This is a genomic window from Nocardia sp. NPDC005978, assembly GCF_040614455.1.
Classification (GTDB): domain Bacteria; phylum Actinomycetota; class Actinomycetes; order Mycobacteriales; family Mycobacteriaceae; genus Nocardia.
In genome coordinates, this window is sequence record NZ_JBEXUS010000004.1 from 57,672 (window position 1) to 114,960 (window position 57,289).

Sequence of the window (57,289 nt, forward strand, 5' to 3'; positions counted from 1 at the left end):
GAGGCCGGCGGGGATCTCGAAGACCAGCGAGACCGCCTCCGCGGTCTCGCCGACGACCTCGTGCACCTCGAGCCGATGGGCGCGAGGATTCATTCGACCGCCCCGCCCCGCCCTCGGGTGACCACCGGCGGCGCGCCGAACCGTTCGAGCAGCCAGGCCCCGGCCGCCTCCATGCGCTCCACCGAGATCGGCTGTGCCATACGCCGATTCACCCCCGGCGCGACGCGTGCGACGACGTAGCCGAGCCAGGCTTCGGCACGCACCGGCACCACCGCGAGGTCGAACCGGATCGCCCGGACCACCGCGCGCGCCACCAGATCCGGGCTCATCGGCGAGAACGGCAGCCGGGCCGCGAGATCCTGTACCCGCCTGGCGATCTCCTTCCCGCGTTCGACCAGTTCCGGATCCACGCCGACGGTGACGGCGTGGTCGCCGATATTGGTGTTGATCACCCCCGGGCAGACGGCGCTGACCCCGACGCCCCGCGGCGCCAACTCCAGTCGCAGGCATTCGGTGAGCATCTTGACCCCGGCCTTGGAAACCGAGTACGCCGACATGACCGGGGTCGGGGTGAACGCGGCCGCCGAGGCGATGTTGACGATGTGCCCGCGCCTGCCCTGATCGATCATGAGCCGGCCGAAGGTGCGACAGCCGTGGACCACGCCCAGCAGGTTGACCCCGAGCTGACGCTCCCAGTCCCCCGGTTCCATGTCCAGGAATGCGCCGCTGACCAGGATTCCGGCATTGTTGACCAGAACGTCGGGCACCCCGTGGTCCGTGTGCACGTCGCGGGCGAAGGCGGCCCAGGCCCCGGGATCGGTCACATCCAACTGCAGCGCGACCGCCCGGTCCCCCCGGGCCCGGATCAGCGCGACCGTCGCGAGCGCGGCGTCCTTGTCGATGTCGGAGACGATGACCTGTGCGCCGTCGCGCGCGAAGCGCCGCGCCACCGCCCGGCCGATCCCGCTGCCCGCGCCGGTCACCACGACCAGGCGGGGGTCGATGTCGTTGAGTTTCACGAGAGCTCCTCGCCGGCGCCGATTCCGCCGAAACCGGCCCCGATCACGATGACCTCGTGATCGGGGCGGTCCCCGACCGGCGCACCCCTGCCGTCGTTCGTGGTGCTCATGGGCCGTCCTCAGCCGATGCGATCGAGCAGTTCGCCGTCGGCCCCGAACAGGGCGCGCCGCCAGTGTTCGAGCAGTTCGGTGCTGTCGATGTCGTCGGGGTGGAAGCCGGGCCGCATATACGGCCTGATCTCCTTCATGAGGCCCTTGACGATCGGACCGCGATACAGCCGAATCGACTGTCGCGCAACCCTGATCGGCCTCCAGCTGCGCGGATCACTGAGGATGGAGGCCAGGACGCCGAGCGAGACGACCGGAATGGTGGCGGCGTAGGTGCCCGCCATGAGAACGATGCGCACGGCCTCGGAACCACCGGTGGCGCGGTACACGTCGAAGGCGACCGATTTGTGTTCGAGTTCCTCGAAAGCGTGCCAGTTCAACAGCTTCCAGACCTCCGGATCGCCCGGAATGGACTGGATGGCCTCCTCGCCCAGGACTCGCACCGCCAGCGTCGAGGTGTAGTGCTCGGCAAGCGCGGTGAAGGCCAGGTGCACATGCCGCGGCACCAGGTTCTCGACGGCGATCACCGCGCGCTCGCGCAGCGCGCCCGGCGCGAAGGTGAACAGGCGCACGATGGGAAAGCCCATCTCGATGAGCTGGTCGTTCAGGGCCCGGTGCTGCTGCCCGTGCACCGCCTCCTGGCCGATGAACCCTGCCACACGCTTCTTGAGCACGGGGTCGGTGATCTCGCCGGAGAATTTGCGCACCGAGCGGATGAAGGACTCCTCGCCGGGCGGGAAGGCGCCGGACAGTACGGCGATGAGATGGGTGAGCGGAATGTCGTCCCGCACGAAATGGTGCGACATGGGTTCGGGCTGCCCGAACCGGAAACGCATGCGCCGGACCCTGGGGTAGGGGGTGAGGGACGTGGCGTCCTGACCGATCGTCATTGGCCGGTCCTTTCTCGATGGAATGTCTTGCTAGGTGAGGTGATCGACCAGGACGCCCTCGTCGCCGAACAGCTCGTGCTGCCAGTGCTCCAGCAGGGCCTCGGTGTCGATGTCGTCGGGATGGAAGCCGGGTCGCATGTACAGCGCGAGCTCGCCCATGAGGCCGCGGAAGATCGGGCCACGGAACAGCGAATATGCTTCGCGCGCAAGGTGAACCGGCCGGCGGCGGGCGACGGGGTCGCGGGCCAGGGAGACCGCGAGCGCGCCGTAGGTGAGTGGAATGGTGAGGCTGTACAGCACCGCCATCACCGCGATGCGGGTCTGTTCGGTGCCGCCGACAGCGCGAAAGACGTCGAAAGCCACCGACTTGTGCTCGAGTTCCTCGAAAGCGTGCCAGTTCAGCAGATTCCAGAACTCGGGGGAAGCCGGGATGTCCTGGATCTCACGGCTCGAGAGCACACGCTGGGCCAGGACCGCCGTGTAGTGCTCGGCCGCCGCGGTGGCGGCCAGGTGGACCAGCGGGGCCAGGCGTTCCTCGAGGCGGAGCGCGCGCTCGCGGGCGGCCTCGGTGTCGAGCCACCCTATGGGGTAACCCATTTCGACCAGTTTGTCGTTGAGCCTGCGGTGTTCCCGGCCGTGCATGGCCTCCTGCCCGACGAAGCCGGTGACGCGCTTCTTCAGCCGGGGGTCAGTGACCCGGCCGGCCACCCGCCGGACCGAGCGGATGAAGGATTCCTCGCCGGGCGGGAAGCTGCCGGACAGACCCGCGACGAAATGGCTGAACACCATGTCGCCGTCGACGAAGTACCTGTCGTTCGAATCGTGTTGCTCGAAGCGGAATCTGATCCGGCGAGCTTTGGGATAGGTGCCACTGGGAGGCGCACTTGTCATCTCGACCATCCTTGGTGCAACACCGAGTACCTGGTACCGAGTGTTCGATGTCACCCCAGTGTAGAACTGTCCCAGACACTAGACAAGGGTTGTCTGCCCGGGCGCCGATCGCGCCGCCCGCGCGATCAGCTCACGAATCGCTCGACCATGCGGCGCTCGCTGGCGGCGTCCGGCAGCGGCCACGCCAGCAGCGACAGCACCACCCGCACGATCCATTGCGCCACTTCGTCATCGGGCGCGATGCCGGTGAGCATGGTTGCCATCCGGCCCAACTCGGGCGAGGTGGCGAACACCTCGTCACTGCCACCTGTCCGGTCCGCGAACCAGCGGGCGAGCGCCGGATCGGTGCGCACCGCGGTGACCGAGACCAGGATCGCCTCGACGATGCGCCGCGAACCCTCGTAGCGCTTGACCGTAGCCGCCACCCGCTCGACCACGGCGGTGGCCGAATTGGCCATGACCGCGTCGATGAGCGCGGGCTTGCCGTGGAAGTGGCGGTAGAGCGTTGCCCGCGAGCAGCCGGCCGCCGCGGCCACGTCGTCCATACCCACCTGATCGAAGCCCCGCGCCAGGAACAGCTCACCCGCGACGCGCGCTATGCGCTCACCGGCTATCGACCGGCGCACCCCGCCCGCGAGCCAATCCACGCGCTGCTCGACCACATCGCCTCCTCGGAATAGACGCTCGCTCCGGTCCCATCCTCACCACGGCGACGCGGTTCGTCCAGGGTTTGCGCGGAGTTCCGCGCGACCCTGCGGCGCGGCCCCGCCCGCGCTATGCCCGCGGTTGGAGTTCGCCGTCCGCATCGGCCGGCGCCGGGGTTCCGGGGCCGACCGGGGTGATCGAGAGCCGCAGCGCGGCGGGCGCGGTGGGCGGTACCACCGGCGATCGGGGCGCGATCGGAGCGAGGCGGCGGTACTGCTCGGCGGGAGCCGGGCGGGGATCGGGCTCGTTCCGGTTGGGCCACAGCGAGATCGCGCGTTCGGCCTGGGCGGTGATGGTGAGCGAGGGATTAACCCCCAGGTTGGCCGAAATGGTGGAGCCGTCGATCACGTGCAGGCCCGGATGCCCGTAGAGCCGGTGGTAGGGGTCCACCACGCCGGTTCCGGGCGCGTCCCCGATCGGGCAGCCACCCAGAAAATGGCCGGTCATGGGGATGTTGAAGACGCTGCTGGTGATCGAGGCCGTGGGAAAGCCGTCGATCTTCTCCGCCACCCGGCGGGCCACGTCGTGACCGGCCGGGACCCAGGTGGGATTGGGCGTGCCCTCCCCCTGCCTGGTGGTCATCCGGCGGCCGAACAGTCCGCGTCTGGTGTAGGTGGTGATGGAGTTGTCCGCCGACTGCATGACCAGCAGGCCGATCATCTCCTCGGACCAGCGCCGCGGGGTGTGCATCCGCACCAGATCCTTTCGGCGGCGGCTCAATTCGCGCAGCCAGGCGCCCACGCGCGGCGGATCGCCGCTCACCATTGCGGTGGTCATCAGGGCCAGCGCGTTGCTGCCCTTGCCGTAGCGCACCGGTTCCACGTGGGTGTCGCCGTCGGGATGGATGGAGGAGGTGATGGCCACCCCCTTGGTGAAGTCCGAGTCCCTGTTTCGCGATCGAATCGACAGCAGCTCTTCGGAATTGGTTCGCGACAGATAGCCGAGCCGCGACGAGATCCCGGGCAGTGAGCCGCGATCGCGCAGTCGGTGCAACAGCCGCTGCGTGCCCAGCGAGGCCGCGGCGAAGATGACCTGTTCCGCGCTGAAACTCGTGCGCTGCCTGCGGATCTTGCGACCCGTGCGCACCGTCTCGACGGTGTAGCCGCCATCGGGCAGCGGGCGCACATCGGTGACCGTGGTGAGCGGATGCACCGTGGCACCGGCCTTTTCGGCCAGGTACAGATAGTTCTTGACCAGGGTGTTCTTGGCATTGTGGCGGCAGCCGGTCATGCACTCGCCGCAGTGGGTGCAGGCGCGGCGGTCCGGGCCGACGCCACCGAAGAACGGGTCCGGGACGTCGTCACCGGGGCGGCGGCCGGGACCGCCGAAGAAGACCCCCACCGGCGTGCTGCGGAAGGTGTCGCCGATGCCCATGTCGTCGGCGACCTCGCGCAGCACGCGGTCGGTCGCGGTGGTCGCCGGGTTCGTCGTCACCCCCAGCATGCGTTTGGCCTGGTCGTAGTGCGGCGCGAGTTCGGACTTCCAGTCCGTGATGTGCCCCCACTGCGGGTCGGCGTAGAACTTGTCCGGCGGCTCGTAGAGCGTGTTGGCGTACACCAGCGAGCCGCCGCCGACCCCGGCCCCGCTCATGATGAACGTGTCGTTCAGCAGGGTCAGGCGCTGAATCCCGAAGCAGCCCAGGGCCGGAGCCCACAGGAAGCGGCGGGCACGCCAGGACGTCTCGGCGAACTCGTGGTCCGCGAACCGGCGGCCCGCCTCCAGGACGCCGACCCGGTAGCCCTTCTCGGTCAGCCGCAGGGCGCTCACGCTGCCGCCGAAACCCGAGCCGATGACGATGACGTCGTAGTCGAATCGCATGCGCTCAACGCTACGACCTGCACCGATGCGGTCGACAAAGAGCGGTGGCCAAAGAATCCATAGTTTCGGCCATAATCGGGGTATGAGTACCGTCGAAGAGCCGGAAGTCCGGACCTGGAACTTCCCGCGCGGGACGGCCAGCGTCGCGGTCATGGTCGAATTCGCCGCCGAGCACGGGGTCGCGGCCGAGACCATCCTGGCCGGCACCGGCGTCGGCGCGCGCGAGCTCACCGACGCGGACGCACAGATCCCCGCGGAGGCCGAACTGGCGGTGGTGCGCAACCTGACCCGGGAACTCGCGGACGTGCCCGCACTCGGGGTGGAGGTGGGACTGCGGTACCGCATCAGCACCTTCGGCATGTTCGGCTACGCCTGCGTGACCAGTCCGACACTGCGCGAAGCGATTTCGCTGGCGCTGCGGTACTACCGGCTCGGCTTCGCCTTCTGCACCCCGATCGTGGAGACCCGCCCGCGCGAGGTGATCACCTGGATTCACCACGACACCATTCCCGCCGACGTGCAGCGGTTCCTGGTGGAGCGCGACGTCGTGGCCATGCACCGGGTCATGAGCGATCTACTCGGGGCCCGGGTGAACTTCACCAGCGCCGAATTCGCCTATCCGGCAACGGATCAGGATCGTCGACTGAACACGCTGTTCGGTGTACCACCGCGCTTCGACCGCCCGCACACCATCTTCGGCATCGATCCGGATCTGCTCGAACAACCGCTCCCCCAGGCCAATCAGCCCACCTGGGCGCTGTGCGTGGCGCAGTGCCGCGATCTGCTGCATCGGCGCAGCGCGCGCACCGGCATCGCCGCCGAGGTGCGCGATCGGCTGCTGCCGGGCGCGGGAGCCACCGGATTCAGCGCCGCGCCCACCCTCGAAGCGGTGGCCCGCGACCTCAACCTCAGCCCGCGCACGCTGCGCAGGCATCTGGTTGCCGCGGGCACCAGCTATCGCGCACTGCTGGACGAGGTCCGCCAGGCGCTGGCCGAGGAGATGCTCACCGCCACACCGCTTTCGGTGGACGACATCGCCATCCGGCTGGGGTACGCGGAGGCGACGCCGTTCATCCACGCGTTCAAGCGCTGGACCGGCACGACACCCGCCGCCTACCGCCGCGCCCACCGCCGGATGTGATCGGCCGGGGCGCACCCGGTATCGGCGGGGCGACGCACCCCCGCGAGTCTCACGCCCCGCGCGGCAGCGCCACCGCTCGCGCGTCCGCGAACCGCTCGGCCAGGAAGCGCATCGCGGGACCCGCGAAAGCGAAGGCCCCGGTGAGGTGTTCACGCTTGTTCATCGACAGCATGGTGACGTCCACCCCGAGCGCGCGCCACGATTCGGCCAGGGCCACGGCCTGCGGGTAGGGGATGATCTGCTCGGCGGTGCCGCCCGCGACCAGGACGGGCGCGGCGGGCGCGAGGGCGCCGAGTTTGTTCTCCAGCAGCCGCGCCCTGACCTCGGGTACCTCGAACGGGGGGCGATAGCAGTAGGTCGACACCTTGGTCGGGATGATCGAGCCCAGGCCGATGCCGGCGACCGCCGCCGGGACCGCGTGCGTGCGACGCAGAATCGCCGCCAGCAGCCGGCCCTGCGGCTTGAGGTGCTGCAGCACATCGAGTTCGGGGTACGCGGCGTCCAGCCCGAGCACGCCGTAGAACAGGAGGAAGGCGTACGGGGTGTCGTCCAGGAACTTGATCATGTCTTCCAGGTCGGCCGGCGCCGAGCCGACCGCGCCCGCCGTCACCTCGAGTTCGGGCGCGTAGGACGGCTGCAACTGCAGCGCCCACCCGGCGGCGCAACCGCCCTCGGAGTATCCGTAGATCCCGAGCGGGCCGTCCGGGGACAGCCCGGCGGCGGGCAGCCGGCGCGCGGCGCGCACCGAGTCCAGTACCGCGGGACCGAGATGACGGCCCATGACGTACGGGTGCGTTCCCGGATTGCCGAGCCCGGGGTAGTCGGTGATGGCCAGGGCCCAGCCGCGGCGCAGCGCGGCGGTGATGAAGAGCGACTCGTATTCGAGTCCGAGCCGGAACTGCCAGGACGCGGCCGACACGGTGTCGGCCAGGCCCTGGGTACCGACGGCGTAGGCGATGAGCGGGCGCTCGCCGGGGCCGCGCCACGGCGCGCGCGGCACCAGCACGGTTCCGGTCACCTCGAGGAGCGCGCCGTCGGCGGCGGTGGAGGTGTAGCCGATACGCCAGGCGCGCGCGGGCAGCCGCAGACCGGGCAGCAGCCGGGCCGTCATCGGCTCCGCGGACAGCAGCCGGCCCGGGCCGAGCCCGCCGTATGCCGCGCCGGAACCCTCGGCACCGACCGCCGCCTCATCGAAGCGGTTGGTGTTCGCAGTCATCATTGCCTGCCCTTCTCGCACAAACACTCTCTATGCAGTTGTCGCACAATCGAATCCGAACGTTAACAACTGTCCGGGACAGCACGGCATGTCGCCACGATACCGAAAAACCGCAGTTCCGACAGGCGATGCGGCCCCGACTCCCACTCGCTGGGACAAATCACAAACATTCACAGGTCAGTTTGTCGGCGACCCAGGGTCCGCGCGCGGGATAGAAGGTCAGTCGACTATTTTATACCCCCTAGGGGTATGAAATGAATCACGCGGCGACCCGCTTCCCGAAGATACCCCCCATGGGTATACATGGACCAGCTGAATCTCCCTGCGGCACACCGACGGTGAGCCGCGCACCGGAAGGAGTGCATCCATGTCCACCCCCACCCAGGCCCCGCCGTCCGCGCGAGGGTGGGCCGCCCTGGCCCTGATCGCCCTGGCCCAGTTCATGGTCATCATGGACACCTCGATCATCGGCGTGGCCCTGCCGAAGATGCAGACCGAACTCGGCTTCTCCCAGGAGAATCTGTCCTGGGTCTTCAACGCCTACGTCGTCGTTTTCGGCGGCCTGTTGCTGCTCGGCGGCAAGCTGTCGGACATCCTGGGCGCCCGGCGCGTCTTCCAAACCGGCTGGGCGGTGCTCGGCGCGGGCTCGCTCGTCGCCGGTCTGGCGAGTTCGGCCACCGTCGAACTCCTCGGGCGCGGGGTGCAGGGCGTGGGCGCCGCGCTCATCGCGCCCTCGGCGCTGACGCTGCTCATGATGTTGTTCGGCGGCAATCCCGGCGAGCTCACCAGGGCCTTCGCGATCTACGGCGCGGCCGCACCGGCCGGCGGAACCGCGGGGGTGTTCCTGGGCGGTCTCATCACCGAGTACGCCTCGTGGCCCTGGGTCTTCTACATCAACATCCCGATCGCCCTGCTCGCGCTGCTGGCCGCGCCCGCCCTGCTGCCCGCGGGCGCGCTCGCCCCGCACGGCACGGTGGACCTGCTCGGCGCGGCGACCGCCACCCTCGGCCTCGGCGCGGCCGTGTTCGCCATAGTCCGTGCGCCCGAGGCGGGTTGGCTCGCCGGATCCACCTGGGGAGTCCTGGCACTGGCGGCCGCCCTGCTGACCGCGTTCGTGGTGCTGCAGCGCCGCCGGCGCGACCCGCTGATGCCGCTGTCGATCTTCCGTTCCCCGAACCTGGGCGCGGCCAACCTCGCCCAGGTGCTGCTGGGCGCGGCTTGGGTGCCGATGTGGTTCTTCCTGAACCTCTACCTGCAGCAGGTGCTCGGGTACTCGGCCTTCCCGTCGGGCGCGGCGCTGCTGCCGATGACCGCGCTCATCATGGTCGGCATGATCGCGCTGTCCCCGAAGCTGTTCGCGCGCTTCGGCGCTCGGACCATGATCGTGACGGGATTGCTCGTCCTGACCGCAGGACTGCTCTGGCTCTCGTTCGTGCGCCCCGACGGCTCGTTCTGGATCGACGTCCTGCCGGGCTCGCTCATCGCCGCGCTCGGCATGTCCCTGGCCTTCGTACCGTCGCTGCAGACCGCGATCTCGGCCGCGCCGCCGCAGGAGGGCGGGCTGGCCTCGGGCATCGTGAACACCGGTTACCAGATCGGCTCGGCGCTGGGCCTGGCCGCGGTCACCGCCGTCGCCGCGGCGGCGGGCGCGGAACGCCTCGACGACAAGGCGGCGCTCACCGACGGTTTCGCCGCCGCCTTCACCGGCGCGGCCGCGATCGCCGCGCTCGCGGCCCTGGTCGCCGTGGCGACCTTCCGCCGCACCGGCCGGACGGCGGAGGTGAACGCCTGAGTACTGCACCCGGTTCTCGCCCGTCCGCCTCGCGTGGGCGGGCGAAAACCGTAAGGGCCCTTGACGAAAACCCGGTCCGCGCGGACCGCGGCGTCAGTTCTTGTGCGCCAGCGCGCCGTACGCGCCGGAGCTCTCCGGGTGCTCGCCGACATCGGCCGGATCCTCCGGCCGCCACAGCGGCAGATGGACCAGGCCCGGATCGACCAGGGTCCAGTCGTTGAAGTACGCGGCGATCTCGTCGCGGGTGCGCAGGCTGATCTCGGTGTTGGTGCGGCCGGAAAGCTTCTGCGCCTCCAGCACTTCCGCGGGCTGACCGTCGGCGGTGGCGTGGGTGATCGCCAGGTAGCTGCCGGGTGCGCACAGGTCCTGCAGCCGCTCGACCGCACCAGCGGGATCGCCGTCATCGGGCACGAAATGCAGTACGCCCAAGAGCAATACGGCCACCGGCCGATCGAAATCGATGAGTTCGGCGACCAGCGGATCGGACACGATGGTCTCGGGCCGGGCCACGTCGCCGTGGATCACGCCCGCGAGCTTGTTGTCGTAGAGGATGGCCTGGCTGTGCGCGACCGCCACCGGGTCGATGTCCACGTAAACCACACGGGCCTGCGGGTTTCGGGCCTGAGCGACCTCGTGCACGTTGCCGACGGTGGGAATGCCCGAGCCCAGATCCAGGAACTGGTCGATGCCCTTGTCCGTGAGGTAGCGGACGCAGCGGCGCAACAGATCTCGGTTCGCGCGCATGGTTTCCGCGACGTTGGGCGTGAACAGCTCTATCTGGCGGGCCAATTCGCGATCGATCTCGAAATTGTGCATTCCGCCGACGAAGTAGTCGTACACGCGCGAGGCGCTGGGGCGATCCAAATCGATGCCCTCGGGAGCCCAACTCGGTCTGGTCATCGTTCCGCTACCCCTCTTCGCACTCGGCACTCGCCGCGCAAACCAATCGTGAAGCGCCGCAATGGTATCCCAAGTCGGGCGACAGGGGCGGGGTTCGCCGGCACCGACCGGTCGGGCTACCATCGTCCCTCATGGCGTCGGATCCCGGGGGTGGGCCGGAGCAGGGTGGCCCGCACGCCGGCTTGGTCGATCAGTGGGTAGCCGCGCTCGACAGCGGAGCCCGCGACCATGTCGTGCCCATGAGCCGGGACGAAGCCGGCGCGTTGCTGACCCGGTTGGCCGAGCGGGTGGACACCGCCGCGCGCGGGGGCGCTTCCGCCCGGCAGGTGGCCGAGCTCGGCGCCGAACTGGCGCGGGCGCACTTCGTCGGGGACGAGGTGCTGGGGCGCACCATCACGGTGCTCGCCGACTGGTTCGAGCAGGACGGGGGCATCGCGCCCGACCGCGCGGCCGCCGTGCTGGGCGCCTTCACCACCGGCTACGTCCGCGCCTTCCGAGCCTGGCTGCTGGCGGAACAGGAGAGCGTGCGCGTCGCCGAGATCACCGCGCGGATGCGGATGCAGGAACAGTTGCGGGCCAGCGAGGCTCGCTTCCGCGCGGTGTTCGCTCAGGCCGGAATCGGCACCGGGCTCTCGGATATGACCGGCCGCATCATCGAGGTGAACGCCGCCTTCGCCACCATGCTCGGCTACACCCCGGCCGAGATGTGCGCGCTCGAGGTCACCGACCTGACCCACCCCGACGACGATCCGGCCATGTGGCCGCTGTACGCCGCGGTGCTGTCCGGCGAGGTCGACAATGTGCAGTTGGAGAAGGCGTATCCGCACCGCGACGGGCGCACGGTGTGGACGAATATCAACGTCTCGCTGATTCGCAGCGAACACGGCGAGCCGCAGTACACGCTCATCCTGGTGGAGGACATCTCCGAGCGCCGGGCGCTACGCGAGCGACTGCACTACCGGGCCCACCACGATCAGCTGACCGGCCTGGCCAATCGCTCCCGCTTCTTCGACGCGCTCACCGCCGCCTTCACCGACCCCGACCGCCGGGTCGGGCTCTGCTACGTCGATCTCGATCACTTCAAATCCGTGAACGACACCTTCGGCCACGCGGTGGGCGACGAATTGCTGGTCGAGGCCGCGAACCGGCTCGACGCCTGCGTCACCGGACCGGGACGGCTGGTGGCACGCATGGGCGGGGACGAATTCGTCATCCTGGTACCGGATTCCAGCGGCGACGTCGACGCGGTGTCGCACGAGGTGCGCCGCGCCTTCACCAGGCCCTTCGAGGTGAACGGGCACCGGCTCACCGTCACCGCCAGCGTGGGCGTGGCCGAGGAGTACGCCGCGCACACCACCGCCGACGATCTGCTGCAGGCCGCGGACTACAGCATGTACTGGGCCAAGTCGGCCGGGCGCGGACCGCGGGCGCACGGGCCGCCCGGACCCCGGTTCCACGGCGCCCGCTCACACCCCGAGCCCTGAGCCGGGGGCCGGATCAGAGCGCGTGAATCTGCGCCAGCACCCCGAAGGCCACGTCCGCGGCGTCGGACAGCGCGCGGATCTCCACCGCGGCGGGCTCGCGCAGGGCCGGATCCCGCAGGGCCAGGCCGTTTCCGAAGATCACCACGTTCGCACCCAGGTCGGCGGCGATCAAGAGCTGCTTCGTGGCCACGCCCTTGCCCACCAGCAGGTCCAGGCCCTCGCCGACGAAATAGAACCGCCACAGCGGGCCCAGGTCCGCGCCGTAGACCGCCTTGGTCCGGTCCACGATCACGTCGCCCGCGGCGGCGATGCTCGCGACGATCTCGAAATAGTCCGGCGCGTCGTCGATCTCGGTGTTCACCGCGGCGACCGAATAGGCCAGATCCACCGCCAGGTGCGCGTTGTAGCCCGCCATGGCCACCTGCGCGCCGGACATCTCGCAGCGCGTGGCCTGCGCGAAGTAGCGCGCCCAGTGCCATTCCACCGGGCCGCCGGTGAATTCGCCGTGCAGATTGTCCAGGTAGCGGCTGAGCAACTCCAGGCTGATGGCGTGCGCGTAGTCGCGGTCCCGGAACGCGGCCGGATCGCGCTGCAGCGGCATGACCGCCACCTGCTCGACCCCGTCCAGCCCGATGCCGAAGAGCCCGCGCCGATCCCCGTGCGCGCTGAGAATCTCGGTGATCTCGTGATGGTTCGCGACCGCGGTCTCGAGCCGGGTCAGCGCGTCGCCGGACAGCGCGGCGGTGTCCGAGAGCGCGGCGACGCGATCGAGTTCGGCCTCGGACAGCGGGGTGCCGCAGACCGCGGCGGCCACGGCGGGGCTCGGCCGCGCACTCGCGGGTTGCGCCACACCGGTGACGGTCAGGGCGGTCGTGACCAGCAGGAGCCCGATTCGGGCGGAAGTCCACACGGCCGAAAAGTGTACGGACCGGCTCGGAAATCACCAGTTCGCGCGCCGGGGAGCCACCGGATCGACTCGCGTCGCCGGTCGGGTCGAGCCGCGCCCGGCGTGCGCCTGATCCGGAGCGGACGGGCCCACCCCGGCGCCGGATCGCATCGCCGATCGCGCGCAAGTGCGACCGGCGATGCGGGGCAATACTATTCGGCTTCGTCCGGGAACGCCTGCTGACGGTGGCCGCCGCGCAGGGTGCCCTCGACATAGGCGGCCTTGCAGGCCCGGCGGGCGATCTTCCCGCTGGAGGTGCGCGGGATCGACCCGGCGGGGACCAGCAGCAGATCCCGCACCGCGACGCCGTGCCGCTTGGCGATGGCCGTGCGCACCGACTCGGCGATGGGCTCGGGATCGAGTTTGGCGGCGCCCGTGCCCCGTTCGGCCACTATCACCAGTTGCTCGGCGGTGTTGCCGGGATCGGGCGCCGTGCCGGCGCCCTCTGTTTCCGCCGGAATCTGGTTGGCCGAGACCGAGAACGCGGCGACGAAGCCGGGTCGCAGCGCGGTGCTGGACTCCTGCGCCGAGTACTCGAGGTCCTGCGGATAGTGATTGCGGCCGTCCACGATCACCAGATCCTTGACGCGGCCGGTGATGTAGAGCTCGCCGTCCAGATAGGCGCCGAAGTCACCGGTGCGCATCCACATGGCGTCGGCGTCCGCGCCCTCGGCGTGACTGCCCCGCGGCTGCCGCGTCACGAGCAGATTCTGGAAGGTGGCCACCGTCTCCTCGGGACGTCCCCAGTAGCCGATGCCCATGTTCTTGCCGTGCAGCCAGATCTCGCCGACCTGCCCCTCGGGCTTCTCCGCGGCGGTGTCCGGATCGACGATCACCGCCCACTGCGACAGCGCGACGTATCCGCAGGACACCTGTGCCACAGCGTCTTCCGCGTCGGCGGCGACCTCGGTCATGCGCCCGGCGTTGAGCTCGGTGCGATCGACGTAGACCGTGCGGGCCTGGTCCTCGCGGCGGGTGGCCGAGACGAACAGGGTCGCCTCCGCCATGCCGTAGCAGGGCTTCATCGCGGTCTTGGGCAGCCCGTACGGTTCGAAGGCGTCGTTGAACTTCTTCATCGAGGTCACCGAGACCGGTTCGCTGCCGTTGATCAGGCCGATCACATTGGACAGGTCGAGTTCCTCGCCGGGTTTCGGCAGACCGCGGGCGGCGGCGTGCTCGAAGGCGAAATTCGGTGCGGCGGCGAAGATCTCGGCGCCGTCCTCCTGCGCGGCCAGTTCCTTGATCCAGCGGTACGGCCGGCGCACGAAGGCGCTCGGCGACATGATGGTGATGAACTTGCCGCCGATGGTCGGCAGGATGACCGTCAGCAGGCCCATGTCGTGGAACAGCGGCAGCCAGGTGACCCCGCGCGCCTTCTCGGTGATGCCGACGGTGGTGATCACCTGCAGCAGATTGGTGCCGACGGCCCGGTGCGTGATCTCCACACCCGCGGGCGAGCGGGTGGAACCGGAGGTGTACTGCAGGTAGGCCACGTTGTCGATATTGATGTCCGGGCGCACCCAGGCCGAGCCCACGCTGTCCGGAATCGCTTCCACCGCAATGATGCGCGGCCGTTTGGGCGCGGGCAGATCGCGGAACAGCTCACGCACGCCGGCGGCGGACGAGCCGACGGTCAGGATGGCGGCGGGCTTGCAGTCCTCGAGCACGGCGTGCAGTCGGTCCGAGTGCCCCTGCTCATCCGGATCGAACAGCGGCACGGCGATACAGCCCGCGTAAACCGCCGCGTACATGGCGACGATGTAGTCGAGCCCCTGCGGCGCCAGGATGGCCACGCGGTCGCCCGGCTGGGTGACCTGCTGCAGGCGCGCGGCCACCGCCCGGAGCCGGACGCCGAACTGGTTCCAGGTCAATTCGAGGTACTCGCCGTCACGTTCACGTGAGTAGTCGACATAGCGGTAGGCGAGCTCGTCCCCCTGTGCGGCGTGCTTATCGACCAGGTCGATCATCGTCAGGTTGCTGGGGATCTTGATATTGCCGCGCTCGTCCAGATAGTCATCGAAGGTCTCGCCGATCATTCCCTATCCTTTTTCAACTCACAGCTATGACTGTGCAGTGACACCGAACAAGAATCGACACCGAAGCCCGAGAAGTAGCTGGGGCTGGGGAAGACTAGCAGGTGCCCATGATCCACGTCACTCTGTACCGGGCGAAGTGCATTCAGTAGCGGCCGAAGGCGAGAGCCACATTGTGACCGCCGAATCCGAACGAGTTGTTGAGCGCGTACTCGTAGGTGCCGGGGCGCGCCGCGCCCGCCACCACGTCAAGGTCGATTTCAGGGTCCAGATTGTCCAAATTCAGCGTGGGCGGGATGATTCCGTCGCGCACGCTCAGGACGGTCAGCACCGATTCGAGCGCACCGACGGCCCCGATGGAATGCCCGAGCGCGGACTTGGGCGCGTACACCGCCGCGTGGTTGCCGACCGCTTGCAGGATCGCGTTCGCTTCCGCGGTGTCACCGATCGGCGTGGCGGTGGCGTGCGCATTGATATGGGACACATCGGCTTTGGAAATGCCCGCGTGCTCCATGGCGCGCATCATGGCGCGCGCCGCGCCGGTGCCCTCGGGATCGGGCGCCACCAGGTGGAAGCCGTCGGAGGTGATGCCCGCGCCCATGAGCCGGGCGTGGATCCTGGCCCCGCGCGCCCGCGCGTGCTCCTCGGTCTCGAGCACCATGAGCGCGCCGGCCTCGCCGAAGACGAATCCGTCGCGATCGCGGTCGAAGGGCCGAGATGCCGCCTTGGGGTCGTGATTTCGAGTGCTCATGGCCCGCATCATCGAGAAACCCGCGATGGGCAGCGCCTGAATCGAGCCCTCCACGCCGCCGGTGATCATCACGTCGGCATCGCCCATGACGATCCGCTGCCAAGCATTGGCGATCGCCTCCGAACCGGACGAACAAGCCGAAACCGGCGTTGTCACACCGGCCCTCGCGCCCAGCTCGACACTGACGACCGCGGCCGGGCCGTTGGGCATGATGCCCTGCACGGTCAGCGGCGAGACCTTGCGGTAGCCACCGCTGGAGAGCTTGTCGCGGGCGGTGATGAGCATTTCCGCACCGCCGAGCCCGGTGCCGATCGCGACGCCGAGGCGGTCGCCGTCCACCTCGGGATTGCCGGCGTTGCGCCATACCTCGCGGCCCAGCACCAGGGCCATCTGCTCGACGTAGGAGTTGCGCCGGCATTCCTCGCGGCTCAGCACCGCTTCCGGGCCCACCTTGAGGTGACCGCCGATGCGAACCGGCAGGCCGAAGTCGTCGAGGAAGCTGTCCTCGAGAACGTCGATTCCGCTCTCGCCGTTGAGCAAACCCTTCCAGGTCGAGTCGATGTCGCCCGCGATGGAGGTGGTCGCGGCCACCGAAGTCACCACGACGCTGGGGAATTTGGTCCGTTTGGGTGTCTGCATGAGTCGTTCACTCTCCGTAGCAATGCTCCGGCGAACCAAGATTCGATCCGCGTGGACTTGTCTGGACTTGGCCGTGCTTGTCAAGGACTGGTAAGCAGCTAGCGAGTGCACCCGGCCGTGAACACATCGGCGGGGGATGAAGCCAATCTCCGGCGAACTGGGCTAGATTATCCGAGGCGAAGCCGACCAGTCCCCTCACGCGACACGCGGGCACCCCCGGGACACTTCCCCGCGGCCCTTTCGCCACGGCGGCAAACGTCGTATCCGAAGCGTATTCCACCGTCATCCATCGGCTGACAGGTATTGAGCTACACCATCATTCCCTAGCGCCGAAATATTTCGAGGGAGGCACACGACCGTGGCCCGGAATCTGACGCAGCTCGAGTTGCTCATCGAGCTGGAGCCGATAGCCGAACAGAATGTGAACAGGCATCTATCCATGGCCAAGGACTGGCATCCGCACGACTACGTGCCGTGGGATCAGGGTCGCAACTTCTCAGCAATGGGAGGCCACGATTGGGATCCTGAGCAGTCGGTTCTCAGCGAAGTCGCCAAGGCCGCGATGATCACCAATCTTCTCACCGAGGACAATCTGCCCAGCTACCACCGGGAGATCGCGGAGAACTTCTCCCAGGACGGGCCGTGGGGCACCTGGGTGGGCCGCTGGACGGCCGAGGAGAACCGGCACGGCATCGTGCTGCGCGACTACCTGGTGGTCACCCGCGGCGTGGATCCCGAGGCGCTGGAGCACGCGCGCATGGCGCACATGACCAACGGATACAACCCGACCAGTCTGGTTCAGAAACGCGTCGGCACCAACGCCATTCAGGTCGCTGCCGGATTCATGTACTCCGTCGCCTATGTCACTTTTCAGGAATTGGCGACGCGCGTGTCGCATCGCAATACCGGCAAAGTCTGCAATGACCCCATAGCGGACAAGATGTTGCAGCGCATCGCCGCCGACGAGAACCTGCACATGATCTTCTACCGCAACATGTGCGGCGCGGCCCTGGACGTCTCCCCCGACCAGGCCATGCAGGCCATCGTCCACGTCATCACCGAGTTCCAGATGCCCGGCGCGGGCATGCCGAACTTCCGGCGCAACGGCGTGCTCATGGCCAAGCACGGCATCTACGACCTGCGCCAGCACCTGGAAGAGGTCATCCAGCCGGTGCTGAAGAAGTGGAACATCTGGGAGCGCACCGACTTCGGGCCGCGCGGTGACGAATTGCGCAACGAGCTCGGGGAATTCATCGAGAAGCTCGGCCGCGATGTACTCCGGTTCGAGGAACAGCGTGATCGCTCGCTGGCTCGCGAAGCACAACGGCGGGAACGGGATTCGCTGCTCATCGGGTGAGTGCGCCGCAGGGCCGCAGCGGCGCCGGAACCGGTCCGGCGCCGCGATCCCGGAGCGGGATCGTCAGAACAGGGTCATGGGATCGGTGGGGATGGGGGTCGGCAGCGGCTCCAGTTCGGGCACCAGCGCCCGCACCTCGTCGTGGAACTTGCGCGAGAGCGCGCGGGACCCGGCGTTGTCGGGCGTGTGGATGAACACCGTCGGCGAGCGGCCCTCGCGCAACCAGGCCACCGTCTGTTCGACCCAGGGCTGCCAGCCCGCGACGGTCGCCGCCGGATCGTCCCGCCCGTGATAGCGCACGATCGGGAACTCGGTCAGCGCCCGGGTCCGCACCGGCAGCCGCGGCTTCTTGGACTGCGCCTCGTGCTCGGCGGCGCTGCGCGCCGGGCTCGCGAACAGCGTCGCGGTGTCGAACGGAATCCACTCCGCGCCCGCGAATTCCAGTACCGACTCCAGTTGCGCGATGGCCCGGTGATTGTCGAAGAACGCGGGATGGCGCACCTCGACCGCCACCCGGTAGTGCGGGGGCAGTCCCTCCAGCAGCGTGGCCAGCGCACGCAGATCGGTGAACGACCCCGGCAGCTGGACCCAGAGCGCGTGCAGGCGGCGGCCGAGCGGTTCCACCGCCTCCAGGAAGGCGTTCATGTCGTCGTCGATGCCCGCCAGCCTTCGATCGTGAGTGACGGTGCGGGGCAACTTCATCACGAACCGGAAGTCCGGATCCGTTTGGCGCGCCCAGGATTCCACGGTGCGACGCTGCGGGGTGGCGTAGAACGTCGTATTCCCTTCCACCGCATTGCACCAGGAGGAGTAGGTACGCAGTTTCTCCGCCGGGGGAAGAGGTTTCTCCTGCCATTCCGGATGAGTCCACATCGCGCATCCCACGTACAACCGCATAGCTTTCACGTTAGGTCAAGGGCTTCTCCAGGCGCAGCCATCCGAAGGTAAGCTGCACCGCCCGCTGCCAGTTGTCGTACTCGGCGGCCCGCAGCCGCGGATCCATGCGCGGCATCCACTGCGCCGCGACGCGCCAGTTGTGGCGCAGGCCTTCCAGATCCGGCCAGTACCCGACCGCCAGCCCCGCCGCGTATGCCGCGCCGAGCGAGACGGTCTCGGCGACGATGGGCCGCATGACCGGGATGTCGAGGGCGTCGGCCACGATCTGCATGAGCAGATTGTCCGAGGTCATGCCGCCCGCCACCCGCAGCGCCGCGGCGTGCAGTCCCGAGTCGGCGTTCATGGCCTCGACGACGTCGCGGGTCTGCCAGGCGGTGGCCTCGAGCACCGCGCGCGCGATGTGCCCCCGGTTGACGTACGAGGTGAGCCCGATGAGCAGGCCGCGAGCGTCGCTGCGCCAGTGCGGCGCGTAGAGACCCGAGAAGGCGGGCACCAGATAGCAACCGCCGTTGTCTTCGACCGTGCCCGCGAGGGTTTCGATCTCGGGGGCGCTGGCGATCAGCCCGATGTTGTCGCGCAGCCACTGCACCAGGGAGCCGGTGACCGCGATCGGGCCCTCCAGTGCGTACACCGGCTCGGGCCCCACCTGATAGCCGATGGTGGTGAGCAGGCCGTGCTGGGATCGAATCAGCTCGCGCCCGGTGTTCATCAGCAGGAAACCGCCGGTGCCGTAGGTGCATTCGGTCTCCCCGGGCGCGAAACAGGTCTGCCCGAACAGCGCGGCGTGCTGATCGCCGAGGGCGGCCGCGATCCGCACGCCCGGGGCCACCCGCAGGGCCACGCCGAACTCCCCGGTGGAGGGTTCGATGCGCGGCAGCACGGCCCGCGGAATATCGAAGAAACGCAGCAGTTCCGCGTCCCAGTCCAGGGTTTCGAGGTTCATCAGCAGGGTGCGACCGGCATTGGTGACGTCGGTGACGTGCACGCCGTGATCCGCGCCGCCGGTGAGATTCCAGATGAGCCAGGTCTCCATGGTGCCGAAGAGCACCTCGCCGGCCTCGGCGCGACCCCGCAACCCGGGCACGTTGTCGAGCAGCCAGCGCAGTCGCGGCGCCGCGAAGTAGGTCGCCAGCGGCAGGCCGCACAGCTCCCGGATGCGCTCGGCGCCGGGCGTTTCCCGCAGCTCACGCACCAGTTCCTCGGTGCGCACGTCCTGCCAGACGATGGCCCGGCCGATGGGCGTGCCGGTGCGGCGATCCCACACCACGGTGGTCTCGCGCTGATTGGCGATGCCGATCGCCGCCACCTGGTCCACGGCGATGCCCGAATCGCGCAGCGCGGCGGGAACAACCCGCTCCACGTTCCGCCAGATCTCCAGCGCGTCCTGCTCCACCCAGCCGGGTTTGGGGTAGTGCTGGCGCTGCTCCCGCTGGGCCACCCCGGCCAGGCGCGCCCGCTGATCGAACAGGATGCACCGGGTCGAGGTGGTGCCCTGGTCGATCGCCAGCACGTACCGCTGCGTCATGCGCGTTCACTCCCGTCGAATGGGAAATTCACTGTGCACCACCAAGATCGCGCGAAACCGCGTGCGCCGCATCCCGGACACGGTCCAGCAGTGCGGGGCGGAATCGGAGGTTCGCGTCACAGAGTCGATCGATCGCGCCGGAGATGCCGAGCGCGCCGACCACGAGGCCGCCGCGGCCCCGGATCGGCGCGGCCAGACCCGCTTCCCCCGAACGGAATTCGCCGACGTCCCCGGCCCAGCCGGTGCGCCGGACCTCGGTCAGGGCCCGGCCCAGTTCCGCGGGCGCGGTGATCGTGCGATGGGTGAGCGCGGGCAGGTCGCCCGCGCGCACCGCCGCGGCGAACTCGGAATCGTAGGCCAGCAGCACCTTTCCCAGCGCGGTGGCGTACGGCGGCAGCACCTGTCCCACCTCGAGCGCCTGCGCGGTGTTGTCCGGCCGGAAGACGTGGTGCACCACCGTGACCGCGCCGTGCACCGGCGCGGCGATGCGCACCGACTCCCCCGTCCGGGCGGCCAGCGCGTCCGCCCGATTGATGGCCCGTGAGCGCAGCTCGTTGACATCGATGTACGGCGAGCCGAGCGCGGTCAGCCCGGTTCCCAGCTGATACTTGCCGCTGACGGGATCCTGATCGACGAAGCCCACCCCCTGCAGCGTGCGCAGAATGCCGTGCGCGGTGGGCTTGGCCAGCCCCAGGGCCGCCGCTATCTCGCCCACGCCCAGGCGTCCGGATCCCCGCGCGAGCAGGCGCAACACGGCCGCCGCACGCTCGATCGACTGAATCGGACCCGGCATGCCCGTAACCTACCAGCAAACCATTCAGCATTGTCGAACGGAGACCCTGTCGGTGCAGGCCACACCTTCGTAGCGTGGACGTAGAGCTCGGCCGCGACCAGCTCACCAGGGCAAACGGACTCAACGACGAGTCTCCGGAAAGGGACCGCGATGACGCAGTACGTCGGAGCCATCGACCAGGGCACGACCTCCACGCGATTCATGGTGTTCGACCACGGCGGGAACGTGGTTGCCCGGCATCAGCTCGAACACGAGCAGATACTGCCGCAGGCCGGCTGGGTGGAACACAACCCCGCCGAAATCTGGGAGCGCAGCCGCACCGTCATCAAGACCGCGCTCGCCGCCGCAGATCTCACCGCCGAGGATCTGGCCGCGGTCGGCGTCACCAATCAGCGCGAGACCACCCTGGTCTGGGACCGCCGCACCGGCCGCCCGTACTACAACGCCATCGTCTGGCAGGACACCCGCACCGACCGCATCATCGCCGAGGTGAACCGGGCCGGGCACGGTGACACCATCCGGCAGCGCTCGGGTCTGCCGCCGGCGCCGTACTTCTCGGGCGGCAAGCTGAAGTGGATCCTGGACAACGTTCCGGGTGCGCGTGCCGCGGCCGAGCGCGGCGACGCCCTCTTCGGCACCCCCGATTCCTGGCTCATCTGGAACCTCACCGGCGGCGCGCGCGGCGGCGAACACGTCACCGATGTCACCAACGCCTCGCGCACCATGCTCATGAACCTCGAAACCCTGGACTGGGACGAGGAACTGCTCGAGATCTTCGGCGTGCCGCGCGCCATGCTGCCGCGCATCTCGCCGTCGGCGAATCCCGAGGGTTTCGGCCGCACCAACCCGGACGGGCCGTTCAAGGGCTCGGTGCTCGTCGCCGGTGTGCTCGGCGATCAGCAGGCCGCCACCGTCGGGCAGGTGTGCTTCCGGCCCGGCGAAGCCAAGAACACCTACGGCACCGGGAATTTCCTGATGCTCAACACCGGTACGGATATCGTGCACTCGCAGCACGGCCTGCTCACCACCGTCGCCTACCAGTTCGGCGACGACAAGCCGGTGTACGCGCTGGAGGGCTCGATCGCGGTCACCGGGTCCGCGGTGCAGTGGCTGCGCGATCAGCTCGGCGTCATTTCCGGTGCGTCCCAGGTGGAATCGCTCGCCGGGTCGGTCCAGGACACCGGCGGGGTGTACTTCGTGCCCGCCTTCTCCGGGCTCTTCGCACCGTACTGGCGGCCCGACGCCCGCGGCGCGATCGTCGGGCTGTCGCGCTTCAGCAACAACGCCCACTTGGCCAGGGCCACACTGGAATCCATCTGCTACCAGACCCGCGACGTGGTCGAGGCCATGCAGCGTGATTCGGGCGTGCGGCTGGCCACGCTGCGGGTCGACGGCGGCGTGACCGCCAACGAACTCGCCATGCAGATTCAGGCCGACTTCCTCGGCGTGCCGGTCTCGCGGCCGCAGGTTCCCGAGACCACCGCGCTGGGCGCGGCGTACGCGGCGGGGCTGGCGGTCGGCTTCTGGAACAACACCGACGAACTCGTCGCCAACTGGCACGAGGACCGGCGCTGGGAGCCCACCTGGTCGACCGAGCGCCGCGAACGCGGCTACGCCCGGTGGCTCAAAGCTGTTTCGCGAACCCTGGACTGGGTCGATATAGACGACGACCAGGACTGAATCCCCCATACCTTCGATCACCGCTCAACCGATAACAAGGAGCAATTTCGTGTCCGCACAACTGGATCCCGCCTACCGCGCCCGGGCCATCGATGCGCTCGGCGACACCGAGATCGACGTCCTGGTCATCGGCGGCGGAGTCACCGGAGCCGGCGCAGCCCTGGACGCGGCCGCGCGCGGCCTGTCCGTCACCCTGGTCGAGGCCCGCGATTTCGCCGCGGGGACCTCGAGCCGGTCCTCCAAACTCATTCACGGCGGGCTGCGCTACCTCGAACAGCTCGACTTCGCGCTGGTCCGTGAGGCTTTGAAGGAACGCGGGCTGCTGCTGAGCAAGCTCGCGCCGCACCTGGTGCGCCCGGTGTCCTTCCTGTTCCCGCTGCAGCACCGGGTCTGGGAACGCGCGTACATCGGCGCCGGCGTCGCGCTGTACGACACCCTCGGCGGCGCGCGCTCGGTGCCCATGCACAAGCACCTGACCCGCACCGGCGCACTGGAATTGGCGCCCGCTCTCAGGGACGACGCCATGACCGGCGCCATCCGCTACTACGACGCGCAGGTCGACGACGCCAGGCACACCATGATGCTGGCCCGCACCGCCGCCGAGCACGGTGCGACCGTGCTCACCCGCACCAAGGTCACCGGCCTGCTGCGCGACGGCGAGCGCATCGTGGGCGCGACGGTCACCGATCTGGAAACCGGTGCGGCGCATACCATCCGGGCCCGGACCGTGATCAGCGCGACCGGGGTGTGGACCGATGACATGATCCAGCTGACCGGCGTGGAGTTCCCGTTCCACGTGCGGATGTCCAAGGGCGTGCACATCATGGTGCCGCGCGAGCGGCTGAACATGGACACCGGCCTGATCATGCGCACCGAGAAGTCCGTGCTGTTCGTGATCCCGTGGGCCGAGCACTGGATCATCGGCACCACCGACACCGAATGGTCGCTGGACAAGAATCATCCGACCGCCAGCGCCGCCGACGTGCAGTACATCCTGGACCACATCAATTCGCTGCTGCGCGAACCGCTCACGCGCGCGGACATCGTCGGCACCTACGCGGGTCTGCGCCCGCTCATGACCGGCGCGTCCAAGGAGACCTCGAAGCTCTCGCGCGAGCACGCGGTCGCCGAGCCCGCCCCGGGCCTGTTCGTCATCGCGGGCGGCAAGTACACCACCTACCGGGTGATGGCCTCGGACGTGGTCGACGCCGCCGCCGCGCGACTGGGCGGCGACGTGGCGCCGTCGAGCACCGACAACGTGCCCGTCCTGGGCGCGGTGGGCTACCGCGAGATGCTGGACGACGCGCAAGGCGTGGCCGCCCGCACCGGGCTGCCGGTCGAGACCGTGCACCACCTGCTCGGCCGCTACGGCTCGCTGAGCGAGGGCATCTTCGAGCTGATCGCCGCCGATCCCGCACTGGCGCAGCCGATTCCGGGAGCCGACGACTACATCGCCGCCGAGGCCGTCTACGCGGTCACCCACGAGGGCGCCCTGCACCTGGACGACATCCTCACCCGCCGCACCCGCATCTCGATCGAGGTGCCGGACCGCGGCCTGAAGGCCGCCCCGGAGATCGCCGCCCTGATCGCCCCGCACCTGGGCTGGGACGGCGAGCGCGGCAACACCGAGATCAATCGCTACTACGACCGCGTACACGCCGAGCTCGCCGCCAACGAGGCGATCGACGACGAGGCGGCCAACGCGGCCCGCCTGATAGCCACGGCCTGACCGTAGCGGCGGTGCGGTCAGGGCAGTAGGCGCTGCTCGTTGGCGACGGCGACGGCGGCCGCGCGGGTTTCTACGCCGAGTTTGTCGTAGATGCGGCCCAGGTGGGTTTTCACGGTCGCCTCGCTGATGTGCAGGGCGCGGGCTATCTCGCGATTGCCCGCGCCGCGGGCCAGGTGGGCGAGGATGTCGAGTTCGCGGGCCGTCAGGGTCGGTTTGGGGTGCCGTAGCTGGGACATCACGCGCTGGGCCACCGGCGGGGACAGCGCCGTACGACCCTGTGCGGCAGCGTGAATGGCGGCGAACAGCTCGTCGGCGCTCTCGGCCTTGAGCAGGTAGCCGGTCGCGCCCGCGGAGATCGCGCGGGTGATGTCGGCATCGGTGTCGTAGGTGGTGAGCACCAGGACGCGGGGGGCCGGGGCCGTCAGCGCGGTGATGCGGCGGGTCGCTTCCGCGCCGTCCATGTCCCCGCCCAATTGCAGATCCATGAGCACCACGTCGGGGCGCAGCCGCTCGGCCAGGGCGACCGCCTCGGGACCGCCGCCCGCCTCGCCGATCACCTCGATGCCGGGGGCGCTGCCCAGCAGGGCGAGCAGGCCCGCGCGGACCACCGCGTGGTCGTCGCAGATGATCAGGCGCACAGGCGATTCGGCGGTCACGACGGCTCCAGGGGTATGGCGGCCGAGAGCACCGTGCCCTCGCCCGGTGCGGATTCGATGGTGAGCGTGCCCCCGAGCTGGCGCAACCGGGCCCGCATGGCCGGGAGGCCGTGGCCGCGCTCACCGGCGGCGGTCACGGTGTGCGGGTCGAAACCGCGCCCGTCGTCGGCGATGTCGAGCACGATCTGGTCGCCCAGGTGCGTCAGGGTGAGCGTCACCGTCCGCGCCGCGCCGTGCTCGCGCGCATTGGCCAACGCGCCCTGGGCGATTCGCAGCAGCGCGGCCGCGACGCGCGCGGGCGGCTCCACGGGGACGCCGTCGCTCGCGAAGCTCGCGGCGATGCCGTCCTCGGCCGCGCGGTCGGCCAGGGTGCGCAGAGCCGCCGCCAGCGAACCGTTCTCGGCCAGTTCGGCCGGTGCGAGATCGTGCACGAAGCGCCGGGCCTCGGCGAGATTCCGCTCGGTCACCCCGGCGGCGGCGCGCACGTGCGTCCGCGCCCGCTCCGGCTCGGCGTCCCACACCCGGTCCGCGGCCTGCAACAGCATGCCCTGGCTCGACAGCCCCTGCGCCAGCGTGTCGTGTATCTCCATGGCCACGCGCTGCCGCTCGGCGAGCATGCCCGCGCGCCGCTCGCTACCCGCCAGCTCCGCCCGGGTGCGCACCAGGTCGTCGATGAGCGCGGCCTGCCGCTCGGTCTGGCGGCGCATGAACACGAACATCGCCGTCGCCACCGCCGCCACGGCCGGCGGCGCGAGCAGCACGTTCGGATCCAGCCACCCGGCCAGGCGCAGCTGGGTCACGACGATCAGCGCGGTCAGCGCGGCCACCACCGCCACCGCGATCCGCAACGGCAGAATCCGCAGCGCCAGATACAGCAGCGGGACCGCACACCACGCGAAACTCGGACCCAGCACCACGAGCACCGCCCACACCGCGATGACCAGCCCCAGCCACAGCGCGGCCCGCGCGTCGACCCGGCCGTCCGGCGAAAGCGGCTCCGCCGCAGCGGCGTCGAGGCCGCCACCCCGCGTCGCTTCGCCCGGTGGCCGCGACCGATGGGATTCCGTGCGCCCGGACCCGCGAACGAGCGTCGCGTCCACCAGGGAACCGGCAGCTTCCGCCGGGTCCGGTGCGGAGTCCGGCGAGTGGATGACGCCGAGCTCGGGCCGGGCGGACTTCGCCGGGGCATAGGTGGCGGTGCGGTGCGAACCGAGGGCGTAGAGAACGGCCAGGGACAGCGACAGGGCGATCACCCACGGGGTGCGCGGGGTGTCCTGGTGGCGAACCAGGAAGCGGGCCAGGGACGCCGCCAGCAGGACGTAGAAGGCGATGTCCATGGTCAGGCCGAGGCCCCGCGCATCCGGGGCGGGCGGCGTACGGGAGTGCAGGGTCGTCACCTCCTCCGTGGGGCCGGGCACGCGATTCGATGTGTCGCGAGCCGTGACTCGATGTGGCGCGAGCCGTGACCCGGTGTGTCGCGAGCCGTGACTCGGTGGCCCGCGAGCCGACGACTCGATGGGCGTGAGCTGGTCGAACAGCTCATTGTGCCGGGTTCGGGAGGTTTCGGGATCAACCGATCGGCTGACCCGGGTGTCGGCCGGGCGGCGGCGCGGATGTAGCCGCCGCGTCGATGGCGGCGCGCGCGCCGAGCCGAAGGATGGGCGGGGAAGGAACGGCAGCCTGCCGCACCACCCGACGACGCGAGGGAAACACCATGAACAGCAAGAGCATCAGCCTCCGGACCCGCCTCCTGGTCGGCGGCATCGCGGCCGTCGCCGCCACCGCGGGCGTGGTGGGCGTGGTCGCCTCGAACGCCGAGGGCACCGACCCCGCGACCAAGGCGCCGGTCGTCGCGGACGCCTCCGACGGCAATCTGCAGCAGAGCACGCATCTGACCATCGCGGCCGCCACGAAGGCGGCGCAGGCCGCGCTCGACGCCGCGCAGCGCGACAACCAGCGGGTCAGCGTGGCCGTGGTGGACCGCAACGGCAACACCCTGGTGCAGCTGCGCGGCGACGGCGCGGGACCGCAGTCCTACGACGCCGCCCGGGAGAAGGCGTTCACCGCGGTGTCCTGGAACGCGCCGACCTCCAAGCTGACCGAACGGCTGTCGTCCGCACCGCAGCTCGCCGACATCCCGGGCACGCTGTTCCTGGGCGGCGGCGCTCCGGTCGCCGCCCAGGGCGCACCGGTCGCGGGCATCGGCGTCGCCGGTGCGCCGAGCGGGGACCTGGACGAGAAGTTCGCGCAGGCCGGGGTGGCCGCACTCGGCGGCTGATCCGTCCCGACGCGTGTTCCCAGAGATTTGCCGAACTGAAAACCGTAGAGTCTGATCCGGTATGGCCGTCAGGTGGAGGACACCCCGGATCGGAGGTTCCATCATGGATTTCAGCTCGATATTCATCAGCGAGGCACTGGGTACCGGAATTCTGATCCTGCTCGGAGCCGGCGTGGTCGCCAATGCGTTGCTGGCCAAGTCGAAGGGCTACGAAGGCGGCTGGCTGCTCATCACCTTCGGCTGGGGGCTGGGCGTGTTCGCCGGCGTGTACGTGGCCTACAAGACCGGCGGGCACCTCAACCCCGCCGTCACCATCGGCAACCTCTTCGCCGGATCCGCCGACTACGCGCCCGGCGTGCCGGTGACCTTCGGCAATACCGTCGCGTACCTGTCCGGGCAGCTGGCCGGCGCGTTCGCCGGGGCGTGCGCCGCCTTCGCCGCCTACAAACAGCACTTCGACGCCGAGCCCGACGACGCGAAGAAGCTCGCGGTCTTCGCCACCGGACCGGCCATCCGCTCCTACCGGTGGAACTTCCTGACCGAGGTCATCGCCACCTTCGCGCTGGTGTTCGTCATCCTGGCCTTCGGGCACACCCCCAGCGGGCTGGGCCCGCTGGCCGCGGCCCTGCTGGTCGTCGGCATCGGCGCGTCACTGGGCGGGCCGACCGGCTACGCCATCAATCCCGCCCGCGACCTCGGCCCGCGCATCGCCTACGCGCTGCTGCCCACCGGCCGCGCGGTACGACCGGCGGCGCAGCGGGTTCCGGCCGACGCCGGGCGCGGCGTCGCCGAGCGCATGCCCGAACAGCTTCCCGCGCAAGCCGATTCGCAACACAAGGACGCCGACTGGGCGTACTCCTGGGTGCCGGTGCTCGGCCCGCTGCTGGGCGGCGCGCTCGCCGGACTGGTCGCGCAGCTGTATCTCTGACCGGCCCCCGGCCGCAGCTCTGACCAGCGATTTTCGGCTCACTCCCCGAATGTCGGTGTGACTTGCTAGTTTTCGCCTCGTAACAAGTTGACGAGCGGACAGGCACGGAGCGAGACGCGATGAGCACTACGGCCACCACCCACTACCTGGAACTGTCGGAAGACAGCGGTTCGGCGCACAAGTTCTACGAGGTGGTGGTGGCCGACACCGAGGTCACCATTCGCTACGGCCGCATCGGCGAGAGCGGCACCGCCAAGGTCAGTTCCTTCGCCACCGTGGAGAAGGCGAATGCCGCGGCCGCCAAGAAGATCGGCGAGAAGGTCCGCAAGGGCTACGCCCCCGCCGTCATGGGCGCGCGCGGCAAGCGGCCCGTCACCCGCCGCGCCATCGTCTCCCAGCGTTCCACCGCCAAGTCCGCCCCGGTGCTGTGGACCTTCGACTCCGGCGCCGCCGCGTTCGGCATCTTCGTGGACGAGCGCCGCTGCTGGGTCGGCAACGAGCGCGGCGACGTGTTCACCCTGACCCCGGGCGGCGAGGTCACCGGCCGCTTCCAGCTCCCGGACGCGGTGAAGTGCATTGTGGCCGACGACTTCTGGATCTACGCGGGCTGCGACGACGGCCGCGTCTACGACCTGTCCGGCAAGGTGCCGCGCGCGGCCTACGACATCGCCGCCAACGTGGACATCTACTGGCTCGACATCCACGACGGCACCCTCGGCGTCTCCGATCGCCAGGGCGGGCTGACGGTGATCGACCACGAGGAGGAATCGCTCTGGACCCGCAAGAGCACCGGCGATTCCGGCTGGATGGTGCGGATCGACGACGACGGTGTGTACCACGGGCATTCGAAGGGCGTCACCAAATACGATCTGGCCACCGGCAAGAACGCCTGGGACGTCAAGACCGGCGGCTCGGTGCTGTTCGGCTGGCAGGAGTCCGACGCGGTGTACGCGGGCACCAGCCACAACCAGGTGCGCATGGTGGCCAAGGACGGCCGGTCCGAGCGCACGTACCAGTGCGATCATGCCGTGTTCTCCTGCGCCACTTCACCGGACGGCCGCTACGTCTTCGCCGGCGACAACTACTCCTCGGTCTACTGCTTCGACTCGAACGGGCAGCGCCTGTGGAAGCTCGGCACCGGGTGCGGTTCGGCGTACTCCATGCAGTACCACGACGAGAAGCTCTACCTGGTCACCACCAACGGCTCACTGGCCTGCCTGGACGTGAGCGAAACCGCCATTCACGACGCCGAGCAGGGCGTGCTGCCGCAGACGGTGTCGGTCAAGGCGCCGGAGTTCTCGGCCGTGACCCCCAGCGCCGCGGTGGAGATCACCGCCGAGGCCGGCGACGGCATCGTGGTGGAATGCGTGGACACCGGCGGCGGCCTGCGCGTGCACGTGATCTCGCCCGGCTACCAGCAGGGTTGGAATGTGCAGTTCCCCAAGAACATTCGCGAGGCGGGCGCGCGCTACGTGGTCGACGCGGTCTCGGAGTCGGCGCGCGGCGGCTTCTACCGCGTGCGCGGTGACATCCGCCGCCTGGGCTGAACCGGGGGTCCGGGCGCTAGCGGTGGGAGCTGAACAGCTCGCCCGGATTCGCGCCCAGATTCACGAAGTGCTCCTGCTCGACCTTCACGAAAATGGCCCGGCCGGTGGCGACCACGTCGTCGCCATCGGTCAGCTCCGATTCGATGAAGAGCTTGCGGCGCTGGGACGCGGTCAGCCAGGAAGTAACGACGAATTCCCGGCCCAGGCGGGCGGGTGCGCGGAAGTCGACATCGAGCTTCACGGTGACCGCGGGCTGGCGCAGCGGCAGCAGGATGGAACCGGACGCCTCGTCCAGGGCCGCCGCGACCATGCCCCCGTGCGCCACCCCGGGCGCGCCCTGATGCCGCTCATCGAACGAGAACGCCGCGCGCACCGTGTTTCCGCGCCGCTCGAAAACCATGCGCGGCGAGGACGGGTTCGACGGTCCGCACCCGAAGCACCCCGGGTGATGCGGCGGGAACGGCCCATCGGCGAAGAGGTCACCCAACGGCAGCGCTGCCGACTCGCGATCGAGGTCCATGTCAGCAAGTTAACTCAGATTCGGTTGCAAAGCGAGAAGCGTCCCGTACGGCGGTGAACGCCGCGCCGAATCGGATTTCGGCGCGGCGCCCGGCCGGGACGAGCGGCAAGGTCAGTGCTCGCCGCCCTTGCCGTGTCCGTTGGAGTCGGCCTTCGCCTTGGCCTCGGTCGTGCCCTCGGCGGGTGCGCCCGCGGTCGCGATCGAACTCTGACTCGTCCGATCTTTGTCCCGGTGCACCGCCTCGATCACGAGGCCCGCGTCGTCGGCGTCCACCCGCACCGTGTCGCCGGGGGCCAGCGCACCGTCGAGGATCTTCTTCGACAGGTTGTTGTCCAACTGCCGCTGTACCGTCCGGCGCAGCGGTCGCGCGCCGAACTCGGGCTGATATCCGGTGTCCGCGAGCCAGTCCATGGCCTTGTCGGTGACGTCGAGTTCGATGTCCTGGGCGCGCAGGCGGCGGCGGGTGCCGTCGAGCACCAGATCCACGATGGTGCGGAGCTGTGCCCGGTCCAGGCGATGGAAGACGATCTGCTCGTCGAGCCGGTTGAGGAACTCGGGCCGGAAATGCTTGCGCAGGCGCTCCTCCAGTTGCGGCGTGATCGCCTCCAGATCACCGTCTTTCGCGGACAGGATGATGTCCGAGCCGATGTTGCTGGTCAGGATGACGATGGTGTTCTTGAAATCGACGGTGCGGCCCTTGGAGTCGGTGACCCGGCCGTCGTCCAGCAGTTGCAGCAGCACGTTGAACACATCCGGGTGCGCCTTCTCGACCTCGTCGAACAGGATCACCGAATACGGTTGCCGCCGTACCTTGTCGGTGAGCTGGGCGGCGTCGTCGTAGCCGACGTACCCGGGCGGCGCACCGACCAGCCGGGACACCGTGTGCTTCTCCTGGAACTCGCTCATGTCGAAGCGGATGAGCCGATCCTCGTCCCCGAAAACCGCCTGCGCCAGCGCTTTCGCCAGTTCGGTCTTGCCGACGCCGGTCGGGCCGAGGAACAGGAACGAGCCGATCGGCCGCTGTGGATCCTTGAGCCCGGCCCGCGCGCGGCGCACCGCCTCGGCGACCGCGACGATCGCCTCGTCCTGGCCGATGACCCGCTTGTGCAGCACCTCTTCGAGTTTCAGCAGTTTCTGTCGTTCCTCGACGGTGAGATCGGCGACCGGAATGCCGGTGCGGCGCGAAATCACCTCGGCGATATCGGTGATCGTCACCGCGGGCAGTTCGGCGGCGTCGGCCGGGGCCGCCGCGCCCTCGGCCGCGGCGATGTCGGCCTTGAGCCGGTTGGCCTTCTCGTAGTCCTCGGCGTTGACCGCGGCGTCCTTCTCCCGGTGCAGGCGCTCGAGTTCCTCCTGCTGCTCCCGCGCCTCGGGCGCGCGGGTTCTCGTGCGCAGACGCACCCGGGCGCCCGCCTGATCGATGAGGTCGATGGCCTTGTCCGGCATGAACCGGTCGGTGAGGTAGCGGTCGGACAGTTCGGCCGCCGCGATCAGCGCCTCGTCGTCGTAGCGCACCTGATGGTGCTCCTCGTAGACGTCGACGAGTCCGCGCAGGATCTCGATCGTGTCCAGCACCGAGGGCTCGGACACCATCACCGGCTGGAAACGGCGCTCCAGCGCGGCGTCCTTCTCGATGTACCGGCGGTATTCGTCGATGGTCGTCGCGCCGATGGCGTGCAGCTCGCCGCGGGCCAGCGCGGGCTTGAGCAGATTGCCCGCGTCCATCGAGCCCTCGCCGCCGCTGCCCGCGCCGACGATGGTGTGCAACTCGTCGATGAAGATCACCAGCTCGTCCGAGTGCGCCCGCACCTCGTCCAGGATCTTGGTGAGCCGCTCCTCGAACTCGCCGCGATACTTGCTGCCCGCCACCAGGGACGCCACGTCCAGCGCGACGACCCGGCGACCGGCGAGGGTCTCGGGCACGTCGCCGTTGACGATGCGCTGGGCCAGGCCCTCCACGATGGCGGTCTTGCCGACACCCGGATCGCCGATGAGCACCGGGTTGTTCTTGCGCCGGCGCGAGAGGATCTCGACCGTCTGCTCGATCTCCTCGGCCCGGCCCACGACCGGGTCGACCTTGCCCGCCCGGGCCTCGGCGGTCAGGTCCCGGCCGTACTCGTCCAAGGTCGGGGTATCGCTGGGCGGGCGGGGCGCGCTCGCGGCGGGCAGCTTGGCGCCGGACAGGGCCTGGGCGGCCGGGCTCTCGGGGCTGGCGGCGATGCCCAGCAGAATGTGCTCGGGCCCGATGTAGCTGCTGCCGGCCTCCGCGGCGCTGCGCTGCGCGTTGCGCAGGGCGGCCTTGGCCGCGGGGCTCAGCGCGAGGGCGTGATCGGCGCCGTGCGCGCCGACCCCGCTGCCGGCGGCCGCGCGCATCTGCTCGCGCAATTGCCCGGGATCACGGCCGATTTCGGTGATGATGCTCGTGCCCGGTTCGATGTCGGCGGCGGCGTAGAGCAGATGCTCCGGGGTGATCTCCGCACTGCCCCATTCGTGCGCGGCGGCCCGGGCGCCATCGACCACGGCCTTCGCGCTTTCACTCAGCAAACGGGTCAGATCAATACGTTGCACCGGCGGCTGCGCGGCCATGCCGGATCCGAAGAAGCGCTCGAATATGTCGTCGAAAGAGTCGAATGATCCCCGGGAACCGGGCCAGCTCTGAGTCATCATCACCTCGTCGCGTCGGGCCGCGGCAGCGAATCAGCGAGCCGATCCGCGCAACAGCAAACAATTGGCGAACTCGACTCCACCCTAGTGACCCAATTCGACACGGCAAGGGCCGTGACGAGTTCGTGCCCGGCGACCCCCATCACCCGCCGCGCCGACAGACCGGACTCAGCGAATTTCGGCGACCACCGGAGCGAATGGCGCGTAATCACGCACGCAGCCCTCGGTCCAATCCCAGGCCGAGCCGGGATCCACGGCCACACCCTGCTGCAACAACAGATGCCAGCCGTCCCCGGTCTTCTCCCAGATATCGCCGTCGCGGTCCACATACACCCCCGAGTCCGACGGCTCGATTCCACCGATACCGAATCCGCCTGCGGGGAAATCACATTGCTGCATCACGCCACATCACCTTCCTCGATTGGTTCCACCCGAAAGTATCCGCCGCGCCTCTTCCGGTGCTCTTCCGGCGGGGTTTCGAACATATGCATGAATTCGCGTTCGAAAAGGCCGGAGCTAGCACAGCAATCATCCCTTGCCGTTCTTCGGCCGTAACTATTGAACAACTTTTCCGCAAACTTTTGGCATCTTCGACTTTTTGCGGGATAGTGCTCTTCTTGCGGCGAACGTCCAGTTGGCCGGCGAATCGGGAAGGGCGTTCGGAATGGCAGGGCCGGAGATCAGGGTGCTCGGCCCGCTGCACCTGTCGCTCGACGGCCACGACGCCCCACTGGGAACACCCATGCAGCGCGCGGTGCTCGGCCGCCTGGTCGTCGCCCGCGGCCAGGCCGTCACCACCGACAGACTGATCGATGACCTGTGGTCGGGGCAACCGCCACCGCGGGCCGCCGCGGTCCTGCAGGTGCATATCCACACCCTGCGACGGCTGCTGGAACCGCACCGCGCGCGCCGCGCGCCCGCCCGCTACATTGTGTCGGAATCGTCCGGATATGCGCTGCGGATAGCCGAAACCGCCGTGGATGCCTGGTATTTCGAACAGCGGTTGCGCGCGTATCAGGAACTCATCAGCAATCCCGCCGCCCGCCCGGATGCCGCCCGCCGGATCAGCGAACTGGACGCGGTACTCGGACACTGGCACGGACCCGCGCTCGAGGCATTCGCCGATACCGAATGGGCGGCCGCCGAAACCGACCGGCTCACCGATCTGCATCTGACCGCGATCGAGATGAACGCCCAGACCAAACTCGAACTCGAACGTTTCGGCGAAGTCGTCCTCGAACTCCGCGCACTCTTCGACGAACATCCCGGCCGCGAGGAACTCGTGCGACTGCTGGCCACCGCGCAATACCGCACCGGACAGCAATTGGAGGCGCTCACCACGATTCGCCGCTCCCGCGAATTCCTCGGCCGGGAATTCGGCGTCGACCCCGCACCCGCCGTGCGGCATTTGGAGAGCGCGATTCTCAATCACGCCACCGAACTGCGCGCGCCGCCGCACGCGCCCCGGTCCCCCGGGACGGCACGGCCGACCGCCGGAGCCGCCACCTCGACCCCCGCGGCCACCCATACGGCAAGTGCCGCAGCGCAACCGGCGGCGGGATTCGCCGGCACAGCCGCGCCGGAGCACCCCGCCGGCACCGGGTACACCGCCGAACTGGGCGAGTTGCTCGCCCTCGGCGAGAGTGTGCGCGCGGGCGGACTGCGCCTGGTCTGGATCACCGGCGAGGCGGGCCTCGGCAAGTCCACGCTCGCCGAGGCGGCGCTGGGCGCGCTGGCTGCCACCGGGTGGCAGGTCGCGATCGGCGGCTGCCCCGAGATAGACGGTGCGCCCCCGGCCTGGGCCTGGGCCGAGATACTGGACGCCGCAGCGGGTTTCGCCGGCGCGGTGGATGCCGGGACGCCGCCCGAGCCCGTTCCCGCGGACGCCTTCGGCATGTCCCGGACGCTGGCCGAGCGGTGTCACCGGGCCGGTGCGGCGGCGCCGGTGGCGCTGCTGCTGGAGGACGTGCATCGCGCCGACACCGCCACCCTGCAGGTGCTGCGCCAGCTCGCGAGCTGGCTGCGCGACGAGCCGGTGCTCGTCCTGCTCACCACGCGCAGATCGGAAGCCGTTCCGGGGGTGCACAATACGGCGGCCGCGCTGGCGCCGCAGACCGCGCTGCGGCTCCGGCTCAGCGGACTGGACCCCGAGGGCACCCGGCAGGTAGCCAGGGCCGCGGGGCTGGCTCCGGTGGACGAAGACCTGGTGCACCGCCTGCACCGGCGCACCGGCGGAAACCCGCTGTTCGTCCGGGAACTGGCGAAACTGCTGGCCGCGCACGGCGACCTGGAGCAGGTACCCGAATCGATCCGCGAACTCATCGACGATCGCGTCGCGCGCCTGCCCGCGGGCGTCACCGAGGTGCTGCGCCACATCGCCATCTGGGGCACCGGAATCGAACTGGGGACGCTCAGCTCGATCTCGGGTGTGACGCGGGACGCGCTGATCGATCTGGTGACCGCCGCCGAGACGGCCGGCCTGGTCGGCGCCCGGGGTTCGGGGCGCATCGACTTCGAGCACACCCTGATTCGGGACGCGGTGTACCTGGGTATCCCGGCGCTGCGCCGCGGTCGCATGCACTGGGCGGCCCTCGAACTCCTGGCGGCCCCGGCGGCCGCGCACGCCCGGCCCGCCCCGGACCCCGAAGTGCTGGCCCGGCACGCCTTCCTCGGCGCGACCCCCGAAACCGCCTGGCATGCCATCGAATACGTCCGAGTGGCGGCCCGGCACAGAATGAAGCACCGCATGCGCAGCGAGACCGTCCGGCTCCTGCGATCGGCGGTGCAGCTGCACGAACTCGCCGGGCACACCGGCGAATACGCCGCGCGCCGCGACCGCGTGGCCCTGCTCGAGCTGCGCTGCACCCTGGTGACCGCACTCGCCTACGACAACCGGCACGGCGAGGCTCGCGCCGAACGCCTGCGCGCGCTCACCATGGCCGAGGAACTCGGCGACGACGAGCTGCTGCACGCCGCCCTGACCAGCTGGCGGGTGCCGGTCATCTGGGCCATCCGCGAGTGGCGCGACCCGGATCACCGTGTCCGCCAAGCTCTTTCGCGCGCCCTCGCGAGCCTCGACGCCCTTCCGCCGCAGGCCGCGGACCGAGCCGGCGCCACCGCGGCGAACCGGACAGCGGCAACCGACCACTTCAAGGCAACCGAGCACGTCACAGCAGCCGATCACACCAAAGCCGCCGCCCACACCACGGCAACCGAACGCACCACAGAGCCCGACCACACCACGGCAACCGAACGCACCACAGAGCCCGACCAGATCGCAGGGACCGCTGACACCGTGGCAACCGGCTACACCACCACGGACGAGCCCGCCGCCGGCGCGGAACTCGCGTCGGCTTCCGGGAATTCGGCCGCCGCGCTCGTGGCCGACGCGGCCGCGAGCGTGTACCCCGCGGGCGGCACAGCGCGCCGCGGACCGCACTCGAAGCAGGACGCGGGCGGGCAGACCAGCCCGGCCGGGGAGTTCTCCGCGGCGGTGAACCCTGCCGGATCGATCGCGAAGAGCGAAGTGGCGGTGCGGCTTCGGATCGCGGCGTCGTTCGAGGCGGGGCTGGAGGAGTACGGCGCGGGGCAGGCACTCGCGCGCGAGGCACTCGCGCTGGCGCGCGAACTCGGCGACGCGGAACTGGTGTGCGCGGCGATCAACGCGCTGACCTATGTCGAGTTCGACTACGACGCGGAGTTCGTCGCGCTGACCACCGAGATGGAACGGGTGGCGGAGGCGGCGGGGCTGACCGACTACCGGGCACTGGCGCACTATCAGGGGTACCGGGTCGCGGTGGCGCGCATCGATCTTCGCGAAGCCGGGCGGCGGGCGGCGCACACCCTCGAATGCGCGGACGAGGGCCAGTTGCAGCCGCTGCTGGACATGGTCGGCTGCTTCGCCGCCACCATGGAGCTGCTGCGCGGCGAGGTCACCGCGGCCGAGCGGTTGTACGAGCAGTTCGGCAGGCGGATACGACGTTCGGGCAGCACCAACGCCACCGAGTCGGAGTTGTTCTGCGCCATGGCGATCGGCTGGGCGCGCGGGAATCTCTCGGGGCTGGTGGACCGGATCGCCGCGAGCCACGCCGAACTCCCGAGCGTGATGGCGCAGCCGTACGCACTGGCGCTGGTGCACGCGGATCGCGTGGACGCGGCGCGGGCGGTCTTCGAGCGCACCGATCCGCGGCACGACGGACCGTACCCGGTGCTGATGTCGGCGCTGCGGGCCCATACCGCGATCGCGCTGGGCAATACCGACTCGATTCGAACGCTCTACGAATTTCTATTGCCGCATACCGGCACGGTCATCGGCGTCGAAACCGGGATGGCGTCCTTCGGGCCCATGGACGCGGTACTGGCAGCGCTCGCCGACGCGGCCGGCGACTCGGGCGCGGGGGACGTACATCGCGAACAGGCGAGCGGACTGCTGGAACGAATCCGGGCGGAACTGCCGCGCGCCGGAGATTCGCCACTGCGTGCCGCGTAAATAAGCGCTGGTGGAACCTCTTTATAAGGCCGGAGCCGGTACCCATCGGGCACCGGCTCCGGCCGAATTTCACTACGGGATTTTCCCGTTATTTTACTTCGAGCGCTGGTACGCCTCGACGATCTCCGCGGGGATACGTCCCCGGGAGGACACCTGATGCCCCTGGGCCCGTGCCCACTCACGGATCGCGGTGCTCTCCTCGCGATCCACCGCCGGACGGGTACGCCCACCCGCCACGGCGACCTTGCGCTGCTTGGAGCGCCCCACCTTGCGGGCCTTCTCGGTCCACGCTTCCAGCGACTCCCGCAACTTACCGGCGTTCTTGATCGACAGGTCGATCTCGTAATCCATCCCGTCGATCGAGAAAAAGACGGTTTCGTCGGCCTTCGATTCGCCGTCGTAGTCGTCAACCAGAGTTACGGTGACTTTCTTCGCCATGGACTGCCCTTCCACGTAGAGGTGCCGCTATTCGCCGAAATGCTAATGCCATGACTGGAAGGTTTCAAACCAGGCACGTTTGGAATTACCCGAGATCAGACTATTCTGCTATTACCGCGCAGACCAGACGGTCTTCAGCACACCCGGAATGCGGTCAACCGCCACCCCGAACGACCGCGAACAATACGCGCCGCAAGGGCGAAATGTCTGATTCCTCGATCGTATGCGGCACACACTTCCGCCCACCGCGAGTCCGACATGATCACATCCACCCTGGTGAGGGTCGCGCCGCCGAGTTCACGCCCGGGCGCCGCCCCCGTGCTCGCCAGCGTGCTCAATGCGGCGATCACGGGAGGCTCGGCCAGCGGGCGCAACTGCGCCGGAGAACGGCGGCCGTCCAGCACCTCCAGGGCCACGCGCAGCACGGCACGGGCGAATTGCCGTGCGCCGGTGTGCGCTTCGCCGGAAGTGACCGATTTCGCAGGCTGCGAAGGCGTTATTGCCCGTTGTAGCGCAACGGCTCCGGGACGTGCATCCACCGTTTTTCGTATGACGCCATTGCGACAGGAGACCGGGCGCGTATGCGACACCGAATGGCCGCGCACCATTGTTTGCCAATGTGTTGCGCACGTGGGTAAATCGGCCGTCCAGTATTCGGCGGCGACACCGCCGAGCGCCAGCGGCGGCTCCAACCCCGGTGCGCGGGACAGGAATCCACCGTCCGAACCCATGGCCACCCCCGGTCGTTCCTCGGCTGCCGTGCTCTCTCGAACCCATCCTCGGACACGACCCGCCGCGGGCGCGGGCGAGCGCGGACCTCGCACTCCCCCGGAAGGCGCTGCCCGCCGGGCGAATCAGCGCAGCAGCGCCAGCCTGCCCGCGAAATCGGTGGGCAGATACAGCACCGGGCTGGTCGTCCAGAGCTGTCCGGAGTACGGATCGTAGTGATTCGGCATGGCCACGCCCGCCGGCGCGAAGGCGTCGAAGCCGTGCGCGGCCGTGGTGCGGGTGGCACGCCACAGATGGTCGGCGAAAGCCACCACCGCCGCGCGGTCACCGGCGACCGCACCGCCCCGGACCTCGGCGATCTTGGCCGCTACCCCGTCGGTGGAGAGGTAGACGAGCGTGCCGTCCGCGGCCCGATCCGGATCGATGGCGACGACATCGGTCATGCCGTACGCGGACCGCAGCACCTCGGCGATCTCGGTCTGCGCGTAGACCGGAATGCGGCGATCCCCGCGCGCGGCGACCACGGCGGCAGCGAGTTCGGTGTTGACCGGCCCCGGCTCGCCGACGGTGCGGGCCGGATCGACGCCCGCGGGAACGCGATTGCCGAAGCTGTACGCGACGATGAGCGTCGCGGACTCGGCCGGGGCCGCGGGCACCGTCCACAGATCGGCGACAGCGGGCGGCGGGGCGGCCGGGCCGGCGGTCGCCACGGCCGCCGAGCCCAGCAGCGCGGCCGCCACCAGGGGCACTAACTTCCAGGTGGAACTCATACGCCCGATGCTAGCCAGGGGTGTCTCAAACCTGCTGCAGGGCCTTGCCGGCGGTCACCGGGCGCAGTGTCTTGCGCAGGTCGGTACGCATGGTGGTGGCCGCGTCGATCAGGTAGTTCTGGCGCACCTGCCACGGATGCCGGTCACCCTGGCGCGGGAACTGCCCGATGGACCGCTGGATGTACCCCGAGGCCAGATCCAGCAGCGGCCGCTCGCGCAGCTCCCGATCCGGTTGCGGCACAACGGCGCTGTAGCCTTGCCGATCCATGAAGCCCAGGATGCGGCACACCAGCCGCGAGGACAGGTCCGCGCGCAGGGTCCAGGAGGCGTTGGTGTAGCCGATGCACACCGCGAAATTGGGCACGCCGGTGAGCATGGTGCCCTGCCAGACGAACTCCTCGGCCAGCTGTACCGGAACCCCGTCCACCCGCAGCTCGATGCCGCCGAAGGCCAGCAGCTGCAGGCCGGTGGCGGTGACCACCACGTCGGTCTCGAGGACCCGGCCCGACTTCAGGCGAATGCCCTCGGGCACAAAGCTTTCGATGTGATCGGTGACGACCTCGGCCCGGCCCTTGCGCATGGCCTTGAAGAAATCGGCGTCCGGCACCGCGCACAGCCGCTGGTCCCACGGGTCGTACTCCGGGGTGAAGTGCTCGGCGACGAGGTCCCGGTCCTTCAGGATGCGGGTGGTGAGCCCGGTCAGCAGCTTGCGCGCGGCCTCGGGCCGGCGGCGGCAGTACTGATAGAAGCCGATGTTGAACAGGATGTTCTTGGTGCGGATGACCCGGTGCGCGAGCTTCGGGGGCAGTTTCTCCCGAATGCTGTCCGCGAGCTTGTCCCGGCCCGGCACCGCCGAGATCCAGGTGGGACTGCGCTGGAGCATGGTGACCCGCTCGGCCTGCTCGGCCATCGCCGGCACCAGCGTGACCGCGGTTGCGCCGCTGCCGATGACCACGACCTTCTTACCGGTGTAATCCAGGTCGGCGGGCCAGAACTGGGGGTGCACGACGGTGCCGGCGAACTCGGCCAGGCCGGGGAATTCCGGCGCGTGGCCGCGGTCGTAGTCGTAGTAGCCCGCGCAGGAGTAGAGGAATCCGCAGGTGAGAGTGCGCAGTTCGACGGTGTCCCCGGTGCGCTGCTCCAGGGTCAGCTCCCAGTGCGAGGCGGCGCTGTCCCATTCGGCGCCGACCACCTTGGTACCGAAGCGGATGTGCCGGTCGATGCCGTTCTCGCGGGCGGTCTCCTCGATATAGCTCAGGATGGACGGCCCGTCGGCGATGGACTTGGCCGCGACCCAGGGCTTGAACGGGTAGCCCAGGGTGAACATGTCCGAGTCCGAGCGCACGCCCGGGTAGCGGAACAGGTCCCAGGTGCCGCCGAGGGCGGCGCGGCTCTCCAGCACGGCGTAGCTGCGGCCCGGGTGCTCGGTCTGCAGACGATAGGCCGCGCCGATGCCGGACAGTCCGGCTCCGACTATCACGACATCGAGGTGTTCGGCGGGGGTTGTCGCGGCGTTCATGTCTTCCAGTCTGGGACGGCCGTCCGGTCCATTCTTGACTCTGGGCGACAAGTATTTGATTCTGTACGACATGTCGGTCATTCGATCCGCCGGATTGCGCGGATTCCGCGCGACGGTCAGCGAGCTGGGCGGAGATCCGGAAGAGCTGGCCACCCTGTGCGGACTGCCGATCGAAGCCCTGGACACCGACGATCTGCTGGTTCCGGACCAAGCCGTGGGCGCGGTCATGGAACTGGCCGCCCATCGGCTGCACTGCCCGGATCTGGGCCTGCGCATCTCACGCCGCCAGGACCTGGACATGCTCGGCCCGCTCGCGCTGGCCATTCGCAACTCCCCCACCCTGGCCGACGTCCTGGACTGCACCTCGCGCTACCTGTTCGTGCACGCGCGCTCGCTCAGCCTCACCATGGGACCGGACCCCTACGGCGATCGCGGCGTCATCGCGCTGCGGTACACAGTCACCCAGCCCGGTCTGCCCATCCCCGTCCAGGGCACCGATGTCGGTCTCGCGTTCGTGCACCACACGATCGCGCGGCTCGCCGAACCGCGCTACGGGCTGCGCTCGGTCGAACTGCCGTACCGGCCCGCCGCGCCCATCGCGGTGTACGAGGAATTCTTCGGCGCGCCGGTGCGGATCGAGCGGCCGGTGGCGCTGCTGCGCGTGCCCGCGTCACTGGCCACGCGCGCACTGTCGGGCGGCGACGAGAATCTGCATCAGCTCGCCATGGCGTTCCTGTCCCGCCAATCCGGCGGCGCGGCCGCGGCGCTCACCCCGCGGGTACGCACCACGCTGCAGAAGCTGCTCGGCACCACCGCGCCCGAAATCGACGCTGTCGCACGGCTGCTCACCCTGCACCCGCGCACGCTGCAACGCCGGCTCGCGGCCGAGGGCACCTCGTTCGCGACCCTGCTGGACGAGGTGCGGCGCGGGGAGGCCCGGCGCTACCTGACCACCACCGACATCCCCCTGGGTCAGGTGGCCTCGCTGGTCGGGCTGTCCGAACAGTCGACCTTCACCCGGTGCTGCCGACGCTGGTGGGGCGCAACGCCATCGGCGATCCGGCGCGGCAGCGCCGCCCCGAACTGACCACCGGGCCCGGCGCCCCGGTTCACAACTGGCGACTCGGCACGAACACCCGCACGCCGCTGATCCGAGCGCCGCGCTCGGTGAAGTCGAGCTGTGCGATGCCGCGACCCTCCCGGGTCTCCACGCTGGCGGTGACATTGCGCCCGGCCGCCAGCGGCTTGCTCCAGCGCAGCCCCTTGGCGCGAAGGGTGAAGTCCTCCAGGGACATCCGCTCGTCACCGGCCCACGACAGTTGCGGCACCGGCGCCAGCGCCGCGTGCGCGCCCGCGACCTCGCCGCGGCCGATGGCGTCCAGCAGCCGGGCCGCGGCCTGCTTGCCCGCCTTGCCGACGCTGCTCATCCCCTTCATGAAAGCCAGTGCGCCGCCGACGCCCTGATTGCTCACCAGCTGCGGACCGAGCTTCGCGCCGGCCAGCAGGCCCTGCGCGCCCGAACCCATCAGCTGGGCGATCATGCCCGGCAGTTCCCAATGCGCGCGCAGCGCACGGATTTTCAGCACGCCGTCGACCTCGGCCAGGTCGTAGCGCAGGTGCATGGGCACGTGCAGGGTGACGCCGGTGGACATGGTGGTGGCGATGCTCAGATCCCGGAAGACCGTCATACCGCAGACGACGTCATTGGCGACGTCGAAGGCGATGCCGTTGGGCGCGATGAAGGTGTCGTAGAAACGCTCGATGGCCGCGCGGCCGATGTGCGGGCGCGAGCCCACCGGATCCTCGACACTGCCGTTGTCGGCGAACAACCCCACCCAGGCGGCGCGGTCGTGCACGCCTACGGCCTGCGGTGAGGCTTCGACGGTCGCCAGCAGTTCGGCGGCAGTGGGATTCGCGGGCACGGTTCCTCCAGGTGATCAGCAAGCGCGCGCGATGATACCGGCCGTCCCGTACCCCGGTCCCGGGAACGGGACCGGACGTGTGCGGCACCACTTTCCGCGCCACGGCCGTCCGGGCCCTGCCGCTCGGACCGCGCCGCCGCTACTGCTTGGGGAGTGCGAGGTTGCCGCCCACGTCGGTGATATTCCAGTTCTGCGCCGGATCGATGGTGACGTTGTAGGTCACCGTGGTCTGCACGCCGTCCGGATTCTGGGCGTTGGTCGAGGTGACGTTCAGGAAGACGTTGACCTGGTAGCGGCCGTTGTCGTGGGTGGCGACCTTGGCCGCGACCGGGGTGGCGCTCGAGGTCCACTTCAGCGGGACCAGGATCTCCTGGAGCTTGGGCGCGGTGGCGTCGAACTTGGCGGCCAGCGCCGGGCTGGTGTTGGCCTTGAGCCGGCCGTTCCAGGCATTCAGGTCGGTGAAGTCGATGTTCGAGGCGCCCACCGCGTAGTCGGTCGCGACCTGCTCGGCGTGCCGGGCATCGTTCGCGGCGGCCTCGTTCGAGGCGAGGTCGTGCCGAGCGGAGAGCCACAGTGCGGTGGTGGTGAAGAGCGCGCCGATCAGGACCACGGCGGCGGCCGCCAGGCCCAGCGTGGAGAGCTTCAGCTGCACGGTCTTCGCCGCCGGAGCGGGCGCCGCCGCCGGCTCGGCGGCGGGCTTGCCCAGGTTCACCGGGGCAGCCTCGGGGGCGGCTCCGGCGGATGCCACCGACTCGGATTCGCCGGCGCCGGGGCGCTTCGGATCGGTGTCCTGGGACATCCGTGTTCTCCTTCTTCGGGTACTGCTACTTGACGTTGACCTGCACGCGCACCGCGCTCTCGCCGGTGGCCGCGAGGGCCTGCGAGATCAGGGCGCTGATATCGAGCTGGGGGCCCGTGGTGCGCGCGGCATCCGCGAGCGGCTGCAATTGGGGCGCGAGGCTGTTCAATTCGGGACCGGCTGCCCGCAACCAGTCGGTCAGCTTCGCCAGGAAGGGCGCCAGACCATTGCTGTCCACATACGACTGCGGTCCGGGGGTCTGGTCGACCAGTCTACCGACAGCGTTGACCAGCTCTTCCAGAGACCGAGTGAACTGCAACAACGCGGGGGCAGCGGCCGCGGTGGCCGCACCGATGCCGTCCATGTTCGAGGCGGCAGCCTGGAAGCTGTTCAGTAGCTGAGCAATCTTCGGTTCCCGGCTCATGATCGCCGAGGCCAGCAGATCACCGGCGCGCGTGAGCTGGGGCATCACGCTCTCGGTGCCGTCGAAGGCCGCGCCCAGGGTGCTCGCGAGCGAGGCGGCGACCTTCGGGTCGAGCTGATTCATGACCTGGGTCAGCTGACGCGACACCTCGGGAATCGACAGCGGGGACTTGATGGTGGCGGTGTCCAGGCGCTGACCGTCGCGCAGATAGGGACCGGCGCCGGTCTTGGGCCGGATCTCCACGTAGGGCTCGCCCAGCGCCGAGAGCTGCTCGATGCTGATCACGCTGTCGGTCGGCACGCGGCGGTCGGCGTCGACCCGGAAGCCGACCTCCACCCCGCTCGCGGTACCCGCCACCGAGGTGATCTGCCCGACCCGCATGCCGGTGAGCAGAATCGGCGAACCGACGCTGAGACCGCCGGAATCGGCCAGCACCATCGAGGCGTGCGTGAACTCGGCGAACGGATCCGCGCGCACCACACCGAAAGTCAGGTACCCCGCACCCACCACCGTGACGGCGGCGATACCGCCGAGCGAGGCCAGCGATCCCCACTTCATCGCACCGCTCCGATCATGCGCAGGGTCGAGACGATATTTCCGACCTGGTCGTCCTTGGCCACCGAATCCACCCGCACCCCGGTGACATTCACCTTCGGGCCGCGTTCCACGAAGGGAATCAGCTTGTCGCGCAACAGCGCGACGAGCAGCGACAGATTCGAGGGAACCGAGGTGTCGAGCGGGCGGCCCGAGAGCGCCAGCGGCACGAAGGCCTGCGCGGCGCCGTCGGCCGCGGTCACCACCGGCGTCAGCCACGGCAGCGCGCCGCCGATCTGCCCCAGCGCGGTGAAGATCTGGGCCACACCGCGAATCGACTCGGTCGCGCCGGTCATGGCGTCCACCGACTGCTGACTCAGCTCGTGATCGAGGAAGTCCGCGCGGTCGTGCAGCACCTGGGCGTTGGTGCCCAGGCCCTCGAGCAGGGAGTCGATCGCGTCCAGATTCGCTGACAGATCCACGGCGTTGGCCGCCGCGTTCTGCGCGATGCGCTCGGTCTCGCCAGGATCGGCGGGCAACACGGTGTTGAACCGATTGATGATGTCCTGCAACTGATTCACCGCGCCGCCCTGGGTGAACGCGGCCAGCGCGGCCATGGTGTCCTCGAGCTGCACCGGCGGGCGGGTGCGCTCCTGCGCGATGGTGCCGCCGTCGGCAAGCAGCTGCCCGAAGCCGTCGGTCGGCGTGGTCAGGGCCAGGTGGATGTCGCCGAGCACGGTGTTCTGGCGCAGTTCGGCGACGGTGGTCGCGGGCAGCCGCACATCGGTCGAGATGTCGGCGTCGACCACCACGTAGCCGCCGCGGCCGCCGCCGGCACGCACCGAATCCACCACGCGCACACCGGCTACCGAACCGACCTGCGCGCCGTTGGCGATCACCTTGGCGCGGGCGGGCAGGTTGAGCACGTTGGCGAACTCGATGTGCACCCGGTAGGTGGGGCCCGAGACCGTGGTGCCGGGGACCGGCACCGACGACGGGTCGAAGGCGCAGCCGCCGACGCCCGCGAGCAGTCCGGCGGTGAGCACCGCGGCGCCCGCGCGCCGCTGCCAAGTTCGAATTGTCATCGCGCACCTGCCATGTCGAGCACCAGCGGCACCAGCGGCACGTTCACCATGCCGTCGGCGGAATTCGTGCACGCGCCCGGGGTCAGGGCGTTCACCGCGGCGCACACCCGTTCGGCCTCGGGCACGGGCAGCGCCGCGCGGGGTGAGCCGTAGGTGACGCCGTCACCCATGACCGACCGCGCGGCGCCGGTCAGCACCGGAAGTTTGAGCATGATCTCCGAGATCGACCCGACGTTGGCGCGCAGCAGGCGCACCAGCGGCAGGGTGTCGTCCAGGGCCCGCATGATCGGATCACCGGCGATGGTGACCAGGTCGTTGAGCATGGGCAGCGCCCGGCCGAGGCTGTCGATCAATTCCGCGCCGGGACCGAGCAATTCGGTGCTCGCGTTGTTCAGCGCGGGCGCCAGGCGCAGCAGCATGGAGCGCAGATCGCCCCAGTGCTGCTCCACCTTCACCCCGACCGAGGCGAAGGCGTCGAAGATGCCCGCCAGGTGCCCGATGTCCGCGTCGGGCGCGGCCAGCGCCGACCCGAGCTTCTTGACGATCTCGTTGATCTGCGGCCCCGCCCCCGCGGTCGCGGTGTCCAGCCCGGCCAGCCCGTGCTCGAGCGCGTTCGGGGAGTCGGCGGCCTGCAGCTGCGCGGACAGATCCGCGATGGCGGTCAGCGTCTCGGTGATGCTCTTGGGCGTCAGCGTCTTGTCGATGCATCGGCTCGAATCCCATTGCGCGGCATTCTTGCCGCTGAACAGCACCGCCAGATTGCGGTCCGCCACAATGGAATCGGCGACGGTCGTGGCCGCGGCGTCGGCGTAGACCGGGTACTTCGCGTCCACCGAGAACGCGACCTTGACCTTGGCCCCCTCGGCGGCGATGGAATCCACCGTGCCCACCGCGATGCCGCGCATCGTCACCTTGTTGCCGACGTAGAGGCCGACCGCGTCCGGCATGAGGGCGCAATAGGATTGGGTCTTCTTCATGGGGTCGAAGTAGACGAAGTAGCCGACCGTGGCCAGCACCGCCACCAGGACCGCGCCCGCGACCGACATGAACGCCTGCGAGCCGAGCATGCGCTTGAACATCAGCAGTCCTTTCCGGGCACCGGCACGCACACCGGCGGCACGGTCACCGTCTGCTGCGACTGATCGACGTGCACGCCGTCCGCGGGGATGACGAGTTCGGCGAACCTGTGCTGCAGGCTCTGCGCGGCGGCCAGGGTGGGCTCGAAACGCCTTCCCAGCTCTTCCAATTGGTCGATCGCGTCGGTGAGTTTGGTCTTCAGCGACTCATCCCAGGCGGGTTGGGCGCCGGCCAGCCGGGCCACGACGCCGCCGAGCAGGCGCAGCGCCTCGGCCATCTCGGTGTGCTTGTCCTCGAGCACGGTGACCAGCAGGTTCGCGTTGTCCATGAGTCGGCCCAGATCGGATTTGGCGCCGTCGTACATGGTCACGTACTCGTCTGCCACCGCGACGGCGTTGGACACCTGGGTGCGCTGGCGTTCGAGCATGTCCACGTAGGCGCCCACGGTCGACAGGGTGGTGCGCAGGCTGTCGGGCGCGGCCGCGAACGAATCGCCCAGCGCGGCCAGATTGCGGTTGAGGCTGTTGCCGTCGAGCGCGGCGAGCGGAGCCGCCGCGTCCTGGAACGTCTGAACCAGGCTGTAGGGCAGGCGAACTCGATCCGCCGGGATGGCCGAGGACCCCAGTTCCCGCTCCCCCGCCGGGAATACCGCGACGTAGTGGCCGCCGACGATGGTCAGCATGCGAATGTCCAGGGAGGTCTGATCGCCCAGGAAGACATCCGAATCCACGGTGAAGGTCATGATCACGCGATCGGGTTTCAGCTCCAGCGTTTTCACCTCGCCGACCGAGATGCCGGCGATGCGCACGTCGTCGCCGATCTTCACCGACTGCGCCTCGGACAGCTCGGCGGTGTAGGTCTGCTTGCCGAACGGCACCACGAACAGCACCCCGACCGCGACCAGCGCCACGACCAGCAGGGCCGCGCCGATCACGCCGCGGCGCAACTCGCGCTTCTTGCGGGTGCCGTCGTCGATGACCAGATCCTCGCGCCGCAGCGCGTCGCGCAGGCGCGCCACACTCATCCCTTGCATATCGCCACCCGCTGTCCCGAGATCAGCACCTGCACCAGCTCCGGCAGTTCGGCATTGCCCTTGGCGCACACCGGTTTCCAGCCGGTGGCGTTGGCGGGCGCGGCGGCGTCGGCGGCGGTGAGCACCGCGGGCAGCCGCCCGAACACCTCGACCGCTTCCGCGGCATCCGGGAAGATCTGCCGGATCAGCGCGTCCACGTCGTTGCCGCTGGTGATGCCGAGCGTGCGCAGCAGATTGTCGATGGGCCCGAGCACAGACGGCGCGGTCATGGCGAAGTGCGCCAGCCCGCCGATGTTCGCCTGCAGCGCTTCGAAGATGTCGCTGAGCCGGGCCAGCAGCGGCACCAGGTAGTGCACCCGTCCGCTCAGCCGGTCGTCCAGATCGGACATGTTGCGAATCAGCGTGCCGATCACCTGCTGCCGGTTCTCCACGTGCGCGGCGAGCTTGCCGATCGCGTCCATGGCCGGGCCGATACCGCTGCCATCGCCCTCGATCAGCGCGACCATGCTGGCGCTGAACTGATTGATGGACTCCGGGGAAATGGTGGCCAGCACCGGCTTCAGGCCGTTGAACAGGCTCGTCACGTCGAAGGACGGCACGGTGCGATCGGTGCCGATCCGCGAGTCCGCGGCCAGGCGGTTCCCGGGCGCGGGCTGCTGCTGCAGATCGATGTACCGCTGTCCCGTGAGGTTCTGGTAGCGAATGGCCAGTGTGCTGTTGTCGTAGATCGGGGCATCGGTCTTGACCGAGAGCCGCACCAGCGCCTGCGCACCGGCGAGCTCGATGTCCTTGATCTTGCCGACCTGCACGCCGTACATGCGCACGTCGTCCCCGACCTTGAGGCCGTTGGCGTCGGTGAACAGGGCCTCGTGGTTTTCGGTGTCCCCGGAGACCGGCCGCGAAATGGCCGTGAGCACCAGGGACAGCACCACCCCGATCACCGCGGCGAACAGACCCAGCCGCCAGGCCGCACCCTTGACGGTCATCGCACACCTCCCAGCAGCGGCACCGCGACCGCGGGCACGCCGCGCAGATCGACCTCGAGATTCAGCACCGGTCCCTGCCCGTCGTCGGGCATGGCGGCGTGCAGGCGCTGCAGCAGCGTGCGCAGTTCGGCCGCGGATTGCTGTGGGCGCGGCAGCATCTGGGCCAGCATCGTGAGCACCGGCGCGAGCATGTCGGTGAGACCGGACAATTCGGTCCCCGCGGTGCCGAGGGTGCCCGCCAGCGTGGGCAGCAGCTGCTGGGTGACGATGGCCAGGCCCGCGTCGTACTGCGCCCGATCGCGCTGCAGGCGCTGCATGCTCAGGATCATGTCGACCGATTGCACGGTGGCCCCGGCGAACCGGCCGCCGCCGTCGAACGCGGGGCCGAGTTCGCCCAGCAGTCGCGACAGCGGCATCGTCTGGTTGTCCGCGATCGTGCGGGTCGCGGTGATGAGCGCCTGCGCCAGCGGCATGAGCGCCTCGGTGTCGGCCGCGGCCTGCGCGATGACCGAGGCCATCTGCGGGGTCAGCACCGAATCGCCGACCTGCGACGCGCTGCGCAGGATCGAACCCATGGTGGCGTCGTAGACGGCGCTCGCCCGGGCGCCGGTCAGATCGATGAGCGCGCCCGCGCGCAGCGGCGAACCGCCGGGCCCGCGGCGCAGATCGATCTCACTGATGCCGAACAGGTTCGCGGGCGCGTAATCCACCCGCAGGCTGTCGTCCAGCCCGAACAGCCCGGCATCGTCCAGGCGCAGATCGATGCGCTGGGTGCCGTGCTCGTCCGGGGTGATGTCGGTGACCTTGCCGACCAGCACGCCGTTCATGCGCACATCGGTGCCGACGAGCACGCCGTCGCCGATCTGCTCGGTGCGCAGCGTGACCGCAAGGCCCACTTCGGCTTTCTGCGAGCGGTACAGCGCCCAGCTCGCGGCGACCGCGAGCACCAGCGCCACCGCGATGGCTCCGACGGCCATGGATCGCTTGCGATCCACGGCGACGCCGGGCATTCCGTAGTTCGGCATCCCCTACCCCGTGAACGTGATGGCCGAGTTGAATCCCCACAGCCCGAGCGAGAGCACCATGTCCAGGGCGATGATCGCCACCGAACTCGCGCGTACCGCTCTACCCGAGGCGATGCCCACGCCCTCCGGGCCGCCGGTGGCGAAGAACCCGTAGTAGCAGTGGATCAGGATCACGACGACGGCGAAGATGGCCACCTTCACCACCGCCGCGATCACATCGAAGCCGGAGACGAACTGGAAGAAGTAATGGTCGTACACGCCCGCCGACGACCCGTGCACCAGCGTGATCAGGCCACGGCAGGACAGGTACGACAGGATGAGCGCGATGAGGAAGGTCGGGATGATCGCGACCGCGCCGGCCAGCACGCGCGTGGTGACCACGAACGGCACCGAGCGCAGGCCGAGCGATTCGATCGCGTCGATCTCCTCCGAGATGCGCATGGAACCGATCTCGGCGGTCATGCGGCAGCCCGCCTGCGCGGCGAAACCGATGGCCGCGGCGATGGGCGCGAGCTCACGCGTGGTGGCGTAGGCCGAGACCAGGCCCGTCACCGGGCCCATGCCCAGCATGTCCAGGGTCGCGAAGGACTCCACGGCCACCGAGGCGCCCATGACCATGCCGAGCACGATCATCATCGGCACGGTCCCGCCGCCCACGATGATCGAGCCGCGGCCCCAGGTCATGTTGGTGATGGCGCGCATGGTCTCGTCGCGATAGCGCTTGAGCGTCAACGGAATCGACGAGAGCACCTGCCAGACGAAGGCGAGCACGAAGCCCAGGCCCTCGACGCGGCGCAGCAGCAGCCCCCGGCGATGGTAGAAGCGCGCGGCCCAGTGCAGTCCCTTCGGGACGTAGGTCGCGGACATCAGGCCAGCCTCGTGGGCAGGAACATGGCGGTGATCTGCGTGGCGACCAGGTTCACGGTCACGATGGAGACCACCGAGAGCACGACGGCGGCGTTCACCGCGTCGGCGACCCCGCGCGGGCCGCCCTTGGCCTCGAGCCCGCGCTGGCAGGCGATGATCACCACGATGAAGCCGAAGATGACCGCCTTGAACAGCGAGATCCACACGTCGGCGGTGGTGGTGAAGGAGCCGAAGGTGGCCCAGTAGCTGCCGGGCGTCACGTTCTGGCCGCCGATGGCGACCACGTACCCGGCCAGCACGCCGACGAAGATGATGAGCACGTTCAGCAGCGGGGCGACCACCAGCATGGCGACCATGCGCGGGATGACCAGGCGATGAATCGGGCTGATACCCATGGTGTTCAGCGCGTCGATCTCTTCGCGAATGGTGCGCGCGCCCAGGTCCGCGGCCAGCGCGGCCGCGCCCGCTCCGCCCAGCAGGAAGCCGGTGGCCAGGGGCGCGCCCTGCTTGATGACGCCGAGGCCGCCGGTCGCGCCGAGCAGCGAGTCCGCGCCGAGGGTGTGAATGAGGTTGCCGACCTGGACCGAGACGATCACGCCGAACGGGATCGCCATCAGGATGGCCGGGATCGCGGTGACCGTCACCAGTCGCCACGCCTGCAGGATGGCTTCTTTCCACTGGAACTGCCCGCGCGCGATATCGCCGAACGTGCCCGTCACCGCTTCCTGTGCGATGCCCGCGGCGCGGCCGAAGGTGCGCAGCGAGGCCACCGCGGTGCCGGAGAAGTTGTCGCGCACGATGCGGACGGCCGAGGTCTTGCGTACGCGCTGGCCCGGCAAGGTCCGGGTCATCCGCTGACCGAGGTTCGCGAAGATTCCACGGGACGACGCGGGACTGCTGCAACGAGACGTCGGAGCCGACGCCGGGTGACGAGGTTCAAATCTTCTTCTCCGTGATCGGCAACACTGCCTGCCATCAAAGCTAATGGTTACGCCCGGTTACAACAAATCGGCTCCAGGTGTGATGCAGACCTCTAAGTTACCTACCAGTACCCCTGGCTACACTCCCGTTCAGCGGACATTTCCGCGATGTGACCTGGGATTCTGTAACGTGTTATCAGACCGAAACAGCTATGAATGCGGCCTCTACCGCCCTCGTGGCGAACTCCCCGCGCACCCGCTTCGGGCCGTCCGGCCATACCCAACCGTGAAATTAGTGAACTGGCAGCAATCGGAAAAACGGGCACCGGAACCGCGGGTTCGCACCGAACCCACGCGCAGTTCACACCCGGGGTGTTCACTGACCCCGTGGACAACACCGTGTCGGCGATTCTCCGCGCCGTCGACGCCGACGACTGGACGAGCTTCGCGAATCTGGTGCACCCGTACGTGCACTGGACCGAGGACGGCATCACCACGCGCGGGCGTACCCGGGTCATGGCCCTGCTCTCGGGCCGCGAGGGCGTCAGGCCACCGGACAGCTACGAATTCCGCGACGGCCGCGTCTACCGCTGGAACGCGTGAGCCTCACTCGCCGGACTTGTCGATCGGGCGCAGTTCACCGCGATTCGAGTTCTCGCGGTAGGCGGTTCGGCCGAGCAGGTGCCCGATCACCGGCGCGGTCAGCATCGTGAACGGGATGACCAGGATGATCATCCACATGTCGCGGTGATCGCGAATCTCGATCGCGGTGCCGGACAGCACCAGCACCAGCCCGACCACCTGCGGCTTGCTGGCCGCGTGCATGCGCATGAGGGAGTCGGGGAATCGGACGATGCCGATGGCCGCGGTCAGCGCCAGCACCGAGCCGGACAGGATCAGGATCGCCGAGAGCCAGGTCAGCAGGGTCGTCATCGGTCGTCACTCACCCGGAAACGCGTGACCGCCGCCGAACCGAGGAAGCCGACCAGGGACAGCGCCACGATCGCGGGCACCACGGTGGTGTTGCGACTGAACGCCGCGTAGGTCGCCAGCCCGCAGGACGCGATGGCCATGAGCGAATCGATGCCCAGCACCCGGTCCAGGGTGGAGGGGCCCGCCAGAATGCGGTAGCTGGTGATGATGGCCGCGGCGACCAGCAATACCGCGGCAATGACAGCGACTACGGGTGCCATCGGATCACTTCCTGACCGGTCGGGGAATCGGGCGCTCGAAGGCCGCGATCAGCATCTGCTCGACCCGCAGCGCCTGGGTGTAGAAACTGCGCACCGTCGCCGCACTGCCGACGTCCAGGACGTGCACCTCGGCCAGGCACGCCTTGCGATCCAGCTCCAGCACCATGGTGCCCGGAATCAGGTTCATGACGTCGGCCCACAGCACCAGCACCAGGTCCGAATCGGTGGTCAGGCCGATGCGCAGCACCCCGGAAACCGGTGGCGGCGAAGGCCGTATCGCGTACCAGGCCACCTGCACGCTGGACAGCAACGCGTAATACGTACTGACGGCGATCAATTCGATCAGCGGCAGCAACCGCAGCCTGCCCGAGACCGGCAGGCGCGGCAGCGGCAGCCCGAACACGATCACGAAGCCGATCACAAGTCCCGCAAGCAGATTGGCGGCGGTCAGATCGCCCCACAGCGCCGTGTAGACCACCGCGAGCCAGCCGATCAGGCCGATCCGGATCACGCTCGAACTATCGATCCGCATCGGCGTCACCTCCCAGCACCGCGGTGACGTACACCGAGGGATCGTGCAGATCCGCGGCGGCGCGATCGGCGATGCCCAGGATCGGGCCGGCGAAGATCGTCAAGCTCAGGCTCACCGCCACCAGCGCGCCGGTGGACAACACCATCAGCGCGGGAATCCGGCCGGGATCCACGCGGTCGTCCCAGCTCACATCGGTCGTGTCCTCGATGAGCGTCGGGGTCCGGGCGGCGGCGAGATGGCCCTCGGGAGCCTGGGAACGCGGGCGCCAGAACGCTTTCGACCACATGCGCGCGACGACGTACAGCGTGAGCAGACTCGTCAGCACCGAACCGCCGACCAGCACCCAGGCCAGCACGCTGCCGTCCAGCACGCCCGCGCGCAACAGCGCGACCTTGCCGATGAAACCCGAGAACGGCGGTATGCCACCGAGATTCAGCGCCGGGATCAGGAACAGCACGGCCAGAACCGGACTCGCCGCGGCCAGCCCGCCGAGCCGGCGCAGCGAGGTGGACCCGCCCTGCCGCTCGATCAGACCGGCCACCAGGAACAGGGCCGTCTGCACCAGAATGTGGTGCGCGACGTAGTAGACCGCACCGGCCAGACCGGCCTGCGAGGTCAGCCCGATACCGAACACCATGTAGCCGATGTGGCTGACCAGGGTGAACGAGAGCACGCGGCGAATGTCGTTCTGCGCGATGGCGCCCAGGATGCCGACCAGCATGGTGAGCAGGCCGCTGACCATGAGCAGCGCGTTCAGGCCGCCGTCGGGGAACCACAGCGTGTAGGTGCGGATGATGGCGTAGACGCCGACCTTGGTCAGCAGGCCCGCGAACACCGCGGTGACCGGCGCGGGCGCGGTCGGATAGGAGTCCGGCAGCCAGTTCGACAGCGGGAAGATCGCGGCCTTGACGCCGAACGCGACCAGCAGCACGGCGAAGGCCGCGGTGCGGATGCCGTCGGGCACGACGCCGGTGCGCTCGGCGATCTGTGCCATGTTCAGGGTGCCCACCGTCGCGTAGATGAGGGCGATGCCGATCAGGAAGATCAGCGAGGACAACATCGAGACGAGCACGTAGGTGACGCCCGCGCGAATGCGCTCGGTGGTCGCGCCCACGGTGAGCAGCACGTACGAGGCGGCGAGCAGAATCTCGAAGCCGACGTACAGATTGAACAGGTCACCGGCCAGGAACGCGCCCGAGATGCCCGCCGTCAGAATGAGATACGTGGGCCGGTAGATCGAGGTGGGCTGATCGTCGCCGCTGTCGCGCAGGCGCTGACCGGAGCCGTACAGCGAGACCGACAGCAGCACGATCGCCGAGACCAGCAGCATGGCCGCCGATAATCGATCCACCACCAGCGTGATACCGATCGGGAAGTCCCAGCCGCCGACCTGCAGCGCCACGGTGCCGTGCTGATCGGCCAGCATCAGCAGCAGGGCGCTGATGACGACCTGGGCGGCCAGAGCCGAAAGCATGACGGCGCGTTGCAGATTGGGCATGCGCCCGAAGACCAGGGTGGCCGCCGCGGCCAGCAGCGGCACCAGCACCGGGAGCGGGGCCAGTACGCGGATGAGGTCCGGTGAAACGTTCAATCTTCCGGGTCCTCTCCGTCGCGCCGGGTGGCCACCTCGGCGTCGGCCTCGTCGACCTGGACGTCTTCGGTCGTGGTGAGCATGTAGGCGCGATAGGACAGCGCCAGCACGAACGCCGCCAGGCCCATGGTGATGACGATCGAGGTGAGCACCATGGCCTGGGCCAGCGGGTCCGCCATCTCGGTGTCGGTGGCGTCGGTCGCGCCGCGGATGGGCGGTGCGCCGTCGGGCCCGCCCACCGCGAGCAGCAGCAGGTTCACGGCGTTGCCCACCAGGATCATGCCCAGCAGCATCTTCGAGATGGCGCGTTCGAGGATGAGGTAGACCCCGCACGCGGTCAGCACGCCGATCAGGATCAGCAGCGTCAGATTGGGGCTCATCGCGCTCGGCCGCTCATGCTCGGGAACCTTCCGTCGCCGTCTCGGATTCGTCGTCGGTGGTGTCGCCGAGTTCCATGTCCAGGCGCGCGCCCAGACTGCGCAGCACGTCGAGCACCAGGCCGACGACGATCAGGTAGACGCCCAGATCGAAGAACAGCGCGGTCACCAATTTGATCTGCCCGAAGACCGGCAGGGTGAACTCGATGATCGCCGAGGACAGCGGCGGCGCGCCCAGCAGCAGGGAGGTGGTGGCGGTGCCCGCGGCCAGGGTCAGGCCCGCGCCGAGCAGGTGCCCGGCGTCCACCGGCAGCGCCTCGCCCAGTTCGTACCGGCCGCCGGCCAGGTAGCGCAGGGTCAGCGCCAAGCCGGCGATGAGCCCGCCCGCGAAGCCGCCGCCGGGGGCGTTGTGACCGGCGAAGAAGAAGTAGACCGAGAGCACCATGATGGTCGGGAACACCAGGCGGGTGGTGAGCTGCAGGACCATGGACCGCTTCTCGCTGGCCACGAGCCTGCCCGCGGGCAGCCAGCTCGGCAGGTCGGGGTTGTAGTCGGGCGAGTCCGCGGCGCGCGGAGCAGCGCCGTAGCGGCGATTGCGGAAGACCAGGGACGCGACACCCGTGGCGGCCACGATCAGCACCGAGACCTCGCCGAGGGTGTCCCACGCGCGGATGTCGACCAGCAGGACGTTGACCGCGTTCTTGCCGCCGCCGCCCTCGTAGGCGGCGGCCGGGATCAGATGCCAGATCGGTTCGGCGGTGCGGGCCGCGATGGCGAATCCCGCGAGCACCGCGACCGTCACGCCGACGCCGGCCGCGAGCAGCGCCCGGCGGACCTTGAAGCTGGCGGTGCGGCTCTCCTCGATCTCGGCGGGGAAGGCGCGCAGCACCAGAACGAACACCACCAGGGTGAGGGTCTCCACCAGCCCCTGGGTCAGGCCCAGATCGGGCGCGCCGTGCATCGCGAACAGCACGCCCGAGCCGTAGCCGGTGACGCCCACGACGAGCACGCTGGCGAGGCGGTTGCGCAGCACCGTGGCGCTGATCGCCATCGCGACCATGATCGCCCCGATCGCCAGCTGCAACGGCGAATCCCACAGGCGCAGTTCGACTCCCGTGCGAGTGCCGGTCGCCAGGATCACCGCGGGCAGCACCACCATGGTGCCCAGGATGGTGGCCTGGCTCAGCGGCAGCGAACCGCGCTGCACCGATCCGGTCATGCGCAGGGAGATGCGGTCCATGCCGCGCAGGGTGGCGTCGTAGACGCGGTCCGCGTTGCCCAGCAGCGAACGGGTGGACTCACCGCCGCGGCCGAAGTACTGGAAGATCGCGGCGCCGGCGGCGATGATGCCCGCGGTGAGCGCCAGCGGGACCGTGACGCCGTGCCAGAGCGCGAGGTGCTCGGGGACCGCCCCGGGCAGGGTCTCGGCATAGGGCCGGATGAGCCCGTCGACCCAGGGCGCCGCGAGACCGCCCAGCAGGCCGGCGAGCGCGGTCACCGCGGCGGGCGCGAGGAACAGCGCGCCGGGCCGATGCCAGTCGGCGAAGCCGAGACCGTCCGTGGCGGGCTTGGCGGCGAAAGCGCCCCAGATGAAGCGCGCGCTGTACGCGACGGTCAGGGTGGAACCGGCTACGACACCGGCGCACAACAGGATTCGGCTGATGCCGGTGAGATTCCCGGCGTCCAGGATCGCGCCGAGCGCGGCCTCCTTGCCGACGAATCCGAGCAGTACCGGCAGGCCCGCCATGCTCAGCGCGGCCAGCAGCGCGATGCCGAACAGCGCCGGCTCGCGCCGCCCGATCCCCGATAGTCGCCGCAGGTCGCGGGTACCCGCGCTGTGATCGACGATGCCGACCACCATGAACAGGCACGCCTTGAACAGCGAGTGCGCCACCACGAGCGTCATACCGGCCAGCGCCGCGCCGGGGGTGCCGATGCCGACCAGCAGCACCAGGAAGCCGAGCTGACTGACCGTGCCGAACGCCAGCACCAGTTTCAGGTCGGTGACCTGGAGGGCACGAATTCCGGCCAGCACCATGGTCGTCACGCCCAGCCCGAGCACGAGCGGGTGC

Annotated in this window: 51 protein-coding genes (2 of these 51 only partly in view); 12 read left to right on the forward strand and 39 right to left on the reverse strand. The window is 69.3% G+C overall.

Translation table 11 applies throughout. From position 1 onward, the window contains the following. The 6 genes from ABZ319_RS02915 to ABZ319_RS02940 all read right to left on the reverse strand — a co-directional run. On the reverse strand, positions 1-93 hold the 5' portion of the coding sequence (locus ABZ319_RS02915; RefSeq protein WP_354984593.1) for a ferredoxin--NADP reductase. Its footprint begins 984 nt before the window's first position; the window shows 93 of its 1,077 coding nt (coding positions 1-93); the start codon lies at positions 91-93; the stop codon falls past the left edge of the window. Continuing rightward, entirely contained in the window at positions 90-1,019 is a 930-nt protein-coding gene (locus ABZ319_RS02920; RefSeq protein WP_354984594.1) for an SDR family NAD(P)-dependent oxidoreductase, read from the reverse strand. The genes ABZ319_RS02915 and ABZ319_RS02920 overlap by 4 nt, the downstream gene beginning before the upstream one ends. Positions 1,020-1,138: 119 nt before the next feature. Further along, entirely contained in the window at positions 1,139-2,017 is an 879-nt protein-coding gene (locus tag ABZ319_RS02925) for a metal-dependent hydrolase (RefSeq protein ID WP_354984595.1), read from the reverse strand. A 30-nt stretch (positions 2,018-2,047) separates the two neighbouring features. After that, entirely contained in the window at positions 2,048-2,908 is an 861-nt protein-coding gene (locus ABZ319_RS02930; RefSeq protein ID WP_354984596.1) for a metal-dependent hydrolase, read from the reverse strand. A 125-nt stretch (positions 2,909-3,033) separates the two neighbouring features. Beyond that, the gene (locus ABZ319_RS02935) at positions 3,034-3,570 is read right to left on the reverse strand and encodes a helix-turn-helix domain-containing protein (protein ID WP_354984597.1); all 537 of its coding nucleotides are present in this window, start codon (positions 3,568-3,570) and stop codon (positions 3,034-3,036) included. A 112-nt stretch (positions 3,571-3,682) separates the two neighbouring features. Continuing rightward, positions 3,683-5,431: a GMC family oxidoreductase gene (locus tag ABZ319_RS02940; RefSeq protein ID WP_354984598.1), complete on the reverse strand. Its 1,749-nt coding sequence runs from the start codon at positions 5,429-5,431 to the stop codon at positions 3,683-3,685. An 82-nt stretch (positions 5,432-5,513) separates the two neighbouring features. On the opposite strand from ABZ319_RS02940, the gene ABZ319_RS02945 reads away from it, so the two are divergent. Next, positions 5,514-6,572 carry an AraC family transcriptional regulator gene (locus ABZ319_RS02945; RefSeq protein ID WP_354984599.1) on the forward strand — a complete coding sequence of 353 codons (1,059 nt, stop codon included), beginning with the start codon at positions 5,514-5,516 and terminating at the stop codon, positions 6,570-6,572. A 49-nt stretch (positions 6,573-6,621) separates the two neighbouring features. Here the strand turns inward: ABZ319_RS02945 and ABZ319_RS02950 are convergent, their stop codons facing one another. Beyond that, positions 6,622-7,791, reverse strand: coding sequence for a lipase family protein (locus tag ABZ319_RS02950; RefSeq protein WP_354984600.1), 1,170 nt, complete (start codon positions 7,789-7,791; stop codon positions 6,622-6,624). Positions 7,792-8,155: 364 nt separating this feature from the next. Here ABZ319_RS02950 and ABZ319_RS02955 point away from each other — a divergent pair, with 364 nt between their 5' ends. After that, the gene (locus tag ABZ319_RS02955) at positions 8,156-9,580 is read left to right on the forward strand and encodes an MFS transporter (RefSeq protein WP_354984601.1); all 1,425 of its coding nucleotides are present in this window, start codon (positions 8,156-8,158) and stop codon (positions 9,578-9,580) included. A 93-nt stretch (positions 9,581-9,673) separates the two neighbouring features. On the opposite strand, the gene ABZ319_RS02960 is transcribed toward ABZ319_RS02955, so the two are convergent. Further along, positions 9,674-10,480: an SAM-dependent methyltransferase gene (locus tag ABZ319_RS02960; RefSeq protein ID WP_354984602.1), complete on the reverse strand. Its 807-nt coding sequence runs from the start codon at positions 10,478-10,480 to the stop codon at positions 9,674-9,676. Positions 10,481-10,611: 131 nt separating this feature from the next. Between ABZ319_RS02960 and ABZ319_RS02965 the strand changes: the two genes are divergently transcribed. Further along, entirely contained in the window at positions 10,612-11,964 is a 1,353-nt protein-coding gene (locus ABZ319_RS02965) for a diguanylate cyclase (protein WP_354984603.1), read from the forward strand. A gap of 13 nt (positions 11,965-11,977) precedes the next feature. Here ABZ319_RS02965 and ABZ319_RS02970 read toward each other — a convergent pair whose 3' ends face one another. The 3 genes from ABZ319_RS02970 to ABZ319_RS02980 form a co-directional block, all read right to left on the reverse strand. Next, a complete protein-coding gene (locus ABZ319_RS02970; protein ID WP_354984604.1) occupies positions 11,978-12,874 on the reverse strand; it encodes a DUF5995 family protein in 897 nt (298 codons plus the stop codon). 188 nt (positions 12,875-13,062) lie between these two features. Then, the gene (fadD32, locus tag ABZ319_RS02975; RefSeq protein ID WP_354984683.1) at positions 13,063-14,943 is read right to left on the reverse strand and encodes a long-chain-fatty-acid--AMP ligase FadD32; all 1,881 of its coding nucleotides are present in this window, start codon (positions 14,941-14,943) and stop codon (positions 13,063-13,065) included. Positions 14,944-15,088: 145 nt separating this feature from the next. Continuing rightward, entirely contained in the window at positions 15,089-16,333 is a 1,245-nt protein-coding gene (locus ABZ319_RS02980; RefSeq protein WP_354984605.1) for a KasA/KasB family beta-ketoacyl-ACP synthase, read from the reverse strand. Between the two features lie 358 nt (positions 16,334-16,691). Between ABZ319_RS02980 and ABZ319_RS02985 the strand changes: the two genes are divergently transcribed. Then, a complete protein-coding gene (locus ABZ319_RS02985) occupies positions 16,692-17,690 on the forward strand; it encodes an acyl-ACP desaturase (RefSeq protein ID WP_354984606.1) in 999 nt (332 codons plus the stop codon). A gap of 63 nt (positions 17,691-17,753) precedes the next feature. Here ABZ319_RS02985 and ABZ319_RS02990 read toward each other — a convergent pair whose 3' ends face one another. From ABZ319_RS02990 to ABZ319_RS03000, 3 genes are read right to left on the reverse strand one after another with little or no spacing between them, the layout of a single operon-like run. After that, on the reverse strand, positions 17,754-18,587 hold the full coding sequence (locus tag ABZ319_RS02990) for a DUF72 domain-containing protein (RefSeq protein WP_354984607.1): 834 nt from the start codon (positions 18,585-18,587) through the stop codon (positions 17,754-17,756). 10 nt (positions 18,588-18,597) lie between these two features. Further along, complete coding sequence (gene glpK / locus ABZ319_RS02995; RefSeq protein ID WP_354984608.1) at positions 18,598-20,112, reverse strand: glycerol kinase GlpK; 1,515 nt, start codon at positions 20,110-20,112, stop codon at positions 18,598-18,600. Positions 20,113-20,140: 28 nt separating this feature from the next. Next, positions 20,141-20,905: an IclR family transcriptional regulator gene (locus ABZ319_RS03000; RefSeq protein WP_354984609.1), complete on the reverse strand. Its 765-nt coding sequence runs from the start codon at positions 20,903-20,905 to the stop codon at positions 20,141-20,143. Positions 20,906-21,055: 150 nt separating this feature from the next. Between ABZ319_RS03000 and glpK (ABZ319_RS03005) the strand changes: the two genes are divergently transcribed. Together glpK (ABZ319_RS03005) and glpD are read left to right on the forward strand one after the other, a co-directional pair. Then, the gene (gene glpK / locus ABZ319_RS03005) at positions 21,056-22,585 is read left to right on the forward strand and encodes a glycerol kinase GlpK (protein ID WP_354984610.1); all 1,530 of its coding nucleotides are present in this window, start codon (positions 21,056-21,058) and stop codon (positions 22,583-22,585) included. A 49-nt stretch (positions 22,586-22,634) separates the two neighbouring features. Continuing rightward, positions 22,635-24,314, forward strand: a complete 1,680-nt coding sequence (glpD, locus tag ABZ319_RS03010) for a glycerol-3-phosphate dehydrogenase (protein ID WP_354984611.1) — start codon at positions 22,635-22,637, stop codon at positions 24,312-24,314. Between the two features lie 17 nt (positions 24,315-24,331). On the opposite strand, the gene ABZ319_RS03015 is transcribed toward glpD, so the two are convergent. Both ABZ319_RS03015 and ABZ319_RS03020 read right to left on the reverse strand, forming a co-directional pair. Continuing rightward, positions 24,332-24,970, reverse strand: a complete 639-nt coding sequence (locus tag ABZ319_RS03015; RefSeq protein WP_354984612.1) for a response regulator transcription factor — start codon at positions 24,968-24,970, stop codon at positions 24,332-24,334. Next, the gene (locus ABZ319_RS03020) at positions 24,967-26,388 is read right to left on the reverse strand and encodes a sensor histidine kinase (RefSeq protein WP_354984613.1); all 1,422 of its coding nucleotides are present in this window, start codon (positions 26,386-26,388) and stop codon (positions 24,967-24,969) included. Before ABZ319_RS03020 ends, ABZ319_RS03015 begins: the two co-directional genes overlap by 4 nt. Before the next feature lie 296 nt (positions 26,389-26,684). On the opposite strand from ABZ319_RS03020, the gene ABZ319_RS03025 reads away from it, so the two are divergent. The 3 genes from ABZ319_RS03025 (at position 26,685) to ABZ319_RS03035 (ending at position 29,723) form a co-directional block, all read left to right on the forward strand. Further along, entirely contained in the window at positions 26,685-27,248 is a 564-nt protein-coding gene (locus ABZ319_RS03025) for a heme-binding protein (protein ID WP_354984614.1), read from the forward strand. Positions 27,249-27,351: 103 nt separating this feature from the next. Next, positions 27,352-28,176, forward strand: a complete 825-nt coding sequence (locus ABZ319_RS03030) for an MIP/aquaporin family protein (protein ID WP_354984615.1) — start codon at positions 27,352-27,354, stop codon at positions 28,174-28,176. Positions 28,177-28,295: 119 nt separating this feature from the next. Beyond that, the gene (locus tag ABZ319_RS03035; RefSeq protein ID WP_354984616.1) at positions 28,296-29,723 is read left to right on the forward strand and encodes a WGR domain-containing protein; all 1,428 of its coding nucleotides are present in this window, start codon (positions 28,296-28,298) and stop codon (positions 29,721-29,723) included. Between the two features lie 16 nt (positions 29,724-29,739). Here the strand turns inward: ABZ319_RS03035 and ABZ319_RS03040 are convergent, their stop codons facing one another. The 3 genes from ABZ319_RS03040 to ABZ319_RS03050 form a co-directional block, all read right to left on the reverse strand. Further along, the gene (locus tag ABZ319_RS03040; protein WP_354984617.1) at positions 29,740-30,243 is read right to left on the reverse strand and encodes a PaaI family thioesterase; all 504 of its coding nucleotides are present in this window, start codon (positions 30,241-30,243) and stop codon (positions 29,740-29,742) included. A 111-nt stretch (positions 30,244-30,354) separates the two neighbouring features. Continuing rightward, entirely contained in the window at positions 30,355-32,907 is a 2,553-nt protein-coding gene (locus ABZ319_RS03045) for an ATP-dependent Clp protease ATP-binding subunit (protein ID WP_354984618.1), read from the reverse strand. A 168-nt stretch (positions 32,908-33,075) separates the two neighbouring features. Beyond that, complete coding sequence (locus tag ABZ319_RS03050) at positions 33,076-33,309, reverse strand: hypothetical protein (RefSeq protein WP_354984619.1); 234 nt, start codon at positions 33,307-33,309, stop codon at positions 33,076-33,078. A gap of 262 nt (positions 33,310-33,571) precedes the next feature. Between ABZ319_RS03050 and ABZ319_RS03055 the strand changes: the two genes are divergently transcribed. Then, complete coding sequence (locus ABZ319_RS03055; protein WP_354984620.1) at positions 33,572-37,396, forward strand: BTAD domain-containing putative transcriptional regulator; 3,825 nt, start codon at positions 33,572-33,574, stop codon at positions 37,394-37,396. Between the two features lie 93 nt (positions 37,397-37,489). Here the strand turns inward: ABZ319_RS03055 and ABZ319_RS03060 are convergent, their stop codons facing one another. From ABZ319_RS03060 to ABZ319_RS03075, 4 genes are all read right to left on the reverse strand, one after another. Further along, positions 37,490-37,834 (reverse strand): Lsr2 family protein, encoded by a 345-nt coding sequence (locus ABZ319_RS03060; RefSeq protein WP_354984621.1) that lies wholly within the window; start codon positions 37,832-37,834, stop codon positions 37,490-37,492. A 134-nt stretch (positions 37,835-37,968) separates the two neighbouring features. Then, a complete protein-coding gene (locus ABZ319_RS03065; protein ID WP_354984684.1) occupies positions 37,969-38,565 on the reverse strand; it encodes an Rv3235 family protein in 597 nt (198 codons plus the stop codon). Positions 38,566-38,688: 123 nt separating this feature from the next. After that, complete coding sequence (locus tag ABZ319_RS03070; RefSeq protein WP_354984622.1) at positions 38,689-39,333, reverse strand: hypothetical protein; 645 nt, start codon at positions 39,331-39,333, stop codon at positions 38,689-38,691. Positions 39,334-39,358: 25 nt separating this feature from the next. After that, positions 39,359-40,852 carry an NAD(P)/FAD-dependent oxidoreductase gene (locus ABZ319_RS03075; protein WP_354984623.1) on the reverse strand — a complete coding sequence of 498 codons (1,494 nt, stop codon included), beginning with the start codon at positions 40,850-40,852 and terminating at the stop codon, positions 39,359-39,361. Positions 40,853-40,922: 70 nt separating this feature from the next. On the opposite strand from ABZ319_RS03075, the gene ABZ319_RS03080 reads away from it, so the two are divergent. Then, a complete protein-coding gene (locus ABZ319_RS03080) occupies positions 40,923-41,939 on the forward strand; it encodes an AraC family transcriptional regulator (protein ID WP_354984624.1) in 1,017 nt (338 codons plus the stop codon). 22 nt (positions 41,940-41,961) lie between these two features. Here ABZ319_RS03080 and ABZ319_RS03085 read toward each other — a convergent pair whose 3' ends face one another. The 10 genes from ABZ319_RS03085 to ABZ319_RS03130 form a co-directional block, all read right to left on the reverse strand. Continuing rightward, a complete protein-coding gene (locus tag ABZ319_RS03085; protein ID WP_354984625.1) occupies positions 41,962-42,774 on the reverse strand; it encodes a ketosteroid isomerase family protein in 813 nt (270 codons plus the stop codon). Positions 42,775-42,913: 139 nt separating this feature from the next. Then, positions 42,914-43,573, reverse strand: a complete 660-nt coding sequence (locus ABZ319_RS03090; protein WP_354984626.1) for a hypothetical protein — start codon at positions 43,571-43,573, stop codon at positions 42,914-42,916. A 25-nt stretch (positions 43,574-43,598) separates the two neighbouring features. After that, on the reverse strand, positions 43,599-44,555 hold the full coding sequence (locus ABZ319_RS03095; RefSeq protein ID WP_354984627.1) for an MlaD family protein: 957 nt from the start codon (positions 44,553-44,555) through the stop codon (positions 43,599-43,601). Next, positions 44,552-45,616, reverse strand: coding sequence for an MlaD family protein (locus ABZ319_RS03100; RefSeq protein ID WP_354984628.1), 1,065 nt, complete (start codon positions 45,614-45,616; stop codon positions 44,552-44,554). Before ABZ319_RS03100 ends, ABZ319_RS03095 begins: the two co-directional genes overlap by 4 nt. Continuing rightward, on the reverse strand, positions 45,613-46,695 hold the full coding sequence (locus tag ABZ319_RS03105) for an MlaD family protein (protein ID WP_354984629.1): 1,083 nt from the start codon (positions 46,693-46,695) through the stop codon (positions 45,613-45,615). The genes ABZ319_RS03100 and ABZ319_RS03105 overlap by 4 nt, the downstream gene beginning before the upstream one ends. Next, positions 46,695-47,717, reverse strand: coding sequence for an MlaD family protein (locus tag ABZ319_RS03110; protein WP_354984630.1), 1,023 nt, complete (start codon positions 47,715-47,717; stop codon positions 46,695-46,697). The genes ABZ319_RS03105 and ABZ319_RS03110 overlap by 1 nt, the downstream gene beginning before the upstream one ends. Then, complete coding sequence (locus ABZ319_RS03115; RefSeq protein ID WP_354984631.1) at positions 47,714-48,712, reverse strand: MlaD family protein; 999 nt, start codon at positions 48,710-48,712, stop codon at positions 47,714-47,716. The genes ABZ319_RS03110 and ABZ319_RS03115 overlap by 4 nt, the downstream gene beginning before the upstream one ends. Next, a complete protein-coding gene (locus ABZ319_RS03120) occupies positions 48,709-49,737 on the reverse strand; it encodes an MlaD family protein (RefSeq protein WP_354984632.1) in 1,029 nt (342 codons plus the stop codon). Before ABZ319_RS03120 ends, ABZ319_RS03115 begins: the two co-directional genes overlap by 4 nt. A 3-nt stretch (positions 49,738-49,740) precedes the next feature. Continuing rightward, positions 49,741-50,607, reverse strand: a complete 867-nt coding sequence (locus tag ABZ319_RS03125; protein WP_354984685.1) for an ABC transporter permease — start codon at positions 50,605-50,607, stop codon at positions 49,741-49,743. Beyond that, a complete protein-coding gene (locus ABZ319_RS03130; RefSeq protein WP_354984633.1) occupies positions 50,604-51,455 on the reverse strand; it encodes an ABC transporter permease in 852 nt (283 codons plus the stop codon). Before ABZ319_RS03130 ends, ABZ319_RS03125 begins: the two co-directional genes overlap by 4 nt. Positions 51,456-51,911: 456 nt before the next feature. Between ABZ319_RS03130 and ABZ319_RS03135 the strand changes: the two genes are divergently transcribed. Beyond that, complete coding sequence (locus ABZ319_RS03135; protein ID WP_354984634.1) at positions 51,912-52,127, forward strand: nuclear transport factor 2 family protein; 216 nt, start codon at positions 51,912-51,914, stop codon at positions 52,125-52,127. A 3-nt stretch (positions 52,128-52,130) separates the two neighbouring features. Here ABZ319_RS03135 and mnhG read toward each other — a convergent pair whose 3' ends face one another. The 6 genes in view from mnhG to ABZ319_RS03165 are tightly spaced (at most 13 nt apart) and all read right to left on the reverse strand, a layout consistent with a single transcriptional unit that may run on beyond the window. Beyond that, the gene (gene mnhG / locus ABZ319_RS03140) at positions 52,131-52,457 is read right to left on the reverse strand and encodes a monovalent cation/H(+) antiporter subunit G (RefSeq protein WP_354984635.1); all 327 of its coding nucleotides are present in this window, start codon (positions 52,455-52,457) and stop codon (positions 52,131-52,133) included. Continuing rightward, entirely contained in the window at positions 52,454-52,717 is a 264-nt protein-coding gene (locus tag ABZ319_RS03145; protein ID WP_354984636.1) for a monovalent cation/H+ antiporter complex subunit F, read from the reverse strand. The genes mnhG and ABZ319_RS03145 overlap by 4 nt, the downstream gene beginning before the upstream one ends. Before the next feature lie 4 nt (positions 52,718-52,721). Further along, positions 52,722-53,249, reverse strand: coding sequence for a Na+/H+ antiporter subunit E (locus tag ABZ319_RS03150; RefSeq protein ID WP_354984637.1), 528 nt, complete (start codon positions 53,247-53,249; stop codon positions 52,722-52,724). Continuing rightward, a complete protein-coding gene (locus ABZ319_RS03155) occupies positions 53,236-54,840 on the reverse strand; it encodes a Na+/H+ antiporter subunit D (RefSeq protein WP_354984638.1) in 1,605 nt (534 codons plus the stop codon). Before ABZ319_RS03155 ends, ABZ319_RS03150 begins: the two co-directional genes overlap by 14 nt. Beyond that, positions 54,837-55,220 (reverse strand): Na(+)/H(+) antiporter subunit C, encoded by a 384-nt coding sequence (locus ABZ319_RS03160; RefSeq protein ID WP_354984639.1) that lies wholly within the window; start codon positions 55,218-55,220, stop codon positions 54,837-54,839. Before ABZ319_RS03160 ends, ABZ319_RS03155 begins: the two co-directional genes overlap by 4 nt. 13 nt (positions 55,221-55,233) lie before the next feature. After that, positions 55,234-57,289 carry the 3' portion of a Na+/H+ antiporter subunit A gene (locus tag ABZ319_RS03165; protein ID WP_354984640.1) on the reverse strand. The gene runs 788 nt beyond the window's last position, so only the last 2,056 of its 2,844 coding nucleotides appear in the window; the start codon falls outside the window, past its right edge; its stop codon occupies positions 55,234-55,236.

Excerpts from the sequence above, each read along its gene's own strand:
- ABZ319_RS02925 (WP_354984595.1), bottom strand. The coding sequence starts at position 2,017 with ATGACGATCGGTCAGGACGCCACGTCCCTCACCCCCTACCCCAGGGTC.
- ABZ319_RS02930 (WP_354984596.1), bottom strand. The coding sequence starts at position 2,908 with ATGACAAGTGCGCCTCCCAGTGGCACCTATCCCAAAGCTCGCCGGATC.
- ABZ319_RS02940 (WP_354984598.1), bottom strand. The coding sequence starts at position 5,431 with ATGCGATTCGACTACGACGTCATCGTCATCGGCTCGGGTTTCGGCGGC.
- ABZ319_RS02945 (WP_354984599.1), top strand. The coding sequence starts at position 5,514 with ATGAGTACCGTCGAAGAGCCGGAAGTCCGGACCTGGAACTTCCCGCGC.
- ABZ319_RS02950 (WP_354984600.1), bottom strand. The coding sequence starts at position 7,791 with ATGATGACTGCGAACACCAACCGCTTCGATGAGGCGGCGGTCGGTGCC.
- ABZ319_RS02955 (WP_354984601.1), top strand. The coding sequence starts at position 8,156 with ATGTCCACCCCCACCCAGGCCCCGCCGTCCGCGCGAGGGTGGGCCGCC.
- ABZ319_RS02960 (WP_354984602.1), bottom strand. The coding sequence starts at position 10,480 with ATGACCAGACCGAGTTGGGCTCCCGAGGGCATCGATTTGGATCGCCCC.
- ABZ319_RS02965 (WP_354984603.1), top strand. The coding sequence starts at position 10,612 with ATGGCGTCGGATCCCGGGGGTGGGCCGGAGCAGGGTGGCCCGCACGCC.
- ABZ319_RS02980 (WP_354984605.1), bottom strand. The coding sequence starts at position 16,333 with ATGCAGACACCCAAACGGACCAAATTCCCCAGCGTCGTGGTGACTTCG.
- ABZ319_RS02990 (WP_354984607.1), bottom strand. The coding sequence starts at position 18,587 with ATGCGGTTGTACGTGGGATGCGCGATGTGGACTCATCCGGAATGGCAG.
- glpK (WP_354984608.1), bottom strand. The coding sequence starts at position 20,112 with ATGACGCAGCGGTACGTGCTGGCGATCGACCAGGGCACCACCTCGACC.
- ABZ319_RS03000 (WP_354984609.1), bottom strand. The coding sequence starts at position 20,905 with ATGCCGGGTCCGATTCAGTCGATCGAGCGTGCGGCGGCCGTGTTGCGC.
- glpK (WP_354984610.1), top strand. The coding sequence starts at position 21,056 with ATGACGCAGTACGTCGGAGCCATCGACCAGGGCACGACCTCCACGCGA.
- ABZ319_RS03025 (WP_354984614.1), top strand. The coding sequence starts at position 26,685 with ATGAACAGCAAGAGCATCAGCCTCCGGACCCGCCTCCTGGTCGGCGGC.
- ABZ319_RS03030 (WP_354984615.1), top strand. The coding sequence starts at position 27,352 with ATGGATTTCAGCTCGATATTCATCAGCGAGGCACTGGGTACCGGAATT.
- ABZ319_RS03035 (WP_354984616.1), top strand. The coding sequence starts at position 28,296 with ATGAGCACTACGGCCACCACCCACTACCTGGAACTGTCGGAAGACAGC.
- ABZ319_RS03040 (WP_354984617.1), bottom strand. The coding sequence starts at position 30,243 with ATGGACCTCGATCGCGAGTCGGCAGCGCTGCCGTTGGGTGACCTCTTC.
- ABZ319_RS03045 (WP_354984618.1), bottom strand. The coding sequence starts at position 32,907 with ATGACTCAGAGCTGGCCCGGTTCCCGGGGATCATTCGACTCTTTCGAC.
- ABZ319_RS03055 (WP_354984620.1), top strand. The coding sequence starts at position 33,572 with ATGGCAGGGCCGGAGATCAGGGTGCTCGGCCCGCTGCACCTGTCGCTC.
- ABZ319_RS03060 (WP_354984621.1), bottom strand. The coding sequence starts at position 37,834 with ATGGCGAAGAAAGTCACCGTAACTCTGGTTGACGACTACGACGGCGAA.
- ABZ319_RS03065 (WP_354984684.1), bottom strand. The coding sequence starts at position 38,565 with ATGGGTTCGGACGGTGGATTCCTGTCCCGCGCACCGGGGTTGGAGCCG.
- ABZ319_RS03070 (WP_354984622.1), bottom strand. The coding sequence starts at position 39,333 with ATGAGTTCCACCTGGAAGTTAGTGCCCCTGGTGGCGGCCGCGCTGCTG.
- ABZ319_RS03075 (WP_354984623.1), bottom strand. The coding sequence starts at position 40,852 with ATGAACGCCGCGACAACCCCCGCCGAACACCTCGATGTCGTGATAGTC.
- ABZ319_RS03080 (WP_354984624.1), top strand. The coding sequence starts at position 40,923 with ATGTCGGTCATTCGATCCGCCGGATTGCGCGGATTCCGCGCGACGGTC.
- ABZ319_RS03090 (WP_354984626.1), bottom strand. The coding sequence starts at position 43,573 with ATGTCCCAGGACACCGATCCGAAGCGCCCCGGCGCCGGCGAATCCGAG.
- ABZ319_RS03095 (WP_354984627.1), bottom strand. The coding sequence starts at position 44,555 with ATGAAGTGGGGATCGCTGGCCTCGCTCGGCGGTATCGCCGCCGTCACG.
- ABZ319_RS03100 (WP_354984628.1), bottom strand. The coding sequence starts at position 45,616 with ATGACAATTCGAACTTGGCAGCGGCGCGCGGGCGCCGCGGTGCTCACC.
- ABZ319_RS03105 (WP_354984629.1), bottom strand. The coding sequence starts at position 46,695 with ATGTTCAAGCGCATGCTCGGCTCGCAGGCGTTCATGTCGGTCGCGGGC.
- ABZ319_RS03110 (WP_354984630.1), bottom strand. The coding sequence starts at position 47,717 with ATGAGTGTGGCGCGCCTGCGCGACGCGCTGCGGCGCGAGGATCTGGTC.
- ABZ319_RS03115 (WP_354984631.1), bottom strand. The coding sequence starts at position 48,712 with ATGACCGTCAAGGGTGCGGCCTGGCGGCTGGGTCTGTTCGCCGCGGTG.
- ABZ319_RS03120 (WP_354984632.1), bottom strand. The coding sequence starts at position 49,737 with ATGCCGAACTACGGAATGCCCGGCGTCGCCGTGGATCGCAAGCGATCC.
- ABZ319_RS03130 (WP_354984633.1), bottom strand. The coding sequence starts at position 51,455 with ATGACCCGGACCTTGCCGGGCCAGCGCGTACGCAAGACCTCGGCCGTC.
- mnhG (WP_354984635.1), bottom strand. The coding sequence starts at position 52,457 with ATGACGACCCTGCTGACCTGGCTCTCGGCGATCCTGATCCTGTCCGGC.
- ABZ319_RS03145 (WP_354984636.1), bottom strand. The coding sequence starts at position 52,717 with ATGGCACCCGTAGTCGCTGTCATTGCCGCGGTATTGCTGGTCGCCGCG.
- ABZ319_RS03150 (WP_354984637.1), bottom strand. The coding sequence starts at position 53,249 with ATGCGGATCGATAGTTCGAGCGTGATCCGGATCGGCCTGATCGGCTGG.
- ABZ319_RS03160 (WP_354984639.1), bottom strand. The coding sequence starts at position 55,220 with ATGAGCCCCAATCTGACGCTGCTGATCCTGATCGGCGTGCTGACCGCG.